Below are 54,192 nucleotides of genomic sequence, written 5' to 3'. Positions count from 1 at the left end.
CTTCACCGGCACCCCGGCATCCACCAGCCTCGCCAACTGGTCACCGAACCGAACACAGTCCTCCTGAAACGACATGATCGTCGCAACCTCTCATCTGAGAGTGTTGCGACGATCATGTGAACCCGCCCCGCCCGGGGGTGTCTGAGATCGTGCGATCAGCCGGCTGTCACACGATGGCGAGGCCGATGGTCGGCACGATGGTGCAACTGTTGACCCGACCGTCGCTCCTGGTGGTCACGTCACCGTAGATCGTCGAGACCACGCGTCCGCGTCCGGTTTTCGCGATCGTGGTGAAGGTTCCCGGGCCGTCTTCGACGTTGATCTTGGGATTTCGCTTGAGCTGATTCTGTCCGGTGCGGCCGTTGTCGATGTTCAGCCACGACACCCAGAGCTTGCGGTTCGGGTTGTTGATCGCCGGACCCGTGCCGAGGCTGGTGTAGACGTAGCCCGCCTCGCCGCGCTTGGGACCCGGTGCCGGAGCGTCCTGCGGCCCCGCCGTCACCAACGCGCGCCCCAGCGAATTCCCGCCATCGGGACTTCCGTTGCCCTCCATGCAGCCGAAACCGAGGGTGGGATAGAGGAATTCCTGAATCCGCGGGGCGTTGGGGCCCTGGGGGATCTCCGGCTCGCCCGGCTCGCGCTCGGCGGCGAGTCGACGTTCGACCGCCACGCGGCCCGGTTCGCCGAGGAAGTCGATGACCTCGTCCCAGATCTTCTTCACCTCGGGCGGCAGTCCGGGCGCCGCCGAGAGGGTCCTGGCCTGGTCGAGCAGCTGCGGGCTGATCTTGCCGTCCGGCCCCTTCGTCGCGACCGCGCCGATGATGGCCGGCGCGAACGCGCCCAGCGAGTCGAGGACGCGCTGATCGACCTTCGGGTGCGCGGCTGCCGGTGCGGCGTCGGCGACGGCGGGCATGGCCAGCGCGGTGGCCGCGGCGATGCTCACCGCAGCGATGGCCGCACGGCGTGCGGGGAAGCGGCGAGAGCGGGAGCGCAGGCTCTGGAGTGCAGGCAAACGCACTGTTTCCGGTCCAATCGGTCGTCGGTGTGCGCCGGTGTCGCCGCACACGCGCGGTCACTGAGTCCGACGCCGGATGGCGTCGCGCGTCATTCTATGCACCCGCGCAACGCGGGCGCCGTCCAGGGAGCCTAACGCACTCTGTGTTACGGATGTGATTGTTGATGCAATTGTTACTGATGTGATTAGCAGGTCGTGTGGTCGTGTAGTCGTGGCGTAACTGGTTAGATCGAGCCGTGGTGACACTCAGCGAGAGGAATGGCCGATACGTCCGGTTCGGTGCGCGTCGCCGACGTGGCGGCGGGAAAGCTGTTGCGCTGGTCGCACTGCTGGCCGGGACGACCATGCTGGCGGGGTGCGGGGACGACCCGGAGCCGGGTGCCGAGGTCACCCTGTTGACGCATGACTCGTTCACCCTGCCGGACTCGGTGTTCGACACCTTCCGGGAGGAGACGGGGTTGACCCTCGAGGTCGTCAGGTCCGGTGACGCCGGGCAGTTGGCCTCCACGGTGTCGTTGACACCCGGTTCTCCCAAGGCCGACGCGGTTTTCGGCATCGACAACACCTTCGCCTCCCGGCCGATCGAGGCGGGCGCGCTGGAGCCCTATGAGTCTCCGCTCGCCGCGAACGGTGCGGCCGAGTACGCGCTACCGGGGACGAACAACGAGTTGACGGCCGTCGACCGCGGCGACGTCTGCCTCAACGTCGACGACGACTGGTATGCCTCCCGGGGTGAGGAACCGCCGACGAGTCTGCGGGATCTCCGCGATCCGAAGTACGCGTCGCAGGCCGCTCTGCTCGACCCCGGGACCTCGTCGCCCGGATTGGCCTTTCTGCTGACCACCATCGGGGTGTTCGGTGAGGGGTGGCAGGACTACTGGAGAACCGTGACCACCGGCGGTGCCACCGTCGTATCGGGCTGGGAGATCGCCTACAACCAGCTGTTCTCGGCCGGAGAGGGCCGCGGGGACAAGCCGATCGTGTTGTCGTACGCCTCGTCACCCGCCGCAACGCCGGGGACATCGGCTCTGCTCGACGGCTGTTGGCGCCAGGTGGAATACGTCGGAATCCTCAAGGGCACCGACAATCTCACCGGCGCCCGCAGGCTCGTCGACTTCATGCTCTCGCCGACGGTGCAGGCGGCCTTGCCGTCGTCGATGTATGTGTATCCGGTGCAGCAGGACACCCCGCTGCCCGACGGATGGCAGCAGCGGGCACCGGTGCCGGCCTGGACGGTGAGCCTGCCACCGGAATTCGTCGCCGAGAATCGTGAGGCGTGGCTGCAAGAGTGGCGCGACGCGGTCGGACGGTGATCTCCGGGCGCCTCGGCGCGCTGGCGTTGCGGGTGATCCCTGCCGCGTTCATCCTCGTCTTCTTCCTGTGGCCGCTCGGTGCGCTGCTACGGCGTGCGGTCGAGGTCCGTTCCGACGAGGGCATCGGTGAGCTGCTGCGGCGCACGAACGCCCTGGACCTGCTGGGCTTCACCGTCTTCCAGGCGGCGGTGTCGACACTGCTGGCGATGCTGGTGGCGGCGCCGATCGTCTGGCTGATCGCGCGCGTGGACATCCCGGGGTCGTTGCTGCTGACGGTGGTCGTCACGGTGCCGTTCGTCTTGCCGACCGTCGTGGTCGGCGTCGCTTTCCGCGCTTTGCTGGACGGGCCGTTGGCGATGTTGGGCGACGCATCCGGGCTGTGGCCGATCCTGCTCGCACACGCGTTCCTCAACGTGGCGGTCATCGCGAGGGTGGTCGGTGCAGCATGGCGCTCGCTGGATCCGCGCCTCGCCGAGGCCGCCCAGACACTCGGCGCCGGTCGGATGCGCGCCTTCGTCGACATCACGGTGCCCCGTCTCCTGCCCGCCGTCGGTGCGGCCGCGGCGCTGGTGTTCCTGTTCTGCTCCACCAGTTTCGGAGTCATCATCATCCTCGGCAACGGAGAGATCCGGACGCTCGAGACCGAGATCTACACCCAGGCGATCAGCTACTTCCAGATTCCGGAGGCGGTCGCGCTGTCGATGCTGCAGATCGTCGTGGTGGTCGCCGCATTGTTGCTGACCCGGCTGTTCTCCGACCCCGGCGAGTCCGCGGCGCCATCGTCCACGGCATCGGCCGTCGACACGAGATTCCGGCCGCACGGCATGCAATGGTTGCCGGTGTCCGCAGCTCTCGCGTGGGTGGCCGCCGTCCTGGTCGGTCCGATCGCGGTGCTGGTCGTGCGATCGGTCCGGCCGGGCGCCGACGGTGAGTGGACGCTCGCCGGATACCGATCACTGGGCGAATCCGTGAACGGCGTGACCCCGCTGGAATCGTTGCGCTACTCCCTGGGAACCGCGGCGCTCGCGATGGTGATCGCATTGGTGGTCGGTGTCCTGGCGGCCGTCGCGATGCATCGGGCGACCGGTTTCTGGGCTGCCGCGGGGAATGTCGTCACCACTATTCCGCTCGGGATCAGCGCGGTGACACTCGGATTCGGCTATCTCATCGTGTTGTCCACGCTGCCAACGCAACTCGCGACCTCGTCGCTGGTCATCCCGTGCGTCCAGGCGTTGATCGCGATCCCTGTGGTCGTGCGGATCGCAGTCCCGGCGCTCGCCTCGGTGTCGGTGCGACTACGCCAGGCGGCCGCGTCGCTGGGCGCCGGACCACTGCGCGTCTTCGTCACCGTCGATCTACCGCTGATCGGACGGACACTGTGCGCTGCAGGTGGTTTCGCGTTCGTGATGGCATTGGGGGAATTCGGTGCGACCAGCTTCCTGGCCCGCGCGGACACCACGACGCTGCCGGTCCTGATCGGCTCGGCGCTGAACCGACCCGGGGCCGAGAACCTGGCGACCGCGATGGCCGCGTCCGTGGTCCTGGTCGCCGTGACCACGCTCGCCGTCGCGGTGGTCGAAGTCTTCCGGCCACGGACGGGAGCGCTGATCTGAGATGGCCGCGACCGCCCTGACATCCACTTCGGCGCCGAGGCGCTGACATGTTGCAGATCGATGGGCTCGGCGTCCGCTACGGGGCGACCCCGGTGATCGAGGACCTCACCTGGACGGTCGGTACGTCCGGGTCGGTGCTGACCGCGCTCCTGGGCCCGTCCGGGTGCGGGAAGTCGACGCTCATCCGAGCCGTCGCCGGACTGGAGCCGATCAGCGGAGGTCGAATCCGTTTCGACGGCACAGACCTGGCCGGTGTCCCCGCGCACCGCCGCGACTTCGGCGTCGTATTCCAGGACGGCCAACTGTTCGGGGGCCGCACCGTGTCGTCGAACATCGCCTACGGGCTGAAGATGCGCCGCTGGTCGCGGCCCGCAATCCGGGCCCGCGTCGACGAGATGCTCGAGCTGGTCCGACTTCCCGGCTACGCGGAGCGGCGTGTGGAGGAGTTGTCCGGCGGAGAGGCGCAACGGGTGGCGTTGGCGCGGGCGCTGGCCCCGCGGCCCCGGCTGCTTCTGCTCGACGAACCCCTCGCAGCGCTCGATCGCCTCCTCCGTGAACGTCTGGCCATCGAGATCACCGAGATCGTGCGGGCGGCCGACACCCCGACGATCATGGTGACCCACGACCACACCGAAGCGGCCCTGATGGCCGACACCATCTCGGTGATGCGGGAGGGCGCCCTGGTGCAAACCGAAGCGCCCGAACAACTCTGGCTACGCCCGGCCGATGAATGGACCGCCCGGTTCATCGGCGTCACGACGGTCCTCGATGCCGAGGTGGCCGACGGCCGGGCGGCCACCGCCCTGGGCGAGACCACCATCGAGGCTCCCGATGGCCACGTCCGGCTCGGATTGCGCCCCGAATCGGTGCGGGCGACGCCGGCGGGTGACCACACTTCCGATGGGGTGGTCGTGAGCGTCGCCGACCTACCCTCGGGCCGACGCGTGCGGGTGACAGCCGACGTCGGCGACGTCGAGGCCGTCACGTCGGACGCCGTCGCGATCGGTGAGCACGTCCTCCTGAACCTCGTACCCGAGCGGGTGGCGGTGATCGGCCGATGACCGCCCGCCGTGTCGTGGTTGCAGGCGCGATCGTGGCGGATCGGCGTCTCCTGCTCGCGCAGCGCGGCTACCCTGCCGAGGTCGACGGCCTGTGGGAGCTCCCGGGTGGAAAGGCGGAGCTGGGGGAGAGTCCCGAGTCGGCGCTGCGGCGCGAGCTGCGTGAGGAACTCGGTGTGGAGGTCAGGGTGGGCACGGCGCTCCGAGAATCCGTGGCCCTGAGACACGACCTCGTGTTGGTCGCGCTGCGGGCGTACATCGAGGACGGCTCACCCCGCGCGGTCGAACATCGCGCATTGCGGTGGGTCGACGCCGACGAACTGCGCAGCCTCCACGCCGAGGGATCACTGGTCCCCGCCGACACCGCCTGGGTGCCGGAGCTGCTCGTCGATCTCGCTAGGCGGCCCGGGCCTTCTTGAGCGCCTTGGACAGCTGTTTCTTGGACATCTGATCTCCGTCGAGTTTGCGCATCCGATGGATCACCACCGGACACCGGACACAACGGGTGGACTTTCGGCAGCACTTCTTCTTCGGCTTCAGATCAGCGACCGTCGCCGGTTCGACCTTCCCCATGTCGCGAACATTAGCATTACCTAACTTTTGGCCGTCCCGGGTGATGTGATCGCGATCTCAGCCTGTCGCCCGATACCCTGTACGCGTTGTCTTGTCCACCGGTGATCGACCGGTACCCATCGCAGTGAAAGAGAGCTCAGTGAGCGCTGTCCACAACTTCCGCAACGTCGCGATCGTCGCGCACGTCGACCACGGCAAGACCACGCTGGTCGACGCGATGCTGCGCCAGTCGGGGGTGTTCGGCGAGCGTGCCGAGCTCGTCGACCGCGTGATGGACTCCGGCGACCTCGAACGCGAGAAGGGCATCACCATCCTCGCGAAGAACACCGCGGTCCACCGTCGCCAGCCCGACGGCACCGAGGTCGTCATCAACGTGATCGACACGCCCGGTCACGCCGATTTCGGTGGTGAGGTCGAGCGCGGCCTGTCCATGGTCGACGGCGTCGTGCTGCTCGTCGATGCCTCCGAGGGTCCGCTCCCGCAGACCCGATTCGTGATGCGCAAGGCGCTCGCGGCGTCGCTGCCGGTGATCCTGGTCGTGAACAAGACCGACCGACCGGACGCGCGTATCCAGGAGGTCGTCGACGAGAGCCAGGATCTGCTGCTCGACCTCGCCTCCGACCTGGACGACGAGGCCGCTGCCGCGGCCGAGCTCGCCCTCGAGCTCCCGGTGCTCTACGCGTCGGGTCGGGCCGGCGTCGCCAGCACCGAGAAGCCCGCCGACGGCGAGGTGCCGTCGGGGGAGAACCTCGACCCGTTCTTCGACGTCCTGCTCGAGCACGTGCCCGCGCCCAAGGGCGACCCGGACGCGCCCCTGCAGGCCCATGTGACCAACCTCGACGCCTCGGCCTTCCTCGGCCGCCTGGCGCTCGTCCGCATCCACAACGGCACCCTGCGGAAGGGCCAGCAGATCTCGTGGTGCCGTGAGGTGGACGGGGAGCCGGTCGTCGAGAAGGCGAAGATCACCGAACTGCTCGCGACGGTCGGTGTCGATCGGGCGCCGGCCGAGTCCGCGGCCGCGGGTGACATCGTCGCGGTGGCCGGTATGCCGGAGATCATGATCGGCGACACTCTCGCCGACCTCGACAACCCGACCCCGCTGCCGCGGATCACCGTGGACGAACCGGCCATCTCGGTGACCATCGGGACCAATTCGTCGCCGCTCGCCGGTCGGGTGTCGGGCCACAAACTGACCGCCCGGATGGTGAAGTCGCGACTCGACTCCGAACTCGTGGGCAACGTGTCCCTGCGTGTGCTCGACATCGGGCGCCCCGACGCCTGGGAGGTCCAGGGCCGTGGCGAGCTCGCACTGGCCATCCTGGTCGAGCAGATGCGCCGCGAGGGCTTCGAACTCACCGTCGGCAAACCTCAGGTGGTGACCCGCAAGGTCGACGGCAAGGTGCAGGAGCCGTTCGAGCACCTCACCGTCGACGTGCCCGAGGAGTACCTCGGTGCGGTCACCCAGTTGCTCGCCGCCCGCAAGGGCCGTATGGAACACATGAACAACCACGGCACCGGCTGGGTGAGGATGGAGTTCATCGTGCCCTCGCGAGGTCTGATCGGATTCCGCACCGACTTCCTCACCGAGACCCGGGGAACCGGTATCGCCAACGCCGTGTTCGACGGGTACGACGCGTGGGCCGGCGAGATCCGCGCCCGCCACACCGGCTCGCTGGTCAGTGACCGCACCGGCAGCGTCACCCCGTTCGCGATGATCCAGCTCGCCGACCGCGGCACCTTCTTCGTCGAGCCGGGTGCCGACACCTACGAGGGCATGGTCGTCGGGATCAACCCGCGTGCCGAGGATCTCGACATCAACGTCACGCGCGAGAAGAAGCTGACCAACATGCGTCAGTCCTCCGCCGACGTGATGGAGACCTTGGCCAAGCCGATGCAACTCGACCTCGAGGGAGCGATGGAGTTCTGCGCCGCCGACGAGTGCGTCGAGGTCACGCCGGAGGTGGTGCGGGTGCGTAAGGTTCATCTCGATGCGACGACGCGCGCGCGGGAGCGGTCGCGGGCGAAGTCGCGCGATCAGGCGGTCGGATAGCCGCGCGGATGCGCCCGGCACGGGCCGGGCGCGGGAGAGACGCGCGTGAGGAGTTTGTGGGGGCAATGCAGGTGAGGCGATGGCAGCCGCTGACGGCCGCGACCCGAGTTGCGTCGGCGCTCTCGGGTCGACGTGCCCGACTCCTCGCGCTCGTCGGCGCCGTCGTCCTGCTGGCGTCGGCGTGCATGTCGAATCCGCCACCGCCGGTGCGGGAGACCGCGCCGCCGCCGACGCCGACCGAGTACCCGACGGAGAAGACGATCTACGTCGCCACCGACTCCGTCGGCGGGGGCTTCAACCCGCACGTCGGCGCCGACCAGGGCACGGTCACCACCGCGGTGGCCGCGATGACGTTGCCCAGCGCCTTCCGGCCGGTGGCGACCCCGGAAGGCGTCGTGTGGCAGCGCCAGGAGGCGCTGATCACCTCGGCCGAGGTCACCTCGCGCGACCCCTTCACCGTCACCTACCAGATCCACACCGACGCCCAATGGTCCGACGGGCTCCCGGTGACCGGCGACGACTTCTCCTACCTGTGGCAACAGATGTCACGTCAGCCGAATGTGGTCGCACCGGCGGGCTACCGCCTGATCGACTCCGTCCAGTCGGGCGCCGGCGGCAAGGAGGTCCAGGTGACCTTCGCCCGGCCCTACCCGGCGTGGCGTCAACTCTTCACCGGCCTGCTGCCCAGCCACGTCCTGCGGGGCGCCCCGGCCGGATTCCAGACCGGGATGGACAGCGGGAAGCCGGTGTCGGCCGGGCCGTTCTCGATAGTCTCCATCGACCAGACCCGCGACGAGGTCCGGCTCGTGCGCAACGACCGCTACTGGATGGAACCGCCGACCCTCGACCAGGTGGTGCTGCGTCGGGCCGGAACGGCCTCGCAGATGGTGGAGTCCGTCCGCACCGGGGACACGGCGATCGCCGCGGTGAGCTCCGGTCCCGCCACCACCGCCGAACTCTCTGCGGTCCCCGGGCTGGCGACGCGGCGCAACCCGACGTCGCGTGCACTGGCGATCAGCGTCAACGCGCGCACCGAGACGATGCGGTCGCTGCCGATGCGCCGCGCCGTCCTCGGCATGATCGACCCGAACCTCGTCACCCTCGCCGGTGCCGGCGACGACATCGTCACCCCGTTCGCCAACACCGTCTTCGCGCCAACCGACCGCGGGTATTACCCGGTGGATCGAGGTCGTCCGTCGGAGTCCCAGATCGCCGATCTGCTCGCCGGCGAGGGCTATGTGCGCGTGCCCGTCGACGATGCCGCGACACCGCCGGTCGGCGACGTGCCGAGCGTCCCGCCGTCGTCGGCGTCCGCCACGCCGGGCACATCGGAGCCCGGGTCGGAGGATGCCGAGTCCGAGCAGACCGAACCGACCGAGTCCGCCGACGGCGTGGAGGTGGAACCACTGCCGGCCGGGATCGCGCCGTATCGCAGCGGCGACGAGGACCTGACGGTCCGGGTCGGCGCCGTCAGCGGCGACCCCCGGTCCACCTCGGCCGCCTCCAACATCGTCGACCAGTTGCGTGGGCAGGGTGTGCGGGCCACGGTCGTGGCGCTGCCCAACAGTGAGCTCTACGGGGTCGCGCTCACCAACGCACGTGTCGATCTCGTGGTCGGCTGGCAGGGTCTCGGCGTGCCCCCGGCCGCGGCACTCGCGTCCCAGGTCGACTGTGATCAGCCGAAGCCGGTCACAGCGCCGTCATTGTCGACGCCGCCCACCCCGGCCAGTGTGGCGCCCGGACAGGCCGGAGCCGCCGACGACAGCTACGCCAGCAATGTCTCCGGTATCTGCGATCCCCGGCTGATCGAGCTGGCCCGGGAGGCGCTGTCGGCCCGCGATCCCGTTCCCCAGCTGACCGAAGCCGAGCCGCTGCTGGCCGAGCAGGCCATCTACCAGCCGCTCTATCAGGACAGCATGTTCGTCGGCCTCACCGATCAGGTGGTGGGGGTGCCGCTGTCCGGGCCGATCCAGGTCGCCATCTTCGGTGACACCGTCGCGTGGGAGCAGCGATGAGCGAGGTGGCCCCGCGTCGGCTCCTGTTGCTGCACGCGCATCCCGACGACGAGACGATCATGACCGGCGGCACGATCGCCCGCTACCTCGCCGAGGGGGTCGACGTCCGTGTGCTGACGTTCACCCTGGGCGAGGAGGGCGAGGTCATCGGCGACGAGTGGGCTCAACTGGCTGCCGACGGCGGCGCCGACCAGCTCGGCGGCTACCGCATCGCCGAACTGACCCGCGCGCTCGCGGCGTTGAGCCCGTCCGGCAGTGCCCCGCTACGCCCGCGGTTCCTCGGCGGCGTGGGCCATTGGCGGGACTCCGGGATGGCCGGGGCGCCGTCCGCCGAACACCCGCGAGCGCTGGTGCAGGCGGTATTCGACGACGTCGTTGCCACTCTCGTCGAGGAGATCGTCGCGTTCGGGCCGGACGTCGTCGTCACCTACGACAACGCCGGGACCTACGGTCACCCCGACCACAAACTCGTCCACGAGACGACCGTCGCAGCCATGCCCCGGGTACGTGACCGGCTCGCGACCGGATCGTCGAGGCCTCCCAAGGTCTATGAATCGGTCTCCGAACGTTCCGCGCTCGAATCGGGACTCGCTGCTGCCGCCGGGCGGGTGCCCGACGGTTGGACACTGCCGGCTCCGGACGATCTGCCGAGTCACGTGGACTCGGCGATCACCACCGAGATCGACGTCCGGGACTTCGTCGAGCGCAAGGCGGCCGCGCTGCGCGCCCACGCCACCCAGGTGACCGTCGCGCCGTCGGGCACCGAATACGCACTGTCGAACAACATCCTGCAGCCGATCTTCGATCGCGAACATTTCATCCTCACCTCGCCGGTTCGGCGAGAGCCGGGCGGACGTGAGGCCGACCTCTTCGCGGCGGTCGACTGATGCGACCCATCGATCGCGTCATGCTGGGGATGCTCGTCGTCGACGGCTTCGTGGTCGGGGTGATGTCGGTTGCGTTCGGGTACCTGCGTTTCGGTGGCATGGCGATCCCGGTGGCCGCCATCATCGCGGGACTCGTCAACTGCGTGTTGCTCTGGCTTGCTGCCGGGTTCACCGCCGGGCCGGGACGTTTCCTGCCGTTGCTGGCATGGGCGCTCGCCCTGGTCGTCGGCGGGTTCCCGGGACCGGGCGGGGATGTCGCGCTGCAGCCCGACGGCAGTCTGCTGCTCCCCACCCTCGGCCTGCTCGCGATCGGCGCGGGCCTGCCCGCCGCGCTGGTCTGGTCCGGTCGGCTGCCGGTGCCCCACGACGCGCGGACCTGAGGTGCCGCCCCCACCTCCCGGCGGGAACGGGGGTCATCGGGGCATCCGCGGGTGCGGTTAGAGTGAGGGAATGGTCCTGCGGGAGTGGGCTCGGGACGCGCACGCCGCGGTGGGGGCAGCCCGGGAAGCACTACGTCACGTCGCCGACGATCCGGCGTCGCTCACGGACGACGAGTGGGTGGCGCTGCTGGGTGCGTCCGGCACAGAACTCGACGAACTCTGCGCACTCGCCGACGCCGCCCGACGTGCGGTCACCCCGACGGACACCCTGACGTTCGTGGTCAACCGCAATCTCGACACCGCCGTCGTCGCGGCCGGGCGGGCCGACGTCCCGACGGTGCCGGAGCTGGTCGACGAGGCGTGGCGTCTCGGTGCCACCGAGATCTGTCTTCAGGGTCCGCTCCCGGTGGACGCTCCCGCCGACGGGTACCTGCGACTGATCGAGGAGATCCACGCAGCGGCACCCACGATGCACCTGCACGCATTCCGCCCACCCGAGATCCGCGACGCCGCCACACGGATGGGTGTCTCCGTCGCCGACTTCCTCCGGAGCGCCCACTCGGCGGGGTTGGGTTCCGTGCCCGGTACCGCCGCACAGATCCTCGACGAGGACGTCCGCGCCCACCTGTCCGGAGGTGAGGCCCTCGGCGTCGCCGACTGGGTGTCGACGATCGAGACGGCCCACCAGGTCGGGTTGTTCTCGACCGCGACGATGCTCTACGGCCATGTCGAGACACCGCGCCACCAGGTTGAACACTTGCGCCTGCTGGCCGAGATCCAGAGTCGGACAGGCGGTTTCACAGAACTCATCCTCATGCCGCTGTTGCCCGAGAACGCCCCACCGCACCGCAGGGGCGAGGCCGTGCGCACCGCGTCGCAACGCGAGACCCGGGCCGTTCATGCCGTCGCCCGGTTGCTCCTGCTCGGGAGCATCGACCACCTGCAGGTCGCATGGACCAAGCACGACCCGCAGACCACCGAAGTGCTCCTCGACGGCGGCGTCGACGACCTCGGTGGACTGCTCATCGACGGAGAGCTGATGCCCGGGGCGGGGCAGGAGGCAGGCCGTGTACTGCAGGTCGACGACCTGGTCGACATCGCGGGCCGGGCCGGACGCACACCGCGTCAACGGACCACCGGTTATGCCGACCCGCCTGTCGACCGCATCCTGGCGATCCCGCAGGTACGCCGGTGACCGCGGGCCTCAACGCCCCGATCAGCGACGTCGACGTCGTGATCGTCGGCGCCGGCTTCGCGGGAATCGGCATGGCGACCCAGCTCGCCCGGCGCGGGCATGAGTCCTTCGTGGTCCTCGAGCGCTCCGGCGGTGTCGGCGGAACGTGGCGCGACAACACCTATCCGGGGATCGCCTGCGACATCCCGGCTCACCTGTACTCGTTCTCCTTTCGGCCGCCGTGGGATTGGGAGACCCTCTACCCGCGTGGCGCCGACATCCGCCGTTACCTCGAGCAGACGGTGGTCGACGAAGGCCTGACGCCGCACGTCCGGCTGAATTGTGAACTCCGCGAAGCGCGCTGGGATCAGGCCGGGGCCCAATGGGAATTGGACACAGCGGCGGGAGCGGTCCGCGCCCGAGTGCTGGTGATGGCCGTCGGGCGCCTGTCGGAGCCGTATGTCCCGGACATCGACGGCCTCGAATCATTCACCGGCACCGTGGTTCACACCGCGCAGTGGCGCGACGACCTGTTGTCCGGCGGCGAACTGATCGGTGTCGTCGGCACCGGCGCGTCGGCGGTCCAGGTCATCCCGCACCTCGCCGAGGAAGCCGAAGAACTCGTCGTGTTCTCCCGGACGCCACCGTATGTGGTGCCGCGTGAGGACCGGAGGTTCACCGCCGCGGAGCGGGCCGAACTCAGCGTCCCCGATCATGCTCGAGCCGTGCGCGAGGACCTCCTCGTCGACGCCGATCGCGCGTTTCGCCAACGCCTCGGCCTGCACCCCGACATCGACGTGATCCGGGATCGCGCACTCGGCCACCTGCACCACCAGGTCGACCGGCCCGCGTTACGCGAGGCGCTCACCCCCGACTACGAGATCGGTTGCAAGCGAATCCTGCTCAGCGACGACTTCTATCCGGCGCTGCAACGGCACAACGTGGTGTTCGAGCCGAGCGCACTCGAGTCGGTCACCGAATGCAAGGCACGTGCCGTCAGCGGCCACACCTACGATCTCGACGTGCTCGTCATGGCCACCGGCTTCGAGGCCACCCGGCCGCCGGCCGCCGCGCGTGTCCGGGGCCGCGACGGGATCGTGCTCGCGGATCACTGGTCTGCCGGCATGGTGTCCTACGCATCCACCGCCGTACACGGGTTCCCGAACATGTTCGTCCTCGACGGCCCGAACGCGGCCCTCGGCCACAATTCGGCGATCTACATGATCGAGACGCAACTCGACTACGTCCTGGGTGCATTGGATCACCTGGCGCACAATGACATCCGATCGATGGAGGTGACCGCTGCGGCCGAGGACGGCTACACCCGCGAGATCGATCGGCGGAGCGCATCCACCGTCTGGCTGACGGGTTGCGACAGTTGGTACGTGGACTCACGCAGTGGGCGGCTCACATTGCTGTGGCCGGGGACCGCGGCGTCGTTTCGCGAACGCAACGGCACCTTCGATCCCGGGCCGTATCTGGTCGAGTCCACACACGTCTACGAGGGAGGTCAGCACCGATGACCGACATCGAGAACCACCGGACGGCGCCGATGGAGAACGCGCTGTCCGCCGCCGAGAATGCCGAGCCGGACATCGACCAGATCGTGACTTTGCTCGGCGTGACCGGAAACGACCTCGTCGCGTTGCAGGCAATCGCCTCGACGGTCCGCGACGCCGGGTTGTCCGCGGCAGGCCGCGCGCGTCAGATCACCTATTCCCGCAAGGTTTTCGTCCCGCTGACCCGGTTGTGTCGGGACCGCTGCCACTACTGCACGTTCGTCACCGTCCCCGGAAAGCTGGCCCGTGACGGCCAGGGCATGTATCTCGAGATCGACGAGGTCCTCGAGATCGCCCGCAAAGGCGCATCTCTCGGCTGTAAGGAAGCGTTGTTCACCCTGGGTGACCGGCCGGAGGCGCGATGGGCGCAGGCCGGCGAGTGGCTCGCCGCCCGCGGCTACAGCTCGACCCTCGACTACGTGCGCGCGGCTGCGGTCGCCGTCCTCGAAGAGACCGGTCTGCTGCCGCATCTCAATCCGGGTGTGATGAGTGCCGCAGAGATGGCCGAACTCCGGCCGGTGGCCCCGTCGATGGGCATGATGCTCGAGACGACGTCGCGCCGTCTGTTCACCGAGAAGGGGCAGCCGCACTACGGCAGTCCGGACAAGGACCCGGCCGTCCGGCTGCAGGTGCTGAATGACGCAGGAGCCGAACGCATCCCGTTCACGACCGGAATCCTCGTCGGGATCGGGGAGTCGTTGACCGAACGGGCCGAGTCGATTCTCGCGCTCCGCGATGTGCACCGACGCCACGGTCACATTCAGGAGGTCATCGTGCAGAACTTCCGCGCCAAGCCGGACACGGCGATGCGCGGCACCCCGGATGCCGAGATGAGCGAGTTCCTCGCCGCGGTCGCGGTGGCCCGGATCGTGCTCGGACCGCACATGCGTGTGCAGGCGCCGCCGAACCTGGTGTCCGGCGAGGAATGCGCCGCGTTGATCGCGTCCGGCATCGACGACTGGGGTGGTGTGTCGCCGCTGACCCCCGACCACGTCAACCCGGAGCGTCCGTGGCCCAATCTGGATGTGCTCGCCGAGATCACCGCGGCGTCGGGATATGTCCTCACCGAGCGCATCACGGCGCAGCCGCCCTACGTGCTCGCCGGGTCCGAGTGGATCGATCCGTCGCTGGCGGCCCATGTCGGCGCCGTCGCCGATCCCGCCACCGGTCTCGCCGCCGAGGTCATCCCGCACGGTCGGCCCTGGCCCGCCGTCGCCTGAGCGCCGTCGCCGACAGAACCCCAAATCACGCCGACAGAACCCCGAATCGCGCCGACAGAACCCAATATCCCACCGAGCGAATCGCAACATCGCGACGATTCCGCTCCGAGGACCGATCCGGGCAGCAATCGGGATTCCGTCGGCGGAATTCTGGGTTCTGTCGACGATTACGAGGGTTCTGTCGGCGGGGCGGTCAGTCGCCGTCGAGCGCCCGGAGCGCCTGGTACCCGCCGATCACGTCGGTGGCGCGGTGTAGTCCGAGTTGCTGCAACGACGCGGCCGCCAGGCTCGACGTATAGCCCTGCGAACACAGGACGATCCAGCGGACATCGTGATCGACGGCCTCGGCGACACGCGCGTCGCTCGCCGGATCACATCGCCACTCCAGCACATTGCGCTCGATGATCAGAGCGTCGGCCGCCTCACCTTCGTCGGCGCGCTGGGCGGCCGGGCGGATGTCGACCAGGACGGCGCCGGCGGCCACTTCGGCGGCGACCGCAGTCGCCTCCAGGCGCTGCAGGCCGTCGCGTGCCGTGAGCAGGATGTCGTCGATGGTCGGCATGTCGGTCACTCCGGTCGGTCGGTCAGTTCGGTGCGGGTGCGCCGCAGCGTGTGGTGGTCGGTCACGGCGTAGAACGACATCGCGGTCAGCGGCGGCGAGTACGCGTGCACACTGAGCGTCGGGGTCGTCGTCGGCGGTTCGGTGCCGTCGGACCGGGCGGCCGGCGGGTCGTGCCGCTGTACGTCGTGTACCCAGCCGAGCGGAAACGAGGCCTGGTCCCCGGCCCGCAGCACGCGCAGCGACAGATCGCCACCGGTCCACCGATACTCGCGGAGGCATCCGGTGACCACGGTCAGGGCACCGAGAGAGCCGGCATGGTCGTGCAGTTCGGTCGACCGGTCCGGTGTCCAGCTGATCAGCCACACGTCGAGTTCGTCGTCGTTCACCAGTCTCGTCGCCCATCGCTCGACCGGGTCCCATCGTGGTGGGAGCACGTGGTCGTAGACGCCGTCGAGCACGTCGGCGACGCCCTGATCGGTGATGCGCATCAGATCTGCCGGGCGCAGGCGGGTGGGCAGTGTCGTCGAGCGTGACTGAAGGTCCGCTCGGTGTCGATCGTCACCCGAGGGGGTACGCGCATGTAGGACGGTGGTCACCTGTCCCAGGCTTCCGGTGGCTCCGGTCGACGTCGAGGTTTCGACCCCGGCTGATCGGAATGGACGCGCACCGATGTGATCCGCGTTACTCCTCGTCGGAGGCTACGGGGGCGGGTGTCGATGACCCCGGGCCGCGACCGATACTCTTGGATACGGACCCATGTGTACGCGGCCCGATGCTCGGGGGTCGCCGCGTGATCCGAGATCAGGCGCGTCCAGCCCACGCGCCGACCCCGGCGACGACACCGCGACGCGATCGTCGTCGGACCGCGAGAGTTTGCAGTGAAGGAGAGTGTGGTGACGTACATCATCGCGGAGCCTTGCGTTGACGTCTTGGACAAGGCCTGCGTCGAGGAATGCCCGGTGGACTGCATCTACGAGGGTGGTCGGATGCTCTACATCCAACCCGACGAGTGCGTCGACTGCGGTGCCTGTGAGCCGGTCTGCCCGGTCGAGGCGATCTTCTACGAAGATGATGTTCCTGACGAGTGGGAGCCCTACGTCAGTGCCAACGCGGACTTCTTCGATGATCTCGGTTCGCCGGGCGGCGCGAGCAAGGTCGGCAAGACCGACGCCGACCCCGCCTTCATCAAGGGCCTGCCGCCCATGAACGAAGAGGAATGACCTGACGTCGTGAACACGCCTGGTTTCGCCACGCGACGTCGGGTCAGCAGGGTGCTCCCCGATTTTCCCTGGGACACGATCGGCGCCGCCCGCGCGCGTGCGGCCGCACACCCGGACGGGATCGTCGACCTGTCGGTGGGGACGCCGGTCGATCCGGTCGACCCGGTGATCCGCGAGGCCCTCGCGGCATCGTCGGAGTTTCCCGGTTATCCGACGACGATCGGCACCCCGGCGCTACGCTCCGCGGCGGTGGCGGCGTTGGCGCGGCGGTTCGGGACCACCGGCCTCGACGACTCCGGGATCCTGCCCGTCATCGGCACCAAAGAAGCGATCGCCGGCATGGTGTCGATGCTCGGCATCGGCGCTGGTGATGTGGTCGTGATTCCTGAGGTCGCTTATCCCACTTACGAAGTGGGTGCATTGCTCGCCGGCGCGACGGCGGTCCGGGCAGACTCGACGGTCCAACTCGGGCCAACCTCGCCGGCACTGGTCTTTCTCAACTCGCCGTCCAATCCGACGGGCAAGGTGCTGGGGATCGATCACCTGCGCAAGGTCGTCGGTTGGGCCCGCGAACGCGGCGCAATCGTCGTCTCCGACGAGTGCTACCTGGGCCTCACGTGGGAGGGGGAGGCGTACTCGATCCTCGACCCACGGGTCTGCGACGGTGACCACACCGGACTCCTCGCGGTGCATTCACTGTCCAAGGTGTCGAACATGGCGTCCTACCGCGCGGGATTCCTCGCCGGCGACCGCGAGCTGATCGGCGAACTGCTCGCCGTCCGCAAACACTCCGGGATGATCGTGCCGTTTCCGATCCAGGGGGCGATGGTCGCCGCCCTCGACGACGACGAGCATGTCCACGCCCAGCACGAACGCTACCGCGCGCGCCGGGGGGTCCTGCTCGAAGCGGTTCGGGCCGCCGGCTTCCGCGTCGACCACTCGGAGGCGGGGCTGTACCTGTGGGCGACCCGCGACGACAACTCCCGCGCCACTCTGGACTGGCTCGCGGACCGCGGCATCCTCGCGGCGCCGGGTGACTTCTACGGCCCCGCCGGAGCGCAGCACGTGCGGATCGCGCTCACCGCGACCGACGAGCGTGTCAACGCGGCTGCCGAGCGCCTGCGACGGTGAGGTGCCCTTCGTGACGGACCTCCGCTAGCGCTCCGGTCCTCCTCAGGGGCCGGTGGCTGGGCTCGGGTCCCTCCTCAGGGGCCGGTGGCTGGGCTCGGGTCCCTCCTCAGCGACTGGTGGCTGCCGACTCAATTGTGCTTGTGCAGCGCCTCGTTCAGCGCGATGCCGTCGCCCTTCCACGGGACGACCTCGACGGCGCCGGTGAGGCTGTTGCGCCGGAACAGCAGATTGGACTGACCGGCCAGTTCGCGGGCCTTGACGGCGGTCCCGTCGGGCCCGGTGACCTTGGTGCCGGCGGTGACGTACAGCCCTGCCTCGATCACACAATCGTCGCCCAGCGGGATGCCGCAGCCTGCGTTGGCGCCGAGCAGGCAGCGCTTGCCCAGCGAGATGATCTCCTTGCCGCCGCCGGACAAGGTGCCCATCGTGGAGGCGCCGCCCCCGATGTCGGAGCCGTCGCCGACCACGACACCGGCCGAGATGCGTCCCTCCACCATCGACGACCCCAGCGTGCCGGCGTTGTAGTTGATGAAACCCTCGTGCATCACGGTGGTGCCGGGAGCGAGGTGCGCACCGAGACGGACGCGATCGGCGTCACCGATCCGCACCCCGCCGGGCAGCACGTAGTCGACCATCCGCGGGAACTTGTCGATGCTGTAGACCGTCACCGGGCCGCGGGTGCGCAACCGTCCCCGGGTCGCCTCGAATCCGTCGATGGGGCACGGGCCGTGATTGGTCCAGACGACATTCGTCAGAAGTCCGAAGATGCCCTCGAGGTTGGTGCCGTGCGGTGCGACGAGACGGTGGGAGAGCAGGTGCAGGCGCAGGTAGACGTCGTAGGCGTCGACCGGGGCGGACGAGAGGTCGGTGATCGACGTACGCACCGCGACGGTCTTGACGCCGCGCGCGGCGTCCGCGCCCACGAGCTCGCGGAATTCGTTCGGTACCTCTGCGCCGTCGAGGGTGACGGTCTCGCTCGCGCTCGGGCTGTCGAGCTCGGGTTCGGGGAACCAGACGTCGAGGACCAGACCGGGGTCGGCGGACCCGCCGTTGGTCACCGTGGCAATGCCGGTTGCGAAAGCGCCATTAGTCGTCACGGGTGAAGAGACTACCGGTTGCCGTCGTGCGGTCCGGGCCGTACCGGCCCCGACCGCTCAGGCGAGCGCGCAGTAGAAGTCGACCGGATTGCCGTCCGGATCGCGGACCACCGCGTAGCGCTGGCCCCAGAACGCGTCGAACGGATCATGGGCGGACTGATGACCGGCAGCGACGAGGCGGGCATGTTGCGCGTCGACGTCGGCCGGGGTCGGGCACTCGAAGGCGAGGGCCATCCGGTGCCCACCCGATGGCACGCTCCAATCAGACGTGAAGCCCTGCACCACTTCTCGGGTGTCGAACATGATGCGGAAGCCGCCGGCCACCGCGTCGGCGTGCGGCGCCGTGTCGGCGTCCTCGGGGAACTCGAGCCCGCACAGCCGGTAGAACGCGAGCGCGGCGGCCATGTCGCGGGTGACGATGGACAGGGCATTGGGGATTAGGGCACGGGGAGCGCTTGACGAGGTGTCGGTGGAGGTCATGGATTCACGCTAGCGCCGGGGTCCGACACAGTGCCGTCGTAACAGCCCGAAGCCGTGCAACAGCTCGAACGACACTCCGCACGGGGGCTACGGTGATCAGGTGACCCCTGCCGACCCCGATCTGACCGCCGACCTCGATCTGACCGCTGACCCCGCCGACCTGACCGCCGCGCTCGTCGACATCGAGAGCGTATCCCGCAACGAGGCGACGATCGCCGATGCCGTCGAGCGTGCGTTACGTTCGCAGACAGAGGGTTTCGAGGTGCGCAGGCACGGCAACCGGGTACTCGCCCGAACCGATCGGGGATGCGCGAGCCGGGTGATCCTCGCCGGCCATCTGGACACGGTTCCGGTGGCCGGGAATCTGCCGCACCGGCGCACCGACGACGACGAGGGTGCGGTGTTGCACGGATGCGGCACGGTCGACATGAAGTCCGGGGACGCGGTCTTCCTTCATCTCGCCGCCACCATGGAAGCGCCGGCCCACGACCTGACGCTGATCTTCTACGACTGCGAGGAGATCGCCGCCGAATACAACGGCCTCGGGGCGATCGAGCGTGAACTGCCCGAGTGGTTGCGCGGCGACCTCGCGATTCTCGGTGAGCCGACCGGCGGCCTGATCGAGGCCGGCTGCCAGGGCACCCTACGGGCCCGCTTCACCGCACGCGGCGTGCGAGCGCACTCGGCTCGATCATGGATGGGCGACAACGCGATCCACAAACTCGGCGGCGTGATGGCGACGCTGGCCGCCTACCGGCCGCGGACCGTGGACATCGACGGGTGCGAATACCGTGAGGGTCTGCAGGCCGTGGGCGTCGGCGGGGGTGTGGCGGGCAATGTCGTTCCCGACGAGGCCCACGTCGACGTCAACTTCCGCTTCGCGCCGGACCGCTCCGTCGACGCGGCGATCGAGCACGTCCGCGAGACCTTCGCAGCCGCGCTCGCCGACGCCGAACTCGAGTTCGAGATCACCGACTCCGCGGCCGGAGCCCTTCCCGGACTGACCGATCCGGCGGCCGCCGCACTGGTCGAGGCCGCGAACGGTCGGTTCCGCGCCAAGTTCGGATGGACGGATGTGTCCCGGTTCTCGGCGCTGGGCATCCCGGCGGTGAATCTCGGACCGGGCGATCCGAGCCTGGCCCACCGGCGCGACGAACGGGTGCCCGTCGCTCAGATAGGTGAGGTGGCGGATCTGCTGCGTGCGTTCCTGTCCGGCTGACGGATAGCGTGAACGCCATGTTCTCCGCGAATCCTGACTCACAGGCCGAACCCGGTCGTCACCGTGCCGGCGGCCCGTCGGCAGACCTCGAGACCTGCTACGTCGGTCCGATGCGGGTCCGGCGCGACTCAGAGGAAGCGTCGCAGACCACCGACCGACGGCTCCTGGAATGGGTGGACCCGCGGGACAAGGATCTGCGCGCCGACCGCACCATTCGCGACTCGTGGCGGGTGCTGCGCATCCAATCGGAGTTCGTCGCGGGATTCGACGCGCTGAGCGAGGTCGCCGAAGCGGTCACGGTGTTCGGATCCGCCCGACTCACCCCCGGCAGCGCCGACTACGACCTCGCGATCCGACTCGGACAGGCGCTGGGGGAGGCCGGCTATGCGGTCATCACCGGCGGCGGACCGGGCGCGATGGAGGCGGCCAATCAGGGTGCGTGGACCGCCGGGGCACAGAGCATCGGACTCAACATCGAGTTACCGTTCGAGCAGCATCTCAACGAGTGGGTCGATGTCGGCATGAACTTCCGCTACTTCTTCGTGCGCAAGACGATGTTCGTGAAGTATGCCCAGGCGTTCGTCTGCCTGCCCGGCGGATTCGGCACCCTCGACGAGATGTTCGAGGCACTGACGTTGGTGCAGACCAAGAAGGTGGTGCGATTCCCGATCGTGTTGATCGGGCGCGACCACTGGGGTGGTCTGGTCGAGTGGATGCGCGAGACGTTGCTCGCCAAGAACATGATCTCGGCCGACGACCTCGACCTGCTCTACCTCGTCGACGAGCCCGGCGAGGCCGTCGACGTCATTGCCGCAGCCGCGGCCGGGCGCGGTGGCCGATGAGCGCGATCTGTGTCTACTGCGCGTCCGGCCCGGTCGCCCAGGACTACCTCGATCTCGCCGCGGAAGTCGGCACCGCACTCGCGACGGCCGGCCACACGGTCGTGTCCGGCGGCGGCAACATCTCCATGATGGGGGCGTTGGCGGAGGCCGCGCGGGCGGCCGGTGGCTCCACCGTCGGCATCATCCCGCGTGCGCTGATGGAACGTGAGGTCGCCGACCTCGGGTCCGATGAACTCGTCGTCACCGAGACGATGCGCGAGCGTAAACGGCTGATGGACGAGCGTGCGGACGGTTTCATCACCCTGCCCGGCGGGATCGGCACGCTGGAGGAGCTGTTCGAGACGTGGACCGGGGGCTATCTGGGGATGCACTCGAAACCCGTGGTGCTGCTCGACCACCTCGACTTCTACGCCCCGCTGCTGGGTTGGCTCGACGACCTTGCGGCGCGGGGTTTCGTGTCGCGAGGGTCGCTCGACAGGCTCCTCGTCGCCGATTCCGTACCGAAGGCCATCGAATTTGCTACTGCTCGGTAAGGTAGGGCAACGGTCCCGCGGCCACCTGGTGCCCCGAGGGCCTGCGACCAGTGCGAACACGAGGATGTGGAGTACAGATCTGATGCCGAGCAGTGACACCCACAGTGAGACTTCCGCAGCCAAGGGTGTCGGTCTGACCGACCTGATCCGCGGCGTGGTCAAGATGGCGCCGCACGCGCCGGGCATGATCAAGCATGCGCCGGGATTGATCCACCGCCCACCGCACGCGAAGCGGACGATCGGGTCGATCTTCCAGAAGCATGCCGCGGCCCATCCGGATCGCCCGTTCATCCGATTCGAGGGCAGATCGCTCACCTACGGCGAGGTCAACCGGCGCGTGAACCGGTACGCCGCGGTGCTCGCCGACAACGGGGTGGGCACCGGCGACACGGTTGCCATCCTCTCCAAGAACAATCCGACGGATCTGATGGTCGTGCTCGCCACCGTGAAGCTCGGCGCGGTGGCCGGCATGCTCAACTACAACCAGCGCGACAAGGTGCTGTCGCACAGCGTTTCGCTGCTCGACGCCACGGTGCTCGTCCACGACCCCGATTGCGCCGAAGCGTTCGAGTCGATCCCGTCCGACGCGCTGCCCCCACACGTGTTCGACTTCGCCGCGTTCGACGAGGCGTCGGCGGGACGCAGCGAAGAGAACCCAACGGTCACCGCGACCCTGCCCGCCTCCACCAAGGCCTTCTACATCTTCACCTCCGGCACCACCGGAATGCCGAAAGCCAGTGTCATGAGCCACAATCGGTGGTTCGCCAACCTCTCGGGCATCGGTGGTCTGGCGGTCCGGCTGCGGCACAGCGACACCATGTACGTGCCGCTGCCGCTCTACCACAACAACGCGTTGTCGGTATCGCTCGGATCGGTACTCGCCGCCGGCGCATGTATCGCGATCGGCCGGTCCTTCTCGGCGTCGAAGTTCTGGGACGACGTGATCCTGAACCGGGCGACCTCGTTCTGCTACATCGGCGAACTGTGCCGCTACCTGCTCGCGCAGCCGGAGAAGCCCACCGACCGTCAGCACGCGGTGAAGGTGATCATCGGCAACGGTATGCGCCCGGAGATCTGGGACGAGTTCGCCGAGCGGTTCGGCATCGAGCGCATCGTCGAGTTCTACGGCGCCAGTGAACTGAACCTCGCCTTCGTCAACGCCTTCAGCGTGAAGCGCACCGCCGGATTCTGTCCGTTGCCGTACAAGATCGTCGAGTACGACGAGCACGGCGACCCGAAGCGTGACGGCGACGGACGCCTGGCCGAGGTCGGCAAGGGCGGTACGGGGCTGCTGATCGCCGAGATCAGCGAGCGTGTGCCGCTCGACGGCTACACCGATGCCGAGGCGACCGAGAAGAAGGTCATCCGCGACGCCTTCAAGAGCGGCGACGCGTACTTCAACTCCGGTGACCTCGTGCGCGACCAGGGATGGGCGCACATCGCCTTCGTCGACCGGCTCGGCGACACCTTCCGATGGAAGGGCGAGAACGTCGCGACCACCGAGGTCGAGGGCGCGCTCGACTCGTACGCCGCGATCGCCCAATCGGTCGTCTACGGCGTGGACGTGGAGAAGACCGACGGCAAGCCGGGCATGGCCGCGGTCAAGCTGCGCGAGGGCGCCGACCTCGAACCCCAGAAGCTCGCCGACCATCTGTACAGGCACCTGCCCGCCTACGCGGTCCCCCTGTTCATCCGCGTCGTCGACGACTTAGAACAGACGTCCACGTTCAAGAACCGCAAGGTCGAACTCCGCGACGAAGGCTACTCCGACACGGGCGACGACCCGGTCTACGTTTTGGCCGGGCGGGACCGCGGGTACGTCGACTTCTATGAGGACTATCCGGCGGACGTCGCCAACGCCAAGGCGCCGAAGGGCTGAGCCGCACTTCCCGGTCGAGCGTGGGCGTTTCCGCTGGTCGAGTAGGCGACGAGCGCAGCGCGACGTTTCCCGTGGGTCGAGTAGGCGACGAGCGCAGCGCGACGTTTCCCGCTGGTCGAGTAGGCGACGAGCGCAGCGCGACGTTTCCCGCTGGTCGAGTAGGCGACGAGCGGAGCGAGGAGCCGTATCGAGACCCCTCGTTACCCTGGCAGGCATGCTCCCGACGCTGTGCGGCAAGCCTGTCGCCACCGACCGTGCCCTCGTCATGGCCATCGTCAACCGGACACCCGACTCGTTCTACGACAAGGGCGCGAGCTTCGCCGACACCGCCGCCCAGGCCCGCATCGAGCAGGTCGTCACCGAGGGCGCCGACATCATCGACATCGGTGGTGTGAAGGCCGGCCCCGGCGAGGAGGTGGACGTCGACACCGAGACCGCCCGCGTGGTTCCGATGATCGCCTGGATCCGTGAGCGGTATCCCGACGTCCTCATCAGTGTGGACACCTGGCGCCACGAGGTGGCCGACGAGGCCTGCCGGGCGGGCGCCGACCTGATCAACGACACCTGGGCGGGCGTCGACCCGGGTCTGGTGAAGATCGCGGCTGCACATCGTGCGGGCATCGTGTGCTCGCACACCGGTGGCGCCACGGTGCGGACCCGGCCGCATCGCGTCGCGTACGACGATGTGGTCGCCGAAGTTGTGGCAGACGTCACCTCGGCGGCGCGTCGGGCCGCGGATGCGGGCGTCGCACGTGACTCGATCGTGATCGATCCGACACATGATTTTGGCAAGAACACCCACCACGGGCTCGCCTTGTTACGCCACGTGAACGTTCTTGTTAATACCGGCTGGCCAGTGCTTATGGCACTGAGCAACAAGGACTTTGTAGGGGAGACTCTGGGTGTGGATCTCGAAGAACGGCTGGAGGGAACCCTGGCCGCGACCGCTCTGAGTGCCGCTGCCGGCGCCCGGATCTTTCGCGTCCACGAGGTTGCCGCCACCCGTCGCGTGGTCGACATGGTCGCTGCCATCGCGGGGACACGACCTCCCGCCCGAACAGTCAGGGGACTCGCATGACCAAACAGGTACGTCGAACCCAGCCGCAGCGTCGACCGGCCCGCCCCGCCGGCCGCACGGCGACCGTCGCCAACAATCGGAACAAGACCACCATGTGGCCGACTCCGGCCGACACCATGGGTGCCAAACAGCGGTGGTCCGCCACCAACACGTGGGAACAGCCTGAATGGACCATCGACGAACTGGTGGCCGCCAAGGACGGGCGCACCGTCTCGGTGGTGCTGCCGGCACTGAACGAAGAAGAGACCGTCGCCGACGTCATCGCCTCGATCCGACCGCTGTACGGCACGCTGGTCGATGAGTTGATCGTCCTGGACTCCGGGTCCACCGACGCCACCGCCGAGCGCGCCCGCGAAGCCGGCGCAACGGTGGTGAGCCGTGAGCAGGCCGTGCCCGGGCTCGAGCCCGTCAAGGGCAAGGGTGAGGTGCTCTGGCGTTCCATCGCGGTCGCGACCGGCGACATCATCGCGTTCGTCGATTCCGACCTCATCGATCCGGACCCGATGTTCGTGCCGAAGATGCTCGGCCCGTTGCTCGTCGATCCGAAGATCCAATTGGTCAAGGGTTACTACCGACGTCCGCTGCGCACGGGCGGACAACAGGACGCCAACGGTGGCGGGCGGGTCACCGAACTCGTCGCGCGTCCGCTGTTGGCGTCGCAGCGCCCGGATCTCACCGGTGTCCTGCAGCCGCTGGGCGGCGAGTACGCCGGCACCCGCGAACTGCTCTCCTCGGTCCCGTTCGCGCCGGGCTACGGCGTCGAGATCGGTCTGCTCATCGACACGTTCGACCGTTACGGACTCGAGGGCATCGGGCAGGTGAATCTCGGCGTCCGCACGCACCGCAACCGGCCGCTGATCGAACTGGGCGTGATGAGCCGACAGATTGTCGGCACCCTGATGCGCCGGTGCGGGATCGAGGATTCCGGGATCGGCCTCACCCAGTTCACCGCCGAGCCCGACGGGTCCTTCACCCCGCACACCACCGAGGTCTACCTCGAGGACCGGCCGCCCATGCGGTCGATCGTCGCCGATCAGTCCGACGACACGGAGATGGCGTCCTGACCGACCGCTGAGTCGACCGGCAGCCGCCCAGTCGCGCGGCTGCCGGTCTGCGCGGTCGTCGATCTGCCCCGGCTGTCGATCTGCCCATTCTTCGATCTGCAACGATGGGTGTCATGCAGACGATGCTGCTGTATCTGCTGATCATGGCCGTGGTGATTGCGGCGGTCTTCGCACTGGTGTGGTTCGTGTTCGGGCGCGGAGAGGATCTCCCGCCCGTGGAGCGCGGCACCACCCTGACGCGATTGCCGCGGGCCGGGATCACCGGCGACCACGTCCGTCAACTCGTGTTCTCCCAGTCCCTTCGCGGGTACTCGGCCGCCGAGGTCGACTGGGCGATGGAGAAGCTCGCGCGTGAACTCGACGAATTGCGTGGTGTCGTGCTCGACCTCCAGGCCCGTGACGGGACGGATCATCCGCACGTCGCGGACGGCGACCCGGCGGAGCGTTGACCGGCACGTACCGAACACGGAACCGCATGTGCGCACCGGGTATCACCAGTCCACCACGTATCATTGTCCTGGCACCTCCGGCCTGTCCGACCGATACGCCGGGTGTCGTTCCACACCGTGTGGCGGAAGCTCTGAAGGGAGTTCGAGAATGGCGGCGATGAAGCCACGTACTGGGGACGGCCCCCTCGAAGCGGCCAAGGAAGGACGTGGAATCGTTGTCCGGATTCCGATCGAGGGTGGTGGACGCCTGGTCGTCGAGCTGACCGCCGACGAAGCCGCTGCGCTCGGTGAGGAACTGCGTGGGGTCACCGGCTGAACCGAGCCCACGACCCCAGACGTCAGCTGCGCGAGGTCGAATCCGCGCTGCGATGTCCCGCGTGTTTCGTAGACCCGAGTAGCGCTGCCGAACTCGTCGTCACCGACGACGGCAGGTCGCTCGTCTGCGCATCGTCACATCGATTCGACGTCGCCCGGCAAGGGTATGTATCGCTTCTCGACGGTCGCGCCACTCCGCATCGATCGGACACCGCGGCCATGGTCGCCGCCCGACGCCGGGTTCACGAGTCCGGTTTCTTCGATCCGGTGGCCCGCATCGTCGCGGACGGGGTGGCGTCAGCGACCGTCCCGTCACCGGGTCGGTCCGACATCACCACCGGGCGGCCCGACCTGGTCCTCGACGCGGGAGCGGGGACGGGTCACTATCTGTCGGCGACCCTCGCCGAGGCGGACGAACTGAACGGCATCGGACTCGATCTGTCCAAGTACTGCGCCCGGGCGGTGGCGCGCTCGCATCCGCGAGCGGCGGCAGTCGTGGCCGACGTGTGGCGGCCGTTGCCGATTCGATCGGGGGCGATCGGTGCAGTCCTGTCGGTGTTCTCGCCCCGCAACCTCGCCGAGTTCGCCCGGGTCCTGCATCCGGACGGTGTTCTGGTCGTGGTGACACCCGACGATGACCATCTCGCCGAGATCATCGGCCCGATGGGGATGCTGTCCGTCGCCGACGACAAGGCGCAACGATTGCGCTCGTCGCTCGGCGGGCTCTTCGAGATCACCGCCGAGCGGTCGGCACGGTATCGGCACGACGCCGACGCGACGCTGCTCGCCGACCTGGTGGCCATGGGGCCCTCGGCGTTTCACCTCTCCGACGACGAGATCGGGCGGGCCGCGCGGGCGATGACCCGGACGACCGGGCATGTGCCGGTGACGGTGTCGGTCACCGCGGCGATCTGTCGGCCCCGCATCGGCGCGGAGGTCACCGAAGGGTGAGTCGGTACACGTCCAGGGTCTGCTCCGCGATCGTCGCCCACGAGAACTCCGATTCGGCACGGTCGCGACCCGCCGCGCCCATCGACGCCGCCGCGGCGGGATCCCCGACGACAGCGTTCACCGCGTCGGCGAGGCCGACCTCGAATGACCGCGGGTCGACCGGGTCGTAGGGCACGAGGCGGCCGCTGACACCGTCGCGGACCACTTCGGGGATGCCGCCCACTTCCGATGCGACGACCGCGGTGCCGCACGCCATCGCTTCGAGATTCACGATGCCCAGCGGTTCGTAGATCGACGGGCAGACGAAAACGGTTGCCGCGGTCAGAATTTCCCGGATTCTGGGCTGGGGGAGCATGTCCCTGACCCAGAACACGCCGTCGCGCTGCTCCGCGAGTTCGGCGACCGCCGCCTCGATCTCCGCGCCGATCTCCGGCGTGTCGGGAGCGCCCGCGCACAGCACGAGCTGGACCTCGGGGGCGAAATGATGCGCGGCGGCGACGAGATGCGCAACGCCCTTCTGCCGCGTGATGCGTCCGACGAACGCCACGATCGGCCGATCGGGGTCGACACCGAGACCGGCAGGCGCCGACTCCGGACCGAACGGCTCCTCGACCGGATACCAGGTCGAGGTGTCGATGCCGTTGCGTACCACGTGAACCCGCTCCGGATCGACGCGCGGATAGGTGTTGCAGACGTCCGTGCGCATCCCCGAGCTGACCGCGATCACCGCATCCGCGTACTCGATCGAGTTGCGTTCCACCCAGCTCGAGACGCGATACCCGCCGCCGAGCTGCTCGGCCTTCCAGGGCCGCATCGGCTCGAGGGAATGGGCGGTCAGCACGTGTGGGACGCCGTAGAGCTGGGCCGCCAGGTGACCCGCCAGGCCTGAATACCAGGTGTGGGAATGGGCGAGATCGGCGCCCTCGGCGCCCACCGCCATCCGGAGATCGGTCGACAGGGTGGTGATGGCGGCATTGGCGCCGGACAGTCCCGGGTCGGGCTGGTACACCGCGGCGGTCTCACGTTCGGCGCCCATGCAGTGCACATCGACGGTGGTGAGCGCGCGCAGGTACCGGACGAGTTCTGTGACATGCACTCCGGCACCGCCGTACACCTCGGGTGGATACTCCCGGGTCATCATCGCCACCCTCATGTGCTCGACGCTAACCGCATCGTGATGACTTCGCCATCGCTGCTGGAAACTCGGTGTGAGGAGAGTGTCATTCGCCTAGCCGCGACGATCGATGCCCGTTAAGTTGGAGGGCGTGAGATCACATCCGCACGTGCTCGGAATCGTTCTCGCAGGCGGCGAGGGGAAACGCCTGTACCCCCTGACGATGGACCGTGCGAAACCTGCGGTGCCGTTCGGCGGTTCGTACCGCCTCATCGACTTCGTGCTCTCCAACCTCGTCAACGCCGGCTACGAACGCATCTGCGTTCTCACGCAGTACAAGTCCCATTCGCTGGACCGTCACATCTCCCAGACCTGGTTCTCGTCGGGCTTCCACGGCGAGTACATCACCCCGGTGCCGGCACAGCAGCGGCTCGGGCCGCGCTGGTACACCGGCAGCGCCGACGCGATCTTCCAGTCCATGAACCTGATCAGCGACGAACGGCCCGAGTACATCGTGGTCTTCGGCGCCGATCACGTGTACCGCATGGATCCGTCGCAGATGGTGGAGGCGCACATCGCGTCCGGCGCCGACGTCACCGTCGCCGGTATCCGGGTACCCCGGCAGGAGGCAACCGCCTTCGGCTGCATCGATTCCGATGCGTCCGGCCGGATCACGAGGTTCCTCGAGAAGCCCGCCGACCCACCGGGCACGCCCGATGATCCCGACGTCAGTTTCGCCTCGATGGGCAACTACGTCTTCACCACCGACGCTCTCGTCGAGGCGATCCGCGCCGATGCGGCCGACTCCGACTCCGACCACGACATGGGTGGCGACATCATCCCGGCATTCGTGCGGCGGGACCGGGCCTTCGTCTACGACTTCAAGGACAATCAGGTCCCCGGCGAGACCGAGCGCGACAAGGGGTACTGGCGCGACGTCGGCACGCTCGACGCCTTCTACGACGCGCACATGGACCTGGTGTCCGTGCACCCCGTCTTCAATCTCTACAACCAGCGCTGGCCGATCCGGGGCGAGACGGTCAATCTCCCGCCCGCGAAGTTCGTCCAGGGCGGCACCGCGCACGACTCGGTGGTCGGCGCGGGCTGCATCGTGTCCGCCGGAACAGTCAGTGATTCGGTGTTGTCGGCCAACGTCGTCATCGAGGACGGCGCGGTGGTCGAAGGCAGCGTCCTCATGCCGGGCGTGCGGATCGGCAAGGGAGCCGTGGTGCGCCACGCGATTCTCGACAAGAACGTGACGGTCGGGGAGGGTGTGCAACTCGGCGTGGACTCCGAGTCCGACCGCGAACGGTTCTCGGTCAGCAACGGCGGTGTCGTCACCGTCGGCAAGGGCTTCCGCGTCTGAGGCTCGCCGGACCTTTCCTCAGGCCGGGCGCCCGGGACGACGGAGGACGTCGAGTCCGCGCTCGACGAGGATCTCCATGTCCGCGTCGTCGTCGGGTAGACCGTGCACCGGCCACCACGCCAGGTCCGTCGATTCGTCGCTGCGCACCACCTCCGGCGGAGATCCGGTGTCGGTGGGTGCGGCGACCGCGGCGTAGCGGATGTCGAGATGGCGGGTGGGAAGCCCGAGCGAGCAGGTGATCGGATGGGTGTGCAGGTGTACCGGTCCGGACGACAACCGCAGCGTGTCGACACCCGATTCCTCGCGTGCCTCCCGGGCCGCCGCATCTGCGAGGGTGGTGTCGGCGGGCTCGCAATGGCCGCCGAGCTGAATCCAGCGGCCCACTCGTGGGTGCAGCGTCAGCAGCACGTGGCGCAATTCTGCGTCGAACACGATCGCCGACGCGGTGACATGGCCGGGCTCGTTGGCCCGCAGACAGGCGTCCGGGCTCGCGTCGAGGAAGGCCAGATAGGTGTGTCGCAGCGAGTCCTGTTCGGGATCGGGTGCCGTCCACGACCGCAGCGCGTGGCCCGCCGATTCGCGCAACGACGCCGCGCTCATCGCTCGATCACCAGGCCCGCGGTGTCCGCCGGCGGGCGTGGGCCGGCTGCGGACAGCGGTCGACCGACCGCGATGGCACCCAGCGGTTCCCAGTGGTCGTCGAGTTCCAGCACGCGGCGGACGACGTCCGGGGCGAAGATGGTCGACCCGATCCAGCAACTGCCGACCTCGCGCACCGACAGGGCGACCAGCAGCGCGGACACCGCGCCGCCCGCCGCGACGGTGAACATGGTGTGCTCGGCCGCGTTGCGACGCGCGTCCGGGTACTCGTGGGCGCCCTCTGGCACCAGGAACGGGATGACCAACTCCGGTGCGTCGTACAGGATCTGGCCACGGCGCAGCCGCTTGGAGACGGACTCCGGTGACTTCGCGTCGCCTTCGAGGTCGGTGCGCCACGCCTGAGCCATCTCGTCGAGGAGCTGCGTGCGTCGTTGCGGTGACCGGACCCAGACGAACCGCACCGGGTGGGTGTGGTGGGGTGCGGGGGCGGTCAGCGCGTCGGCGAACGCCGCGTGCATCACCTCTGCCTCGATCGCTCCGGGCGCGAATGCGCGGACCGATCGACGGGTCAGCAGCGCTTCGCGGCGGCCCTGCTCGATCGCCTCGGCGGTCCCGAGGCGGAACAGGTCGTCGTCGGCCGGCCGCACCAGGTCTGCCGCGCGAGATCCGTCGTCGACGGGGTGCAGACCGCGGATGACCGCGACGGGTACCCCACCGAGCTTGCCCTTCACCAGATCACCGGCGGCGGCGATCTCGTCGGCAACGGCGATGTCGGTGACCACGAGGGGGTTTCCGTGGACATCCGTCGAACCGTCGTAGGGATGCGACACCCGCAGGCCGGCCGAGCCGATCGCGACGTCGGTCTGGCCGTTGCGCCATGCGCGGCCCATCGTGTCGGTGATGACGACGGCGACATGCAGGCCGGCGATCTCCTCGATCCGGCTGCGGAGTCGCGCGGCGCTGGCGTCGGGATCCTCCGGCAGCAGCGCGAGCTCGTCCGCGGCGACATTCGATCCGTCGACACCCGCGGCCGCCTGGATGAGTCCGTTGCGGTTCTCGGTGATCAGCGTCCGGTTCCGGCGGGCCAGCACACGCACCGATTCCTGCTCGACGAGATTGCGCCGCAACGCATCCCGCTCATCCGGATCGGTGGGGGCGGCGACCATCCGGCTCTCGACCTTGGAGAAGATCTTACTGGTGGCCACCACGACGTCGCCGTCGGCGAGCCAGGGGGCCGCTCTCAGCAGTTCGGTGGCGATGTCGATGCCGGGGCCGAACTCGCCGAGCCCGCGGACGGGGCGGATCTCGAGATCGCCGCCGGCGGCGTGATCGGTGACCTCGCGCGTCATGACCGACCTCCGCCTGCTCCCGCGTCGGTGTCCGGGGTGGCGACCCCGACCAGTGCGCACGCGTCGCGCACCATCTGGGCGGTGGTTGCCGGGTCGCTCATCAGCAGCGGGGCGGTACCGGTGGCGACGCCGTCGACGACCGCATGGTCGCCGTCGGCGATGAGCCAACCGTCGAGAATCCCGTTCGCGCTGCGCGCACCGTAGTGATTGCCGATCGCCTCGGCCGAGGTCTCGACACCGATCACCGAGAGGCACTCGTCGGCCATACCGCGTAGTGGCCGGTTGTCGATCACGGGGGAGATGCCGACCACCGGTGCCGACGTGGTGCGCAGCGCGCCGCGGATTCCGGGCACGCTCACGATGGCGCCGATGCTCACCACCGGGTTGCTCGGCGCGATCAGGACGACGTCGGCCTCGGCGATGGCCTCGACGACCCCCGGTGCGGCTTTCGTGTCGTCGGAGCCCACCTGCGCGAAGCCGGAGGTGGGGATCTGCGCGCGATGTCGCACCCACCACTCCTGGAAGTGGATCGCCACCTGCTCGCCCTCGTCGCCGCCCGGCTTGGCCACCACGACGTGGGTCTCATGCCGATCGTCGGTCGCGGGCAGGAGTCGCACGCCCGGCTGCCACCGTCGGCACAGCGCCGCGGTGACGTCGGACAGCCGGTAGCCGGCGTCGAGCATCTGGGTGCGGATCAGGTGGGTCGCGAGATCGCGGTCGCCGAGTCCGAACCAGTCCGGGTCCGCGCCGTAGGCGGCCAACTCCTCCTTGGCATGCCAGGTCTCGCCGGCGCGGCCCCAGCCGCGCTCGCGGTCGATGCCGCCGCCCAGGGTGTACATGCACGTGTCGAGGTCCGGGCAGATCCGCACGCCGTGCATCCACGCGTCGTCCCCGACGTTGACGATCGCGGTGACCGAATGTCGTTGTCGATCATCGGGATGACTCGGGGCTGCGCCGTCGCCACTGTTGCCGTCATGATCGACAGGGTCGGGAAAGGGTGTGGGCCCGAGCAGTTCCCGGACACCGGACAACAGGCGTGCGCCGCCGACGCCGCCGACGAGGACCGTCATTCTCACCTCGTTCACTCTAGTGATGCCCGGCGCGGGGTACTCGACCGCGGTGACGCAGACCGAAAGCGGTGGTCAGGTCGTCGACGGAGTTCGGCGGGGGTTCGGCGGCGATCCGTTCGCTACCATGGGTGCCGCTTCCGGGGGGAGGAGATCGACGATCTGTGACGTTGCTGATGTCACGCGAATCGGATACGTGTCGAACCGGGAGTTGTCGATGACAGGTGGTATGAAGGAATCTTTCGCTTTAACTTGACCGCAGTACCCAATCACGTGTGTAATCACATCAGTGTCATTCCTGGTTCGAGATCGAGAATCGATGGAGCACAAGGTATTCGATCGTTTGTTCGAATACCCGGTGGGGTGGCCGCCCTGGCACGCGGTGAAGATCGACGGTGTGGGCAGACGCGGCGGAGCGGCAGGGTGGCCGCTACTCCCGTAGATGGAACTGACAGACTCTCGAGCTAGGAGGCGCCGACGATGGCTTTCGAGAACCCGATCGGCAATCCCCTTGAAACAGGTAACTTTTCCGATCAACACAGCACCGCCGCACCGATCAATCGGTCCGACGAGCTGGCCGGCGCCGAGATCGGCGCCAATCCGGTTGGGCTGACCGGTAATTCATTCATCTCGTCGGCCAATGGCTTGGATTCACCTGAGCCGAACGAGAATTCGCCATGGCCGCAACGTCGTCATCTTTCGTTGGTCCCCGACGAGTTCGACGATCTCTTCGAGGCGGTCGAGGAGCAGTGGCAGGACCGCGCACTGTGTGCGCAGACCGACCCCGAGGCGTTCTTCCCCGAGAAGGGCGGATCGACCCGGGAGGCCAAGCGGATCTGCCAGGGCTGCGAGGTCAAGTCCGAATGCCTCGAGTACGCACTGCACAACGACGAACGGTTCGGCATCTGGGGCGGGCTCTCCGAGCGGGAGCGTCGTCGTCTCAAGCGCGGGATCGTCTGACGGATTCGGTCCCGGTCACTCGGGGCCGCGGTCGACGGTGTCCTCGTCGACGCCGAGGTGGGTCGCCACCTGCTGCACGAGTACCTCGTGGACGAGTTCGAGGAGATCAGCGCCCCGCTTGGCGCGAATCTCGAGCGGCCTGCGGAACAGAATGATCTGGGCACGCGTCGGTTGGCCGTGCACGTCGACGCCCGCCGGGATCAGCCGCGCGAGCGGAACGGCCCCGTCGGCGGTCACCTCGTCGGGCCATTGGATGGACTCCGGGTCCCGCGGCAGCATCCGCGGGATGTCGTCGACCGCGATGTCGAGCCCGACGAGCTGATCGTGCCAGCGTCCGTCGATCTCGGCGAAGGCCTCCAGCGCCACCACATCGAACGAGTCGGCGCGGCTGGTGAACGCCGGCACCGATTGGGGGAGTAGGGGCGATCGCAGACCGCGCCCCCGTCGATCGCGTGTCCGGGTCGGGTGCGCCGGTCGTCGCGAGGCGCTGGGCCGCGGATCGGCGCCCCGCCCGCGCCCGTCGCCGGTCCGGCCGCGCGCATCGTGTCGTCCGCGAGGGTCGTCGGCGCGACCGCGGGACGGACGAGGCGGATCGAAGCGCATGACGAGAGTGTAGGTATTCGTCACGTCACTGTCTCGTGTGAGCCCTGTTTCACCGCGTGCGCGCGTGTCGCCGCCGACGCGGGCGGTCGCACGGCGCTAACCTCATCTGCGTGAAGCTTCCCCGTCAGTGCTGCCGTCCCGGCTGCGTCCGTTCGGCGGTTGCGACGCTGACCTTCGTCTATGCCGAGTCGACGGCGGTGGTCGGACCGCTGGCCAGCAGTCCCGAGCCGCATTCGTGGGATCTCTGTGACGAGCACGCGCGCCGGATCACCGTGCCGCGGGGCTGGGAGATGCTGCGCAGCGAGCGTGGGTTCTCCGCGCCGATCGCCGAGGACTACGAGCTCACCGCGCTGGCCGAGGCGGTCCGGGAGGTCGGCGGTTCCGATCGCGTCGATGTTGCGCCGGGTATCCCGGACCTGTTCGATCCCGTGGACGACGCGGCCGCGGGTCGTCACCGCCGGGGTCGGGGCGGGCCGGTGCCGGATGGGCCCGCGTCTGAGGACTCCGGCCGCCGGCCGTCGCATTCGTCGAGACCCCGCCCGGGACGGCGCGGTCATCTGCGTGTGCTGCCCGATCCCATCGACTGATCGCGACTCGCCGAGCCGTCACGTCGGTTGTTGGGGTGTCGGCATCACGGTCGTGTACGCGGTCGACGGGCTGCGTCGCTAGGGTAGGTGTCATGCGAACCGGTGCCCCCGACCTCGATGACGTCGAGGAGCTGATCGCGGCAGATGTGGACGGATTGCTCCAGTCGGTGGCGCTTGCCGGGGCGCAGGTCCGCGCGGTCGCCGAGGCGCAGCGCGAAGGTATCTTCGAGCCCCTGACAGAGCTGCGTCCGCGCAGCGTGGTGATCGTGTGTGCCGGCGCCGGCGTGGCGGCGTCGGCGGCAGCACTGGTCGTCGCGGCCGTCAGTTCCCGCGTCGATGTCCCGATCGTGTGCGCGCCGGCGCTGCCGGGGTGGATCGGTCCGCTGGATGTCGTGGTGATCGCCGGTGACGATGCCGGCGACGTCGTGCTCGCGGATGCGGCCGCCCGGTCACTTCGTCGACGTGCCGAGGTCGTCGTCGCCGCACCGATCGAAGGTCCCCTTCGGGAAGCCTTGGGCGGCAACGGAATCGATCTGTCGCCGCGGGTCGCGGTGGATTCCAGGTTCCGTCTGCCCGGGTTCGTGGCCGCCTTGTTGGCGGTGTTCGTGTCACTGGCTCAGGTCCGCTTCACCGGCGGGGTCCCCCAGGTCGCCGAACTCGCCGACGCGCTCGACGACGAGGCGGGCGCGAATCACCCGCGCAACGAGAGCTTCCACAACCGGGCGAAATCGCTCGCCGCCAGGCTCGACGGCCGCTCGGTCCTGTGGGTCGGCGACACCCCCGGCACTGCCGTCATCGCGACCCACGCGGCCCGGATGCTGCTGGCCCTCGCCGGGGTCATCGGTGCGGTCGCCGAAACCGGCGATGCCGTCCGGGTCGTCCGCGAATGGTCCGAACGGACCGGCGCGACACCCGACGACGTGATCTTCCACGACCCGGAGTTCGACGGCCCCGAGCCGGACGGTCCGCCGCGAGTGATGGCGGTGACCACCGTGTCCCGGGAGTGGTACCTACGTCGTCGGCTCGACGGCATCGGAGACCTCGACGTACTGACCGGCGACGGTGCGGACACCACCGAACAGGCTGCGGTGTCGGCGACGTCGTACGACGACGCACCCGGGGACGCGCCGGGCGATCTGCTGTCCCTGCTGCTGCTGGCACTGCGGATCGAGATGGCTGCCGTCTATCTCCGGCTGATCAGGAACTGAGGCGATGAAACCACTGGAGGGCGTGGTCCGTCCCTATGCGTGGGGCTCGCGTACCGCGATCGCGTCGATGCGCGGAAAGGCGGTACCGTCGCCGCACCCCGAGGCCGAGCTGTGGTTCGGTGCCCACCCGGCGGGTCCGGCGTCGTGCCTGGCGGCCGACGGGCGGATCGAGACGGATTTGCTGACCGCCATCGACGCCGACCCCGCCGGGATGCTCGGCGAACGGGCCATCTCCGCGTTCGGCAGTCGGTTGCCGTTTCTGATGAAGGTGCTCGCTGCCGAGGAGCCGCTCTCGCTGCAGGCCCATCCCAGCACGGACCAGGCGCAGGAGGGTTTCGCCCGGGAGAACGCCCGCGGTATCGCCATCGACGCCACCAATCGCAACTACCGCGACCCGTGGCACAAACCGGAGCTCATCGTGGCGCTCACCGAGTTCGAGGCGCTGGCAGGTTTCCGTGATCCCCACGCCACGGTCGAGTTGCTGCGTGAACTCCAGGTATCCGAGCTCGATCCCTACCTCGGAATGCTCGCCGGACAACCCGATTCCGAGGGATTGCGGGCGCTGTTCACGACCTGGTTGACCCTTCCCGACGCGTCCATCGCGACGTTGGTTCCGGCGGTCCTGACCGCAGCCATCGAGGTGCTCGGCGGCAAGGGGCGGGCGCGCTTCGCCGCCGAACTCAAGACAGTGCTCGAACTCGGCGAGATGTATCCGCGGGATCCCGGTGTCCTCGCGTCGTTGCTGTTGAACCGGATCGATCTCGAGCCGGGTGAGGGCCTCTACCTGCCGGCCGGAAACCTGCACGCCTATCTGCACGGCACCGGGGTGGAGATCATGGCCAACTCCGACAACGTGCTGCGCGGCGGGCTCACTCCCAAGCACATCGACGTCCCGGAACTCCTCCGGGTTCTGGACTTCACCCCCGCCGACGTCGGCGACCTGATGCCCGCCGTTCGGATGGTCGGGGCGGAGCGGATCTATCTGACCGCTGCGCCCGAATTCCGCCTGTCCCGAGTCGAACTCGACGGCACCGGCCTGCGATACGCGTCGTCGATCTGTTTCGACATGCCTGGACCCCAGATCCTGTCGGTGCTCACCGGGGCGATCGACGTCCGCCCGATGGGCGGGCAACCGGTGACGATTCCGGCGGGCCAGGCCGTCTGGATCGGTGATGACGAACCCGACGTGGTGGTCCATGCCGCTTCGTCGCGGGCGGTGTTCTTCCGCGCGCTGGTGCCGCCGGGCGCGACCGCCTGACCCGCGTCCCGCGACGGACTCGGATCAGCGCCCGAGCATCTTCCATTCCTCGGGTGTGGCGACCATCGTGACGGCCACTCGCTCGCCGGCAGTGGTCACCGAGATGTCTTGCGGGGCACGCGAATCCTGGCGGAGGATGACGGCAGCCTCCGGGACGAGGTCGGAGACGCGCGGGTCGCCGGGCGCGAGCACGGTGATGTGGGTGGTGTGTGGCTCCGCGGGTGGGGGCGTGAGGCCGTCGAAGACGACCACCCGGTGCCCACTCGGCGACTGGACCCGGTCGGAACTCAGGGCGAGGCGTCGCAGATCGCCGACCTGCGCGATCAGGTTCTGCCAGTGTGCCGGACGGATCGTGTGGACGGTCACCGATGCACCGATCGCGATCGCCCGCAGGATCACCTGTCCGACGACCTGGGGTCCCGCGCAGAGCGCGACCGACCGGACATCCGGACCGAGCAGCGGGATGGCGACGGCGCGACCGCCGTGATCTGCGCCGACCAACTGACCGCAGCCACCGGCCGGGAGGCGGAGTGAGCGCAGCAAGAACTCGGCGTCCTCGCCGCGGGCGGCGACGAGCCGTCGATCCAACCGGCCGGGAACGGCGATCGGCAGAGTGGCCGCCAGCGCGTCGAACTGGTGTCCGTCGAGCACTGTGAGACCGGGCGGGAGCGGGTCGACGGCGCGTCCCGCCGTCGGCAGTTCGGCGAAGCGGACCATTCCGCTCACCTCGAGCACGCCGTCGGCGTCGTTGCGCAGGCGCAGGGTCGTCGTCGTCGACAGTGCCGTGTTCACCCAGACGGTGGACATGACCGACGCGATCGCGTCCGGGTCGATGACCGCACTGCGGAACCGCAGGTCGCCGGCGCCGATCGAGTCCCATTCCTCGCCCATGTCATCGATCGCCGCGCCCTCGGACAGTTGGTGAGTGACCGTGGTGATCTCCGCGGCGTTCAGGATCGAAACCCGTAACCCGCTCTCGGAGAGTCGATTCGCCACCCGACGGGTGGTGATGGTGGCCGTGCGCAGCGCGCCGACGGCACCGCCGCCGCGACGGGCGACCGCGTCGGCGCAATCGAGCGGATTGAGCCGCAGCACCACCAGGACCGATCGATGAGCGGTGGCGGCCAGTGGTCCCAGGGTGCGGTGATAGGTCTGCGCGATCGGACCGCCACCCCAGCTCCGGACACCGTGGCTGATGACCTCGATCGAATCGAGCCGGATGTCGAAGGGATTGATGCACTCCGCGAGGGCGTCGAGGGGGATGGTCTGACCGGCGGGATCACCGACCGCCGCGCGTCCCGGGGTGAGGTAGGTCGCCACCGGCGCCGAGGGCGATACGCGGATGACGGTGATGAGGGTGTCGTCGACCCAGCGGGCCCCGATCGTGTCGGCGGCCGATGTCTGGGTCCGCACCGGCAGCCGTCCGGTCTGCGGCCCGACGGGGATGTCGAACGACGCGGGCACGAGGTCGGCCGAACTGCGCCGCGCTCGCGCCCACCGGAAACCCACGCGTTGTGTCCAGGCACTGACCAGTGACCGGCGTCCCCGCAGGGGTGTCAGGCTGAGCGATGCCAGTCCACAGACGAGTAGGGCGACCCACCCGATGCGGCTGCCACTGACGGCCCACACGACGAGGCCGAGACCGAGGACCGTCTCGATGACGACGAGGGTCGTCAGCGGTAGCCCGCGCCGATCGCGCCGAGGTCTCCGTCCGCTGACCGCGCCGGTACCCGGCGGCACCGGGGTCGGCCTGGCCGCCGGCAGCGTCGGTGCGCCCCTCATCCCCATGGAACTCCCCCCTCAGTTCTCCGGGTGACAGGCGCGACACCCGCGGAAATGTATCGGCTACGCTACTACGCGGCGAATCGTCGGCGACCATCCGATACTCGGTCGAGGGCGATCCGGCCACTGCCAGCAGTCGAAGGGGGGACGATGGCGCGGCAGCTCACCACCAAAGCGCAGGTGAACGGTTATCGATTCCTTTTGCGCCGACTCGAACACGCACTGGTCCGTCGTGACGTCCGCATGCTGCACGATCCGATGCGATCGCAGGTCCAGGCACTCCTGGTCGGTACCGTTCTCGGTCTGCTCGTACTCGGCGGCTGCGGGGTGTGGGGCCTGGTCCGGCCGCAGGGCTCGGTGGGCGACGCCAAGATCGTGGTGAGCAAGGACGGCGGCGGGAACTACGTGGTGGTCGACGAGACCCTGCACCCCGTGCTCAATCTCGCCTCGGCCCGGCTGATCACCGGGAGCAGCGAGTCGCCGACGTCGGTCAGTGACGGGAAGTTGGCGCCCTATCCGCGTGGACCGCTGCTGGGAATCCCGGGTGCGCCTGCGGCGCTGCATTCGTCGGCCCATGATGGTGTGTCGTACTGGACCGTCTGCGACGAGGCCGAGGTCTCGCCGAGCGTCTCCGGTGAATCGATCACGCTGTCGGTGATCGGCGACCGCCCGCAACTCGGCGGTGGGATCGATGCCGCCGGCCCCGACGACGCGGTGCTGGCCACCAGCGGCGGCACCACCTTCCTCGTCTACACCGTCGACCGGGACGGGCAACCGACGACGGTGCGGGCCGAGGTGGACACCGACAGCGTCGCGGTGATGCGAGCACTCGGCCTCGAGGGCGCGCCCACCCGGGAGATCAGCGCAGGTCTGCTCAACACCTTCCCCGAGGTCGACCCGATCGAGGTGCCCGACATCGAGGGACAGGGACGACCGGCCCGGGCGCCCGTCGACGACGTCGAGGTCGGGACGGTGGTCAGGTCCGTCGGCATCGACGACCAGACGACCTACTACGTGGTGCTCCGCGACGGTGTCCAGGAGATCAGCGAGGCCACCGCGCAGATCCTGCGTCTCGCCGACCGCGACGGGTCCGCGCCGGTCCCGACGGTCGCGCCCGGCCAGATCGCCGCCGGCCGGATGTCCTCGCCCCTGCCCGTCGACGACTTCCCGGAACGGGCGCCGAACCTGGTCGACGTGGACACCGCGGGCACCCTGTGCCAGGCGTGGTCACGCGGGATCGACGATCCGACTGCGACGACACGATTCCTGATCGGCCGGGCGCTGCCGCTGGCAGCGGATGCCGCGCCGGTGGGCGTCACATCGGCCGACGGTCCGGGCCCCGGGGTCGACCAGGTCTACATCCGGCCGGGTTCGGGCGAGTACATCCAGGTGACCGGCGCCGAGGCGGATAGCGAACGTGCCGAGTCCCGGTACTACGTCAGCGATTTCGGTATCAAGTTCGGGGTCGCCGACGCCGAGACCGGTCAGGTCCTGGGTCTGGGCGAGCGCCCGACGAGGGCGCCGTGGTCGATGATCTCGCTGTTGTCGAGCGGGCCGTCGCTGTCGCGGACGGCCGCCCTGGTGGCTCACGACGGCATCGCACCCGACCCGGAGGGCCAGGCGATCCCGCAGCCGGGCAACTGAACCCGCCGGACGCGACCCGCACACTCGCCGATCGCGCCCCGTCCGTCGCCGACCGGCCTGCCGATCAGGACGTCAGTGGGCCCCCGACGATGTTGGACACGATGCCCCGGAGAATCCGGGTGCCGTCCTCGGAGCGCAGCTCGTCGTACCAGGCGGCGGTCGCCTCCGGATCCTTGGCGTGTGTCACGTCGCATCGTTTGCGCGCTCGCAGAACGAGATCGCCGGCGCGTTCGGTGCGTGCGGACTCGTAGGCGGCGAGTGCCGCGTGGACGTCGTCGGGATGATCGGAGAAGGCGAACTGCATCGCCACCGCGTCCTCCATGGCCGAGCAGCCGCCCTGTCCGATGTCGGGCGTGGTGTTGTGTGCGGCGTCGCCGAGTACGGCGACCCGGCCCTTCACCCAGGTGTGGAACGGGTCGAGGTCGAGGATCTCCACGCGGTTGGTCGTCGCGGGGTCGAGTTTGTCGATCAGCTTCTGCACGCCCGGCGCCCAGCCGGCGAAGTTCTCGGCGAGAACCTCCCGTGCGGTGCCACGTTCGAAGGGCTGTCCCTCGGGCATCGTCACGTCGAAGAAGAAGTAGAAGCGGTTGTCGGCGATGGGCATCACCGAGACCCGCTTGCCGTCGGCGACGTAGGTCGTCCATTCCGTGGCCGGCCCGATCGCGTCGTCGACCTCCACGAGCCCGTTGAAGTTGACGTAACCGGCGTAGCGGCGTTCCGCGGGGTGTCCCAGGACGTATTCGCGGGTCAGTGATCTGGCACCGTCGGCGCCGATGACGAAGTCGCCTTCGGCGGTGCTGCCGTCGGCGAATGTCACTGTCGCGGAATCGGGTCCGTCGGACACGGCCACCATCTTCTTGCCGAAGTTGATGTCGGCCATCCCGTAGGCTTCCATCAGCATCAGTTGCAGCTCGGCACGGGCCACGGGGTAGGGGCGTTGGCCGACCTCCTCGATGAGTGGCTGCATGCTGAACCGGCACATGGTGTCGCCGGTGAGGCCGTCGACATAGGACATCGTGTCGACGATGCCGCCCAACGCCGCGGTCTCGCTCTCGAGTCCGAGGTGGTTGAGGCACTTGACCCCGTTGGACCACACCGATATCGCCGCTCCCACGGGCTTGTTCTCCGTGACCTGTTCGTAGACCTCGACGTCGAGTCCGATCTGCTTGAGTGCGATACCGGCGCTCAGGCCACCCATACCGGCGCCGATGATGACAGCCTTCACCTCGTGGAGTCCCTTCTGTCTGGTGTCGCCGACCGCACACGAAGGCGATCCGACGAATCCTTCAAGGCTAAGTCGCCGGACGTGTGGGCGCAGCGCGGCCTCGGCGACCGGACGTCACGACGTTCCGACTCCGGCGGCGAGGGTGCGCACCATGCGCTCCCATTGAGCGGTGATCGTCTCGAGGTCCAACCGGGCGACGTCCCGCAGGTGCTTGACGGCGGCGGCGTTCAGCGGTGCCTGCACCGCGGTCGCGACGACGTCGATCTGATCTGCGAACCCCAATTGGCGCAACAGGAGCTGCACATGACTGTTCGACGCCGCCCACACCGGATGATTCATGAAGTCGCCGGTCGCGGCGCCTGCCTCGATCAGCACGTCGAGGTGATCGTCGGTGAGTTTGAGTCGTGCCCGACCGTAGGCCAGCAGGCGGTCCAGCGGCGGGGCACCCGGACCGAGGGGCTGTGGGCCGGACAGGAACGCCCGCTGGATCTCGGCCTCCGAATGGTCGAGCAGGGCGAGCATCAGGCCGGTGCGGCTGCCGAAACGGCGGAAGACGGTGCCCTTGCCGACGCCTGCCTGGCGTGCGACGGCCTCCATGGTGACGGCCGCGGCCCCGTGGTTGTCGATGAGGGTCTTGGCGGCGGCCAGCAGCAACCGACGATTCCGTGCGGCATCGGCCCGTTCGGTGTCGGCACGGTCGCGGAAGCCGTCGCCGATGCGCAGGGGTATGAGACCGCCGTCCGGACCGTTCGACACAGTGATGAGGGTAACGCTTGGGGTGTGGCGGGAATCGGTCGGCGTGTGCAGGCGTTCAATCGTTCGGCAAGCTAAGCATTTGTCCGAACCAACTACTCAGAGGAGCGCCGTGACCGAACGAAATGTGGAGATCGTCGCATTGGTGGGCAGCCTTCGGCGGGAGTCGATCAACCGGCGTCTGGCTCAACTGGCAGCCGACAAGGCGCCGGAGGGGACGAGCGTCACGATCGTCGAGGGTCTGGGCAAGCTCGCGTTCTACAGCGAGGACGACGATCCGTCGGTCGAGTCCGGCGCGGCACTGCCGGCGGGTGTGGCCGAGCTCCGCGAGGCCGTCGCGGCCGCCGATGCGGTGCTGCTGGTGACCCCGGAGTACAACGGCACGATGCCCGCGGTGCTCAAGAACGCCATCGACTGGTTGTCGCGCCCCTTCGGGGCGGGGGCGCTCTCGGGTAAGCCGGTGGGCGTCATCGGCGCGGCCCTCGGGCGGTACGCCGGCACCTGGTCGCGTGAGGACACCCGCAAGTCGGTGAAGATCGCCGGCGGCCATGTGGTCGAGGAGGTCGAGTTCGGAATCCAGAGCGCGAACCTGACCGACGACGGCTTCGCCGATCCCGACGTCGTCGCCGGAGTGCTCGGTGCTCTCGGTCGACTCCTGGACGAGGTGTCCGTCAACGCGTGATTCTCCCGCCGGAATCGACTGTATGAATCCACCGCGGACAGTCTGACACCACCACGACAGCGCGCCGTCGTGGGCCCTGAGGCCCACGACGGCGCGTTTGTCCGTATCGGCCTGTGGACTGTCGTGGGACACCTTGTGGATCGTCCGTGGACAGGGTGTGGACGACACGCCGGACACGCCCGGCTTCACGATTGCGGATGCCGCCCGACCTGCGACTTTCACGAATGTTATTCACAACTTCTAGTGGTGACTCCAAATGTCGGACACTAGGTGTAGTGTTTTGGGCACCAGCAAGGCGCCGACGTACATCGATGTGATTTGACGGAGAATGCCGCTGAAGACGGTGATCTGAGTCACCATCTTCACGTTGGGAAAGTGTTGGTCACCGCACAGTGTTGAACCGGATGAGTGTGCAGGGTTGAACAGAGGTGACAGGTTCTCTCCCGGCCGGGAGAGAACGGTGACGGCCCTGCGGGTCGTGCCCAGCGAGCAGCAGTGGATACGACAGACGACCGACCGACGTGAGACGACCGGCCGCCCGGCGGGCCGGGGCCCACGTCCAGCAGACCAGCCTGATCCAAGCAGACAGCCAGATTGCGCAAGGAGAACTTTGATGGCCATCACCGTCTACACCAAGCCCGCCTGCGTCCAGTGCAACGCCACCTACAAGGCCCTCGACAAGCAGGGGCTGGCGTACGACGTCGTCGACATCAGTCAGGACGACGAGGCGCGCGACTACGTGATGGCGCTCGGCTACCTGCAGGCCCCGGTCGTCGTCGTCGGTGACGACCACTGGTCGGGCTTCCGCCCGGACCGCATCAAGGCGCTGGCTGCCACCGCTGCCTGACCTCGGTCCGGTCGGCCTGATGGGGAGGTCGGGTCCGGCATGAGTGCGTCGTGGAGCAGGCGGGTAGAGCAGTAGTTCGGTGACGAGCAGTCGAAACGGAAGTACGGAGGTCGGTCATGATCGAGACCTCGAGTCCGGTCGGCGGCGCCCCCCTGGTGGTCTACTTCTCGTCGGTCTCTGAGAACACCCACCGATTCGTCGAGAAGCTGGGCATGCGCGCCGCGCGCATCCCGGTTCTCGGCGATCCGTCGACCTTCACCGTCGATGAGCCGTTCGTACTGGTCCTGCCCACCTACGGAGGTGGCAAGGCGACCGGCGACCGATCCGGCTACGTGCCGAAGCAGGTCATCAAATTCCTCAACAACCACCACAACCGGGCGTTGATCCGCGCCGTCATCGCCGCCGGTAACACCAATTTCGGCGAGGAGTTCTGTCTTGCCGGCGACATCGTGTCGCGCAAATGCCGTGTGCCCTACCTCTATCGATTCGAGCTGATGGGCACAGTCGACGACGTCGAACGGGTGCGGGACGGTCTGGCCGAGTTCGCACAGAGCACGGCCTTCGTCCACCCGGAGCGGACCGAACTGACCGCCGCGCGCGGCTAGTTGTCGGACCGCCCGGATATACAAGTCATCACCACCAACTGCAGGAGTCTTTCGTGTCGCCAACCGCAGCACCCGTCTCGGACACCGCCTCGGCCAGCAAGTCCGGTGTGCACGCCGGGCCGTCGGGCCACGAGCCCGGCGAACTGGACTATCACGCGCTCAACGCGATGCTGAACCTGTACGACAGGGACGGCAACATCCAGTTCGACAAGGACCGCGAGGCGGCCAACCAGTACTTCCTGCAGCACGTCAACCAGAACACGGTCTTCTTCCATGACCTCGACGAGAAGCTCGACTACCTGCTCGAGGAGAACTATTACGAGCCCGAGGTCCTCGCGAAGTACGACCGCGAGTTCGTGAAACTCCTGTTCGGGCATGCATTCTCGAAGAAGTTTCGATTCCCGACGTTCCTCGGCGCGTTCAAGTACTACACCAGCTACACGCTCAAGACCTTCGACGGCAAGCGGTTCCTGGAACGCTTCGAGGACCGGGTGTGCATGGTCGCGCTGACGCTGGCCGACGGTGACACGGCGTTGGCCCGTCATCTCGTCGACGAGATCATCGATGGGCGTTTCCAGCCGGCCACCCCCACCTTCCTCAACTCGGGCAAGAAGCAGCGCGGCGAGCCGGTGAGCTGCTTCCTCCTTCGCATCGAAGACAATATGGAATCCATTGGGAGATCGATCAATTCGGCTCTCCAGCTCTCCAAGCGCGGCGGAGGAGTGGCGCTGCTGCTGTCCAACATCCGTGAGCACGGCGCGCCGATCAAGAAGATCGAGAACCAGAGCTCGGGCGTCATCCCGATCATGAAGCTGCTCGAGGACTCGTTCTCCTACGCCAACCAGCTCGGCGCGCGCCAGGGCGCGGGCGCGGTGTATCTGCACGCCCATCATCCCGACATCTACCGCTTCCTCGACACCAAGCGGGAGAACGCGGACGAGAAGATCCGCATCAAGACGTTGTCGCTCGGTGTGGTGATCCCCGACATCACCTTCCAGCTCGCCAAGGACAACGACGACATGTACCTGTTCAGCCCGTACGACGTCGAGCGCGTCTACGGGGTGCCGTTCGCCGACGTGAACGTCACGGACAAGTACCACGAGATGGTCGAGGACAAGCGCATCCGCAAGACCAAGATCAAGGCGCGCGAGTTCTTCCAGACCCTCGCCGAGCTGCAGTTCGAGTCGGGCTACCCGTACATCATGTTCGAGGACACGGTGAACCGGGCCAACCCGATCGACGGCAAGATCACCCACTCCAACCTGTGCTCGGAGATCCTGCAGGTCTCCACCGCGTCGGAGTTCAACGACGACCTGTCCTACTCGCACATCGGTAAGGACATCTCGTGCAACCTCGGGTCGCTCAACATCGCCAAGGCGATGGACTCACCCGACTTCGGGCAGACCATCGAGACCGCGATCCGCGGTCTCACCGCGGTCAGCGATCAGACCTCGATCACCTCGGTGCCCTCGATCGAGAAGGGCAACAACGACTCCCACGCCATCGGCCTCGGTCAGATGAATCTACACGGCTACCTGGCCCGCGAACGGATCTTCTACGGCAGCGACGAAGGTGTCGACTTCACGAACATCTACTTCTACACGGTGCTGTTCCACGCGCTGCGGGCGTCGAACAAGATCGCGCGTGAACGTGGCCATGCCTTCGGCGGCTTCGAGAAGTCGAAGTACGCCAGCGGGGAGTTCTTCGACAAGTACACCGAGAAGGTGTGGGAGCCGGCGACCCAGAAGGTACGCGACCTGTTCGGCCAGGCCGGAATTCACATTCCCACCCAGGACGACTGGCGGGAGCTGAAGGCCGCCGTGCAGCGCGACGGTATCTACAACCAGAATCTGCAGGCCGTCCCGCCGACCGGATCGATCTCCTACATCAACCACTCGACCAGCTCGATCCACCCGGTCGCCGCGAAGATCGAGATCCGCAAGGAAGGCAAGATCGGCCGCGTCTATTACCCGGCGCCGTACATGACCAACGACAACCTGGAGTACTACCAGGATGCGTATGAGATCGGGTACGAGAAGGTCATCGACACCTACGCCGCGGCGACCCAGCACGTCGACCAGGGGCTGAGTCTCACCTTGTTCTTCAAGGACACCGCCACCACCCGCGACGTCAACAAGGCGCAGATCTACGCATGGCGCAAGGGGATCAAGACGCTCTACTACATCCGTCTGCGTCAGCTCGCTCTCGAGGGGACTGAGGTGGAGGGTTGCGTTTCCTGCATGTTGTGAGGACTGATCACCGATGACGCCCGAGGAGTGGCTGCACGCGATCCGCGCCGAGAGCGCGGTGCTCGCCGATACCGGTGCCGAGGTGTTGGGCGCCGAGATCCCGGCTTGCCCGGGCTGGACAGTGCACGATCTGCTGGGGCATGTCGGCGCCGTCCATCGGTGGGCGGCCGACCGCATCGACGGCACCCGCTTGTATCGGGGATATGACGGGATTGAGGTTCCGGCCGGCGAGGCGGTGATCGACTGGTACGGAGAAGGGCGGGATCAGCTGATCGCATCCCTCACCGCCAAGGACCCGGACGACACCGTCCCCGCGATCGGCGGACCGAAGACCGTCGCCTTCTGGTATCGCCGGCAGGCGAACGAGCTGGCCGTCCACCGGTGGGATCTCGAGTCGGCGACGGTTCCCGGTGGCCAACGTGCGATCGATCCGACCCTGGCGGTCGACGGCATCGACGAATGGCTCGAGGTCTTCGCGCCCCGTTTCATTGCTCGTGGCAACGGCGTTCCCGCGGCCCTCGTCGGACGTACTGTCCACCTGCATGCCACCGACATCGACGACGGTGAATGGCTGTGGGAGATCACACCCGAAGGAATCTCACATCGGCGCGGCCACGCGAAGGCCGACGTCGCGCTGCGTGGGCCGATCTCTGATCTGCTCCTCATGCTCTGGCATCGGCGGTCGCACAAAGACCTCGACGTCGTCGGCGATGACGCGTTGCCCGTACCGATCCTCGATCTCGTCCATGTGACCTGACCACCAACCCAGAACCGCACCCATCCGCCGTAGGAGGCGACAACGATGACCGCAGCACCGCACAGCCCCGCCGACGGCGCACCCATCAAGCTGGTGAGTCGCGTCTCCGCGATCAACTGGAACCGCGTCCCCGACGAGAAGGACGCCGAGGTCTGGGATCGCCTCACCGGCAACTTCTGGCTGCCGGAGAAGGTGCCGGTGTCCAACGACATCCAGTCGTGGCACACCCTCACCGAGTACGAGAAGCAGCTGACGATGCGGGTCTTCACCGGCCTGACGCTGCTCGACACCATCCAGGGCACCGTCGGTGCGGTCTCGCTGATCCCGGATGCGACCACGCCGCACGAGGAGGCGGTGCTCACCAACATCGCATTCATGGAGTCGGTGCACGCCAAGAGCTACAGCTCCATCTTCTCGACGTTGTGCTCCACCAAGGAGATCGACGAGGCGTTCCGCTGGTCGGAGGAGAACGAGCAGCTGCAGCGCAAGGCGCAGATCGTCATGGACTACTACCGTGGCGACGACCCGCTCAAGCGCAAGGTCGCCTCGACCCTGCTCGAGTCGTTCCTGTTCTACTCCGGCTTCTATCTGCCGATGTACTGGAGCAGCCGGGCCAAGCTCACCAACACGGCCGACCTGATCCGGCTGATCATCCGTGACGAGGCCGTCCACGGCTACTACATCGGCTACAAGTATCAGCGTGGCCTTGAGGTGGAGACCCCTGAGCGTCGGCAGGAGCTCAAGGACTACACCTTCGAGCTGCTGTTCGAGCTCTACGACAACGAGTCCGACTACACCGAGGCGCTCTACGACGAGGTCGGTCTGAGCGAGGACGTCAAGAAGTTCCTGCGGTACAACGCCAACAAGGCGCTGATGAACCTCGGTTACGAGGCGATGTTCCCCAGGGACGAGACAGATGTGAATCCGGCGATCTTGTCGGCGCTGTCACCGAACGCCGACGAGAACCATGACTTCTTCTCGGGCTCGGGCAGCAGCTACGTCATCGGCAAGGCGGTCAACACCGAGGACGAGGACTGGGATTTCTGAACGAGTCCGTCAGAGCCGGCAGGGCAGGAGCGCGAGTGCGGTGACCGCACACACGCTCCGGTTGCTCAGCTTCCAGTCGTCGCCGGTCCAGACCCACGTCAACTGTTGTGTCCGTGAGCCCTGACCGACGAGGGTCATCTTGAGCGGCGCCGACATGGTGGATCCGTTGGTCGTCACCGGACCGACCATCTCGTAGCTGAATCCGATGTTCCCGTAGCTCGCGAGCGCCCGGGCGACGGCATCGGCCTCGCCGAGCGCACGAGCACCACCCTCGAGTTCGGCGGCCCGCGCGGCTCGGGAGGCCTGGGGGTTCATGATCAGGGTGACCTTGGAGTTCAGCTGCGCGGGGGACAGGGCCGTGGGTGCGGCGGTCTGTGCCGGAGTCGTCGTCTCCGGCGCAGCCGGAGGCACGGCTGCCTGGGGTGGCGCGGGTGCCGCCGGCGCGGCTGCAGCCGGCACCTGTTCGGCAGGCGCCGGAAGGGCCGGGACCCCGGCCGCTGGGTCGGTCGGCGGGAGCGCGCCGGCACCGCCGGGCGGTAGCGCAGCCGGCGGAATGCCCTGCTGTCCGGCCTGTGCGCTGCCCAGATTCACCACGGTCGGTTGGGCGCCGCTGCTGTCACCATCTCGCGCATTGTCGACCGCCAGCAACCCGATGGCGCCGATCGCCACGAACAGCGCCGACGTGACGGCGGCGACACCTGCGGAGGCGATGACCGTGGGGACGTTGACGCGCGAACCGCGCCGGCCGGATGGCGGATCGTCGACCCCACCGGGGTCACGCTCGTCCCGATGAGGCTCGGTGCCGTACGTCTCGGTGCCGTACGCGTCGTTGCCGTACGCATCGTTGTCATGTGCCATGGTCACTTCTGTCCCCCGAACCGAATGTTTGGTGACGCAGCATACAGGGCGGGCTTCCGGACTCCTTCGACCTATCGGTTCGGCTCTTCGCGGTCGCGCAGCCGCTCGTACAGCTCGTCGAGCAGATCGACGGCCTCGCCGATATCGGCGGGTGCGATACCAGAGGCGCGCAGCGCCTTGCGCAGGGCGGCCGGATCGAGCTCCATGATCGGGTTGAGTCGGGGTGGACTCGGCAGGGGCGGCAGGACGGCATTCGTCCCGTAGAAGTCGACGGCGGGCACCTCGTCGCGCTGCGCAGGGTCGGTGTGGTCGCCCGACGATGCGTCGTCGGTGGCGTGGTCGCTCGCGCCGGCCAGCAGTTCGGCGGTGTCCGTGCCCATCACGGTGAGCAGCGTCGTCGCATCGCGATCGATCTGGGCGGCCACCTCGTAGGCGACACAGAGCACGTGGATGCATCTCGACGAGGAGTCCGGGCAGGTGCAATCCGCGGCGATGTCGGCCGATTCGGTGGGCAGGATCAGGGCTCCGAGCGCCGCGGGCTGGTCTCCACGGGTCAGCGCCATCAGGTCACCGATCGCATCGCGGCTGCGCAGGATTGCCACCACGGTCGCCGGGTCCACCGGGCGCATCGTCAGGGTGACGTCGAACGGATCGAGCTGACTCCCGCGCACCGACGCCGTCACGGTGCCGCCGACGATCCGCACCGCCTCGGCGTGATGATCACGGAAGTACCTGCGCGCCTGCGTGATCCGCCGGAGATTCGCATCACCGTCACGTGCGCCCTCGACGACGTCGACGAACGCACGACCCCACCGGGTGACCGCATATCCGCGCGTCGACGACCGACCACGGGTGCGCGGACTCACTCGCTGACCGCCTCGTCGCGTAACCGGAACAGGTCGAAGAGCTCGTCGTCGCCGAGGTCGGACAGCCAGTTCTCGCCCGCGCTGACGGTCAGCCGGGACAGTTCCCGCTTCGCCGCGATCATCTCGTCGATGCGCTCCTCTAGGGTCCCCACACACAGGAATCGGTGCACCTGAACCCGTTGATGTTGCCCGATCCGATAGGCGCGGTCGGTCGCCTGATCCTCGACGGCAGGGTTCCACCACCGATCCACATGCAGTACGTGATTCGCCGCGGTGAGGTTGAGCCCGGTGCCACCGGCCTTCAACGTCGCGATCAACGCCGGCGGGCCGTCGCCGGCCTGGAAGCGCGCCACCATCGCGTCCCGGTCGGTGCGACCGACCCCACCGTGCAGTACCGGCACCGGCTCCCCGAGCGTCGGGGCCAACCACTCCGAGAGCATCTGCCCGAACGCGGCGAACTGGGTGAACACCAGGGCGCGATCACCCTCCGCGGCGGCAGTGCTGAGGATGTCGACGAGCAACTCGACCTTGCCGGAGCGATGTCGATTGCGGCGCAGCATGTCCGATGAGTCCGCGAGGTAATGGGCCGGGTGATTGCACACCTGTTTGAGGCGGGTCAACGCGGCCAGGATGTTGCGGCGCCGGATAGTCCGCTGCTGTTTGCTGCGCAGCGCCTCCATCAGTTCGTCGATCACCGCTCGGTACAACGCCGCCTGCTCGACGGTCAGGTTGGTGCGGACGGTGATGTCGGTCTTCTCCGGCAGGTCGCCGATGATCGCCGGGTCGGTCTTCTCCCGCCGCAGGATGAACGGGCGTGTCAGCGCGTTCAGGCGCCGGACCGTGGCGGTGTCACGATCCCGTTCGATCGGTTCGGCGAATCGTGCACGGAACTTCGAGGCCGAACCCAGCAAACCGGGGTTGACCAGGTCGATCACCGCGCGCAGGTCTTCGAGCCGATTCTCCACGGGCGTGCCGGTGAGTGCGATCCGATGGTCCGCGCGCACCGCGCGCACCGCCTTCGACGCCTTGGTGGCCACGTTCTTGAGGTGCTGCGCCTCGTCGACGACGACGCGTCGCCACCGGTGTCCGGCGAGCATCTCGCGGTCCCGGGTCGCGATGGCGAACGTGGTCAGCACCACGTCGGCGCCCGACAGCACATCATCGATGGTGGACCGCACCGCGCGCGAAGTCCCGTGATGGACGACGACTCGCAGATGTGGTGCGAACCGGGCGATCTCGCGTTCCCAGTTGCCGACGACCGACATCGGACAGACGACGAGCGTCGGATCGACGATCACACCCGCCGGACGCTCGTGACACAGCAACGCGATGATCTGGATGGTCTTGCCCAGGCCCATGTCGTCGGCCAGGACCCCGCCGATCCGATGGGTCGACAGGTAGACCAGCCACTCCAATCCGCGTTGCTGATACGGGCGGAGCTCGGCGTGGAGCATGGGCGGTGGCGGGATCGGGGTGGGCCGGAGTGCACCACCCGCGGCGATGTCGTCGAGCCAGCGCAGGCCTTCGATCGATGTGACCGGCACCGGCACGGTGTCGACGACGAGGTTGAACAGTTCGCCCATGTCGACCGGATGGTCGGAGGCCGTGTGCGCCTTCTGCGCCATCACGAACGCGGCGGCCCTGGTGAGAGCGGCGTGCTCGGCGCGCACCCATGTACCTCGGACCTGCACCAGATCACCCTGTCGTCGTGCGAGGTCGGCGAGGTCGGCGTCCGACAGGGTCATGGCGGCCGGATCGTCGCCGAGAGCCAGCCGCCACTCGAATTCGTCGATCTCGGCCGCCCCGATCTGCGCCGCGCGCCCGGTACTGGTCGCCACCGGTCGTGCCCGGAGCCCGAGCGTGGGTCGGACCTCCGCGATCGTGCGCGGCAGGAGGACGGGGCACCCGGCCGCGGTGAGCGCGGCCGCGCCGTCGGTGAACAGCATCTCGACCTGCGGTGTGGTGAGCAGGAAGTCGAGGGTGTGGCGGTCGGGTTCGGCCCGCGACAGTTCGGGAAAGGCGCGGACCGCGGTGGCGAGCGCGCTGGTGACCCGGTCGAGTTCATGTTGGTCGAGCCGGTGGGGCGCGACGGCGATGATGCGGCCGTCCGGGTGGCGGCGGCACACCTGAAGGCGCCACAGCGTGGTGCCCGCCGGGAGGTGGGGTCGCCAGGAGTCCTCCGATTCGTCGTCGGGTTCGTGTAGCCGTAGCAGCACGGTCGAATCGTCTTGTGGTCCGGCGGAGTTCCAGGCCATCCAGGCCGCGGACGCGGACCGGAGGCGTTGTTGGAGCGCCATGGGAAGGTCGGGCGGGTCGATCCCCAGTCCCTCCGCCAGCCATCCGCCGGGTCGATCGTCGGTCCCGATCGGCGCCGCCGCCGCGATCCGGCCGCGGCACTCGTGGTCGAGGAGTTCGGCGATCAGATCGCTCACCGTCTCGGTGCCGCCGTTCGCGGTGACGATGGCCGGAGCCGCGGCGGTGACCACCGCGACCCAGCTGCGCCAGGCGGGTGTGGGCACGGCCTGCCACCGCATCATCGTCTCGCCGGCCACCTCGGCCGCCCCCGGTGCCACCGCCCCCGATCCCACCTGACGACGGATGCCGTCGAGTACGTAGCGGCACCAGGCGATCTCCCCGCTCACCGGGTGGGGTCGGCTGACGTCGAGGAACGCCGCCGCCGACCCGGCGCCGAGGGTCATCGTCGCGACGAATTCCCGCCGACCGGATGGTCCGATGATCCCGAGCTCACGGCGAGCGCGTCGCGGTCGGAGCAGATCGGCGAGGGTCTGCGGCAGATCGTCGGGGCCGGCGTCGGCGTCGGCCCACCACAGGGCGAGTCCGACCCCCGGCCGCCAGAGGCCGTGCAGCGGAAGGGTGCGCCGGTCCTCGACCGAGGTCGGCGAGCGTGCGTCGAATGGCATCGAGAACCATCATCGCCCGAGCGCCCCGACCGGGCCACCATCGCAGGGCGTCACGAGTTGCCGTCGAGCGACACCTTCACGTCGTTGAGCACCAGCCAGGCCGCGGCCAGGCCGTCGCCGCCGTACCAGATGGCGTCGTCGACGGCGAGCACCCGCTTCCACGTGGG

Annotated in this window: 52 protein-coding genes (1 of these 52 only partly in view); 34 read left to right on the top strand and 18 right to left on the bottom strand. The window is 68.2% G+C overall.

The features are described 5' to 3' along the window. Nucleotides 1–166: 166 nt before the first annotated feature. Nucleotides 167–1,018, bottom strand: a complete 852-nt coding sequence (locus V1Y59_RS17315) for an Rv1157c family protein (protein WP_431309205.1) — start codon at nucleotides 1,016–1,018, stop codon at nucleotides 167–169. A gap of 341 nt (nucleotides 1,019–1,359) precedes the next feature. On the opposite strand from V1Y59_RS17315, the gene V1Y59_RS17310 reads away from it, so the two are divergent. From V1Y59_RS17310 to V1Y59_RS17295, 4 genes are read left to right on the top strand one after another with little or no spacing between them, the layout of a single operon-like run. Beyond that, nucleotides 1,360–2,328, top strand: a complete 969-nt coding sequence (locus tag V1Y59_RS17310; RefSeq protein ID WP_330506187.1) for a thiamine ABC transporter substrate-binding protein — start codon at nucleotides 1,360–1,362, stop codon at nucleotides 2,326–2,328. Continuing rightward, complete coding sequence (locus tag V1Y59_RS17305) at nucleotides 2,292–3,941, top strand: ABC transporter permease (protein WP_330506172.1); 1,650 nt, start codon at nucleotides 2,292–2,294, stop codon at nucleotides 3,939–3,941. The genes V1Y59_RS17310 and V1Y59_RS17305 overlap by 37 nt, the downstream gene beginning before the upstream one ends. A 47-nt stretch (nucleotides 3,942–3,988) precedes the next feature. Further along, on the top strand, nucleotides 3,989–5,002 hold the full coding sequence (locus tag V1Y59_RS17300; RefSeq protein ID WP_330506171.1) for an ABC transporter ATP-binding protein: 1,014 nt from the start codon (nucleotides 3,989–3,991) through the stop codon (nucleotides 5,000–5,002). Then, nucleotides 4,999–5,418: a (deoxy)nucleoside triphosphate pyrophosphohydrolase gene (locus V1Y59_RS17295; RefSeq protein ID WP_330506170.1), complete on the top strand. Its 420-nt coding sequence runs from the start codon at nucleotides 4,999–5,001 to the stop codon at nucleotides 5,416–5,418. The genes V1Y59_RS17300 and V1Y59_RS17295 overlap by 4 nt, the downstream gene beginning before the upstream one ends. Here V1Y59_RS17295 and V1Y59_RS17290 read toward each other — a convergent pair. Continuing rightward, nucleotides 5,396–5,572: a hypothetical protein gene (locus V1Y59_RS17290; protein ID WP_330435266.1), complete on the bottom strand. Its 177-nt coding sequence runs from the start codon at nucleotides 5,570–5,572 to the stop codon at nucleotides 5,396–5,398. The genes V1Y59_RS17295 and V1Y59_RS17290 overlap by 23 nt on opposite strands. Nucleotides 5,573–5,711: 139 nt before the next feature. Between V1Y59_RS17290 and typA the strand changes: the two genes are divergently transcribed. The 7 genes from typA (at nucleotide 5,712) to cofG (ending at nucleotide 14,857) form a co-directional block, all read left to right on the top strand. After that, nucleotides 5,712–7,622, top strand: coding sequence for a translational GTPase TypA (gene typA / locus V1Y59_RS17285; RefSeq protein WP_330435265.1), 1,911 nt, complete (start codon nucleotides 5,712–5,714; stop codon nucleotides 7,620–7,622). A 65-nt stretch (nucleotides 7,623–7,687) separates the two neighbouring features. Beyond that, nucleotides 7,688–9,637, top strand: a complete 1,950-nt coding sequence (locus tag V1Y59_RS17280) for an ABC transporter family substrate-binding protein (protein ID WP_330506169.1) — start codon at nucleotides 7,688–7,690, stop codon at nucleotides 9,635–9,637. Continuing rightward, nucleotides 9,634–10,524 carry an N-acetyl-1-D-myo-inositol-2-amino-2-deoxy-alpha-D-glucopyranoside deacetylase gene (mshB, locus tag V1Y59_RS17275; RefSeq protein ID WP_330506168.1) on the top strand — a complete coding sequence of 297 codons (891 nt, stop codon included), beginning with the start codon at nucleotides 9,634–9,636 and terminating at the stop codon, nucleotides 10,522–10,524. The genes V1Y59_RS17280 and mshB overlap by 4 nt, the downstream gene beginning before the upstream one ends. Continuing rightward, a complete protein-coding gene (locus V1Y59_RS17270; RefSeq protein ID WP_330506167.1) occupies nucleotides 10,524–10,904 on the top strand; it encodes a facilitated glucose transporter in 381 nt (126 codons plus the stop codon). The genes mshB and V1Y59_RS17270 overlap by 1 nt, the downstream gene beginning before the upstream one ends. Before the next feature lie 70 nt (nucleotides 10,905–10,974). Next, nucleotides 10,975–12,099: an FO synthase gene (locus V1Y59_RS17265; RefSeq protein WP_330506166.1), complete on the top strand. Its 1,125-nt coding sequence runs from the start codon at nucleotides 10,975–10,977 to the stop codon at nucleotides 12,097–12,099. 71 nt (nucleotides 12,100–12,170) lie between these two features. Next, complete coding sequence (locus tag V1Y59_RS17260; RefSeq protein ID WP_431309209.1) at nucleotides 12,171–13,601, top strand: flavin-containing monooxygenase; 1,431 nt, start codon at nucleotides 12,171–12,173, stop codon at nucleotides 13,599–13,601. A 29-nt stretch (nucleotides 13,602–13,630) separates the two neighbouring features. Then, nucleotides 13,631–14,857, top strand: coding sequence for a 7,8-didemethyl-8-hydroxy-5-deazariboflavin synthase CofG (gene cofG / locus V1Y59_RS17255; RefSeq protein ID WP_330506186.1), 1,227 nt, complete (start codon nucleotides 13,631–13,633; stop codon nucleotides 14,855–14,857). A 193-nt stretch (nucleotides 14,858–15,050) separates the two neighbouring features. On the opposite strand, the gene V1Y59_RS17250 is transcribed toward cofG, so the two are convergent. Together V1Y59_RS17250 and V1Y59_RS17245 are read right to left on the bottom strand one after the other, a co-directional pair. Further along, complete coding sequence (locus V1Y59_RS17250) at nucleotides 15,051–15,419, bottom strand: rhodanese-like domain-containing protein (protein WP_330506164.1); 369 nt, start codon at nucleotides 15,417–15,419, stop codon at nucleotides 15,051–15,053. Nucleotides 15,420–15,424: 5 nt separating this feature from the next. Next, complete coding sequence (locus V1Y59_RS17245) at nucleotides 15,425–16,015, bottom strand: cupin domain-containing protein (protein WP_431309204.1); 591 nt, start codon at nucleotides 16,013–16,015, stop codon at nucleotides 15,425–15,427. Between the two features lie 294 nt (nucleotides 16,016–16,309). On the opposite strand from V1Y59_RS17245, the gene fdxA reads away from it, so the two are divergent. Together fdxA and dapC are read left to right on the top strand one after the other, a co-directional pair. Further along, on the top strand, nucleotides 16,310–16,639 hold the full coding sequence (gene fdxA, locus V1Y59_RS17240; RefSeq protein WP_330435256.1) for a ferredoxin: 330 nt from the start codon (nucleotides 16,310–16,312) through the stop codon (nucleotides 16,637–16,639). A 9-nt stretch (nucleotides 16,640–16,648) separates the two neighbouring features. Further along, a complete protein-coding gene (gene dapC, locus V1Y59_RS17235) occupies nucleotides 16,649–17,770 on the top strand; it encodes a succinyldiaminopimelate transaminase (RefSeq protein ID WP_330506163.1) in 1,122 nt (373 codons plus the stop codon). 128 nt (nucleotides 17,771–17,898) lie between these two features. Here the strand turns inward: dapC and dapD are convergent, their stop codons facing one another. Beyond that, nucleotides 17,899–18,867, bottom strand: coding sequence for a 2,3,4,5-tetrahydropyridine-2,6-dicarboxylate N-succinyltransferase (gene dapD / locus V1Y59_RS17230; RefSeq protein WP_330506162.1), 969 nt, complete (start codon nucleotides 18,865–18,867; stop codon nucleotides 17,899–17,901). Between the two features lie 57 nt (nucleotides 18,868–18,924). Beyond that, on the bottom strand, nucleotides 18,925–19,347 hold the full coding sequence (locus V1Y59_RS17225) for a VOC family protein (protein ID WP_330506161.1): 423 nt from the start codon (nucleotides 19,345–19,347) through the stop codon (nucleotides 18,925–18,927). 121 nt (nucleotides 19,348–19,468) lie between these two features. On the opposite strand from V1Y59_RS17225, the gene dapE reads away from it, so the two are divergent. The 9 genes from dapE (at nucleotide 19,469) to V1Y59_RS17180 (ending at nucleotide 27,677) form a co-directional block, all read left to right on the top strand. Further along, nucleotides 19,469–20,566 (top strand): succinyl-diaminopimelate desuccinylase, encoded by a 1,098-nt coding sequence (gene dapE / locus V1Y59_RS17220; RefSeq protein ID WP_330506184.1) that lies wholly within the window; start codon nucleotides 19,469–19,471, stop codon nucleotides 20,564–20,566. Between the two features lie 17 nt (nucleotides 20,567–20,583). Continuing rightward, entirely contained in the window at nucleotides 20,584–21,408 is an 825-nt protein-coding gene (locus tag V1Y59_RS17215) for an LOG family protein (RefSeq protein ID WP_431309203.1), read from the top strand. Further along, nucleotides 21,405–21,941, top strand: coding sequence for an LOG family protein (locus tag V1Y59_RS17210; protein WP_330506160.1), 537 nt, complete (start codon nucleotides 21,405–21,407; stop codon nucleotides 21,939–21,941). The genes V1Y59_RS17215 and V1Y59_RS17210 overlap by 4 nt, the downstream gene beginning before the upstream one ends. 82 nt (nucleotides 21,942–22,023) lie before the next feature. Further along, the gene (locus tag V1Y59_RS17205; protein WP_330506159.1) at nucleotides 22,024–23,820 is read left to right on the top strand and encodes a long-chain-acyl-CoA synthetase; all 1,797 of its coding nucleotides are present in this window, start codon (nucleotides 22,024–22,026) and stop codon (nucleotides 23,818–23,820) included. Between the two features lie 214 nt (nucleotides 23,821–24,034). After that, a complete protein-coding gene (gene folP, locus V1Y59_RS17200) occupies nucleotides 24,035–24,898 on the top strand; it encodes a dihydropteroate synthase (RefSeq protein ID WP_330506158.1) in 864 nt (287 codons plus the stop codon). Then, complete coding sequence (locus tag V1Y59_RS17195; protein WP_330506157.1) at nucleotides 24,895–25,962, top strand: glucosyl-3-phosphoglycerate synthase; 1,068 nt, start codon at nucleotides 24,895–24,897, stop codon at nucleotides 25,960–25,962. Before folP ends, V1Y59_RS17195 begins: the two co-directional genes overlap by 4 nt. 113 nt (nucleotides 25,963–26,075) lie before the next feature. After that, nucleotides 26,076–26,411, top strand: coding sequence for a DivIVA domain-containing protein (locus V1Y59_RS17190; protein WP_330506156.1), 336 nt, complete (start codon nucleotides 26,076–26,078; stop codon nucleotides 26,409–26,411). 148 nt (nucleotides 26,412–26,559) lie between these two features. Then, nucleotides 26,560–26,727: a DUF3117 domain-containing protein gene (locus V1Y59_RS17185; protein WP_004019232.1), complete on the top strand. Its 168-nt coding sequence runs from the start codon at nucleotides 26,560–26,562 to the stop codon at nucleotides 26,725–26,727. 47 nt (nucleotides 26,728–26,774) lie between these two features. Further along, nucleotides 26,775–27,677 (top strand): methyltransferase domain-containing protein, encoded by a 903-nt coding sequence (locus V1Y59_RS17180; RefSeq protein WP_431309208.1) that lies wholly within the window; start codon nucleotides 26,775–26,777, stop codon nucleotides 27,675–27,677. On the opposite strand, the gene glgA is transcribed toward V1Y59_RS17180, so the two are convergent. Then, nucleotides 27,664–28,830, bottom strand: a complete 1,167-nt coding sequence (gene glgA, locus V1Y59_RS17175) for a glycogen synthase (protein ID WP_330506155.1) — start codon at nucleotides 28,828–28,830, stop codon at nucleotides 27,664–27,666. The genes V1Y59_RS17180 and glgA overlap by 14 nt on opposite strands. 112 nt (nucleotides 28,831–28,942) lie before the next feature. Between glgA and glgC the strand changes: the two genes are divergently transcribed. Continuing rightward, nucleotides 28,943–30,157 carry a glucose-1-phosphate adenylyltransferase gene (gene glgC, locus V1Y59_RS17170; RefSeq protein ID WP_330435200.1) on the top strand — a complete coding sequence of 405 codons (1,215 nt, stop codon included), beginning with the start codon at nucleotides 28,943–28,945 and terminating at the stop codon, nucleotides 30,155–30,157. Between the two features lie 18 nt (nucleotides 30,158–30,175). Here the strand turns inward: glgC and V1Y59_RS17165 are convergent, their stop codons facing one another. Genes V1Y59_RS17165 through cofD form a run of 3 tightly spaced genes read right to left on the bottom strand, consistent with a single transcriptional unit; the run spans nucleotide 30,176 to nucleotide 33,182 of the window. After that, complete coding sequence (locus V1Y59_RS17165) at nucleotides 30,176–30,757, bottom strand: NUDIX domain-containing protein (RefSeq protein WP_330506154.1); 582 nt, start codon at nucleotides 30,755–30,757, stop codon at nucleotides 30,176–30,178. After that, nucleotides 30,754–32,106 (bottom strand): coenzyme F420-0:L-glutamate ligase, encoded by a 1,353-nt coding sequence (locus V1Y59_RS17160; RefSeq protein ID WP_330506153.1) that lies wholly within the window; start codon nucleotides 32,104–32,106, stop codon nucleotides 30,754–30,756. Before V1Y59_RS17160 ends, V1Y59_RS17165 begins: the two co-directional genes overlap by 4 nt. Continuing rightward, entirely contained in the window at nucleotides 32,103–33,182 is a 1,080-nt protein-coding gene (gene cofD / locus V1Y59_RS17155) for a 2-phospho-L-lactate transferase (protein ID WP_330506152.1), read from the bottom strand. The genes V1Y59_RS17160 and cofD overlap by 4 nt, the downstream gene beginning before the upstream one ends. Nucleotides 33,183–33,875: 693 nt before the next feature. Between cofD and V1Y59_RS17150 the strand changes: the two genes are divergently transcribed. Next, nucleotides 33,876–34,133: a WhiB family transcriptional regulator gene (locus V1Y59_RS17150; RefSeq protein WP_330506181.1), complete on the top strand. Its 258-nt coding sequence runs from the start codon at nucleotides 33,876–33,878 to the stop codon at nucleotides 34,131–34,133. A 15-nt stretch (nucleotides 34,134–34,148) separates the two neighbouring features. On the opposite strand, the gene V1Y59_RS17145 is transcribed toward V1Y59_RS17150, so the two are convergent. Beyond that, nucleotides 34,149–34,565, bottom strand: coding sequence for a metallopeptidase family protein (locus tag V1Y59_RS17145; RefSeq protein ID WP_431309207.1), 417 nt, complete (start codon nucleotides 34,563–34,565; stop codon nucleotides 34,149–34,151). A 281-nt stretch (nucleotides 34,566–34,846) separates the two neighbouring features. Between V1Y59_RS17145 and V1Y59_RS17140 the strand changes: the two genes are divergently transcribed. The 3 genes from V1Y59_RS17140 to manA all read left to right on the top strand — a co-directional run bounded on the left by V1Y59_RS17140 (nucleotide 34,847) and on the right by manA (nucleotide 37,789). Next, complete coding sequence (locus tag V1Y59_RS17140; protein WP_330506150.1) at nucleotides 34,847–35,323, top strand: DUF3499 domain-containing protein; 477 nt, start codon at nucleotides 34,847–34,849, stop codon at nucleotides 35,321–35,323. 92 nt (nucleotides 35,324–35,415) lie between these two features. Continuing rightward, the gene (locus V1Y59_RS17135; protein ID WP_330506149.1) at nucleotides 35,416–36,531 is read left to right on the top strand and encodes a hypothetical protein; all 1,116 of its coding nucleotides are present in this window, start codon (nucleotides 35,416–35,418) and stop codon (nucleotides 36,529–36,531) included. A gap of 4 nt (nucleotides 36,532–36,535) precedes the next feature. Continuing rightward, complete coding sequence (gene manA, locus V1Y59_RS17130; RefSeq protein WP_330506148.1) at nucleotides 36,536–37,789, top strand: mannose-6-phosphate isomerase, class I; 1,254 nt, start codon at nucleotides 36,536–36,538, stop codon at nucleotides 37,787–37,789. A gap of 24 nt (nucleotides 37,790–37,813) precedes the next feature. On the opposite strand, the gene eccE is transcribed toward manA, so the two are convergent. Continuing rightward, nucleotides 37,814–39,571, bottom strand: a complete 1,758-nt coding sequence (gene eccE / locus V1Y59_RS17125; protein ID WP_330506147.1) for a type VII secretion protein EccE — start codon at nucleotides 39,569–39,571, stop codon at nucleotides 37,814–37,816. 150 nt (nucleotides 39,572–39,721) lie between these two features. Here eccE and eccB point away from each other — a divergent pair, with 150 nt between their 5' ends. Further along, nucleotides 39,722–41,215 (top strand): type VII secretion protein EccB, encoded by a 1,494-nt coding sequence (gene eccB / locus V1Y59_RS17120; RefSeq protein ID WP_330506146.1) that lies wholly within the window; start codon nucleotides 39,722–39,724, stop codon nucleotides 41,213–41,215. Nucleotides 41,216–41,279: 64 nt separating this feature from the next. Here the strand turns inward: eccB and hpxO are convergent, their stop codons facing one another. Both hpxO and V1Y59_RS17110 read right to left on the bottom strand, forming a co-directional pair. Then, complete coding sequence (gene hpxO, locus V1Y59_RS17115; protein WP_330506145.1) at nucleotides 41,280–42,440, bottom strand: FAD-dependent urate hydroxylase HpxO; 1,161 nt, start codon at nucleotides 42,438–42,440, stop codon at nucleotides 41,280–41,282. A 114-nt stretch (nucleotides 42,441–42,554) separates the two neighbouring features. After that, nucleotides 42,555–43,196, bottom strand: a complete 642-nt coding sequence (locus V1Y59_RS17110; protein WP_431309202.1) for a TetR/AcrR family transcriptional regulator — start codon at nucleotides 43,194–43,196, stop codon at nucleotides 42,555–42,557. A gap of 109 nt (nucleotides 43,197–43,305) precedes the next feature. Between V1Y59_RS17110 and V1Y59_RS17105 the strand changes: the two genes are divergently transcribed. The 6 genes from V1Y59_RS17105 (at nucleotide 43,306) to nrdF (ending at nucleotide 49,380) form a co-directional block, all read left to right on the top strand. Then, nucleotides 43,306–43,875: an NAD(P)H-dependent oxidoreductase gene (locus V1Y59_RS17105; RefSeq protein ID WP_330506144.1), complete on the top strand. Its 570-nt coding sequence runs from the start codon at nucleotides 43,306–43,308 to the stop codon at nucleotides 43,873–43,875. A gap of 613 nt (nucleotides 43,876–44,488) precedes the next feature. Next, entirely contained in the window at nucleotides 44,489–44,722 is a 234-nt protein-coding gene (gene nrdH / locus V1Y59_RS17100) for a glutaredoxin-like protein NrdH (protein WP_330435180.1), read from the top strand. Nucleotides 44,723–44,838: 116 nt separating this feature from the next. Continuing rightward, complete coding sequence (gene nrdI, locus V1Y59_RS17095) at nucleotides 44,839–45,327, top strand: class Ib ribonucleoside-diphosphate reductase assembly flavoprotein NrdI (RefSeq protein WP_330506143.1); 489 nt, start codon at nucleotides 44,839–44,841, stop codon at nucleotides 45,325–45,327. Between the two features lie 53 nt (nucleotides 45,328–45,380). Further along, entirely contained in the window at nucleotides 45,381–47,576 is a 2,196-nt protein-coding gene (nrdE, locus tag V1Y59_RS17090; RefSeq protein ID WP_330506142.1) for a class 1b ribonucleoside-diphosphate reductase subunit alpha, read from the top strand. Nucleotides 47,577–47,589: 13 nt separating this feature from the next. Beyond that, the gene (locus V1Y59_RS17085; RefSeq protein WP_330506141.1) at nucleotides 47,590–48,333 is read left to right on the top strand and encodes a maleylpyruvate isomerase family mycothiol-dependent enzyme; all 744 of its coding nucleotides are present in this window, start codon (nucleotides 47,590–47,592) and stop codon (nucleotides 48,331–48,333) included. Nucleotides 48,334–48,378: 45 nt separating this feature from the next. Next, nucleotides 48,379–49,380 (top strand): class 1b ribonucleoside-diphosphate reductase subunit beta, encoded by a 1,002-nt coding sequence (gene nrdF / locus V1Y59_RS17080; RefSeq protein ID WP_160900944.1) that lies wholly within the window; start codon nucleotides 48,379–48,381, stop codon nucleotides 49,378–49,380. A gap of 9 nt (nucleotides 49,381–49,389) precedes the next feature. Here the strand turns inward: nrdF and V1Y59_RS17075 are convergent, their stop codons facing one another. From V1Y59_RS17075 to V1Y59_RS17060, 4 genes are all read right to left on the bottom strand, one after another. Continuing rightward, entirely contained in the window at nucleotides 49,390–50,238 is an 849-nt protein-coding gene (locus tag V1Y59_RS17075) for an MTB12 C-terminal domain-containing protein (protein ID WP_330506140.1), read from the bottom strand. A gap of 71 nt (nucleotides 50,239–50,309) precedes the next feature. Then, on the bottom strand, nucleotides 50,310–51,104 hold the full coding sequence (locus V1Y59_RS17070; RefSeq protein WP_330506139.1) for an SWIM zinc finger family protein: 795 nt from the start codon (nucleotides 51,102–51,104) through the stop codon (nucleotides 50,310–50,312). Continuing rightward, nucleotides 51,101–54,025: a DEAD/DEAH box helicase gene (locus V1Y59_RS17065; protein WP_330506138.1), complete on the bottom strand. Its 2,925-nt coding sequence runs from the start codon at nucleotides 54,023–54,025 to the stop codon at nucleotides 51,101–51,103. Before V1Y59_RS17065 ends, V1Y59_RS17070 begins: the two co-directional genes overlap by 4 nt. A 50-nt stretch (nucleotides 54,026–54,075) precedes the next feature. Beyond that, nucleotides 54,076–54,192, bottom strand: the 3' portion of a protein-coding gene (locus V1Y59_RS17060) for an ABC transporter substrate-binding protein (protein WP_330506179.1). It continues 822 nt past the right edge of the window; 117 of the gene's 939 nt are visible here — the last part of the coding sequence; its start codon lies beyond the right edge, outside the window — the gene reads right to left on this strand; it ends in the stop codon at nucleotides 54,076–54,078.

Source organism: Gordonia prachuapensis (assembly GCF_036350515.1).
Taxonomy (GTDB): domain Bacteria; phylum Actinomycetota; class Actinomycetes; order Mycobacteriales; family Mycobacteriaceae; genus Gordonia; species Gordonia prachuapensis.
This window is presented reverse-complemented; position numbering and strand designations above follow the sequence as displayed.

What these genes read in the sequence shown, in the direction of transcription:
- nrdH (WP_330435180.1), top strand. Translation starts at nt 44,489, where the DNA reads ATGGCCATCACCGTCTACACCAAGCCCGCCTGCGTCCAGTGCAACGCC.
- V1Y59_RS17075 (WP_330506140.1), bottom strand. Translation starts at nt 50,238, where the DNA reads ATGGCACATGACAACGATGCGTACGGCAACGACGCGTACGGCACCGAG.
- manA (WP_330506148.1), top strand. Translation starts at nt 36,536, where the DNA reads ATGAAACCACTGGAGGGCGTGGTCCGTCCCTATGCGTGGGGCTCGCGT.
- V1Y59_RS17270 (WP_330506167.1), top strand. Translation starts at nt 10,524, where the DNA reads ATGCGACCCATCGATCGCGTCATGCTGGGGATGCTCGTCGTCGACGGC.
- glgA (WP_330506155.1), bottom strand. Translation starts at nt 28,830, where the DNA reads ATGAGGGTGGCGATGATGACCCGGGAGTATCCACCCGAGGTGTACGGC.
- V1Y59_RS17290 (WP_330435266.1), bottom strand. Translation starts at nt 5,572, where the DNA reads ATGGGGAAGGTCGAACCGGCGACGGTCGCTGATCTGAAGCCGAAGAAG.
- cofG (WP_330506186.1), top strand. Translation starts at nt 13,631, where the DNA reads ATGGAGAACGCGCTGTCCGCCGCCGAGAATGCCGAGCCGGACATCGAC.
- V1Y59_RS17210 (WP_330506160.1), top strand. Translation starts at nt 21,405, where the DNA reads ATGAGCGCGATCTGTGTCTACTGCGCGTCCGGCCCGGTCGCCCAGGAC.
- V1Y59_RS17280 (WP_330506169.1), top strand. Translation starts at nt 7,688, where the DNA reads ATGCAGGTGAGGCGATGGCAGCCGCTGACGGCCGCGACCCGAGTTGCG.
- V1Y59_RS17205 (WP_330506159.1), top strand. Translation starts at nt 22,024, where the DNA reads ATGCCGAGCAGTGACACCCACAGTGAGACTTCCGCAGCCAAGGGTGTC.
- nrdF (WP_160900944.1), top strand. Translation starts at nt 48,379, where the DNA reads ATGACCGCAGCACCGCACAGCCCCGCCGACGGCGCACCCATCAAGCTG.
- V1Y59_RS17300 (WP_330506171.1), top strand. Translation starts at nt 3,989, where the DNA reads ATGTTGCAGATCGATGGGCTCGGCGTCCGCTACGGGGCGACCCCGGTG.
- eccE (WP_330506147.1), bottom strand. Translation starts at nt 39,571, where the DNA reads ATGAGGGGCGCACCGACGCTGCCGGCGGCCAGGCCGACCCCGGTGCCG.
- V1Y59_RS17190 (WP_330506156.1), top strand. Translation starts at nt 26,076, where the DNA reads ATGCAGACGATGCTGCTGTATCTGCTGATCATGGCCGTGGTGATTGCG.
- V1Y59_RS17310 (WP_330506187.1), top strand. Translation starts at nt 1,360, where the DNA reads ATGCTGGCGGGGTGCGGGGACGACCCGGAGCCGGGTGCCGAGGTCACC.
- V1Y59_RS17185 (WP_004019232.1), top strand. Translation starts at nt 26,560, where the DNA reads ATGGCGGCGATGAAGCCACGTACTGGGGACGGCCCCCTCGAAGCGGCC.
- V1Y59_RS17295 (WP_330506170.1), top strand. Translation starts at nt 4,999, where the DNA reads ATGACCGCCCGCCGTGTCGTGGTTGCAGGCGCGATCGTGGCGGATCGG.
- eccB (WP_330506146.1), top strand. Translation starts at nt 39,722, where the DNA reads ATGGCGCGGCAGCTCACCACCAAAGCGCAGGTGAACGGTTATCGATTC.
- mshB (WP_330506168.1), top strand. Translation starts at nt 9,634, where the DNA reads ATGAGCGAGGTGGCCCCGCGTCGGCTCCTGTTGCTGCACGCGCATCCC.
- nrdI (WP_330506143.1), top strand. Translation starts at nt 44,839, where the DNA reads ATGATCGAGACCTCGAGTCCGGTCGGCGGCGCCCCCCTGGTGGTCTAC.
- V1Y59_RS17260 (WP_431309209.1), top strand. Translation starts at nt 12,171, where the DNA reads ATGGCGACCCAGCTCGCCCGGCGCGGGCATGAGTCCTTCGTGGTCCTC.
- V1Y59_RS17225 (WP_330506161.1), bottom strand. Translation starts at nt 19,347, where the DNA reads ATGACCTCCACCGACACCTCGTCAAGCGCTCCCCGTGCCCTAATCCCC.
- V1Y59_RS17195 (WP_330506157.1), top strand. Translation starts at nt 24,895, where the DNA reads ATGACCAAACAGGTACGTCGAACCCAGCCGCAGCGTCGACCGGCCCGC.
- V1Y59_RS17160 (WP_330506153.1), bottom strand. Translation starts at nt 32,106, where the DNA reads ATGACGCGCGAGGTCACCGATCACGCCGCCGGCGGCGATCTCGAGATC.
- V1Y59_RS17135 (WP_330506149.1), top strand. Translation starts at nt 35,416, where the DNA reads ATGCGAACCGGTGCCCCCGACCTCGATGACGTCGAGGAGCTGATCGCG.
- V1Y59_RS17215 (WP_431309203.1), top strand. Translation starts at nt 20,584, where the DNA reads ATGTTCTCCGCGAATCCTGACTCACAGGCCGAACCCGGTCGTCACCGT.
- V1Y59_RS17250 (WP_330506164.1), bottom strand. Translation starts at nt 15,419, where the DNA reads ATGCCGACCATCGACGACATCCTGCTCACGGCACGCGACGGCCTGCAG.
- V1Y59_RS17165 (WP_330506154.1), bottom strand. Translation starts at nt 30,757, where the DNA reads ATGAGCGCGGCGTCGTTGCGCGAATCGGCGGGCCACGCGCTGCGGTCG.
- folP (WP_330506158.1), top strand. Translation starts at nt 24,035, where the DNA reads ATGCTCCCGACGCTGTGCGGCAAGCCTGTCGCCACCGACCGTGCCCTC.
- V1Y59_RS17065 (WP_330506138.1), bottom strand. Translation starts at nt 54,025, where the DNA reads ATGCCATTCGACGCACGCTCGCCGACCTCGGTCGAGGACCGGCGCACC.
- V1Y59_RS17085 (WP_330506141.1), top strand. Translation starts at nt 47,590, where the DNA reads ATGACGCCCGAGGAGTGGCTGCACGCGATCCGCGCCGAGAGCGCGGTG.
- V1Y59_RS17265 (WP_330506166.1), top strand. Translation starts at nt 10,975, where the DNA reads ATGGTCCTGCGGGAGTGGGCTCGGGACGCGCACGCCGCGGTGGGGGCA.